The sequence below is a fragment of the Rhizobium sp. 01L410 genome (genome assembly GCF_056400165.1).
The window spans coordinates 274,514-330,107 of record NZ_JBFTST010000007.1 but is presented as its reverse complement, the minus strand read 5'-3'; the positions used below and the strand labels follow the sequence as shown (position 1 = coordinate 330,107).

Genomic DNA, 55,594 nt, shown 5'->3' with positions numbered 1-55,594 from the left:
GAAGCCGGTGAAATCCAGCGGCTTCGGCTCCCGCGCTTCGACCGGCGGCAATAGCTTGGTGACGAGGATGGTGTCGGCAATGCCGATCGGCACGTTGATCCAGAAGATCCAGTGCCAGCTGAGATAGGTGGTGAAGAAGCCGCCGACCGGCGGGCCGAGGATCGGGCCGACGAGGGCGGGGATGGTGAGCCAGGCCAGCACATCGACCAGTTGATGCTTCGGCGTGCCGCGCACCAGCAGCAGCCGGCTGACGGGCGTCATCATCGAGCCGCCGGCGCCCTGCACCAGCCGCCAGAAGACGAAGGCGCCGATCGAGCCGGAGAAGGCGCAGCCGATCGAGCCGATCATGAAGACGCCGATGGCGATGCGAAAGATGTTCAGCGCGCCGAAGCGATCGGCCATCCAGCCGCTGATCGGGATGAAGACGGCGAGTGCCACGAGGTAGCTGGTGACGGCCAGCTTCAGCGCGATCGGCGATGTACCGATATCGGCGGCGATCGCCGGAAGGCTGGTGGCGATGATCGTCGAATCCATGCGCTCCATGAACAGGGCGATGGCGAGAATGATCGGCGTAAGGCGGGGCAAGGGCAGGTCCGGTCAATGATGCGCGGCCGTTATAGGACGCATTGCGGCCGCGCACCAGTTCAACTTCTCGCAGGTTATCTGCCCTTCAGCCCGAACAGGGCCTCGGCATTGCGGAAGCAGATCTTTTCCATGTCTTCCTTGGGAAGATCGAGCGAATTCAGGATCTTCAGCGTGTCGCGGATATAGCCTGGACCCTTTTCCGGGTCGAAGGGCGAATCCGAGGCGAAGAGGATGCGATCGCTGCCGTAGAATTCCAGGCCGCAGATGGTGGCTGCCTTCGAGCCAAAGACGGCGGTGTCGGCGTAGAAATCCTTGAAGTAATCGAGCGGGCGCTTCTTCAGGCGCTTCAGCACCAGCGTCAGGTCCTCATCCGTGGTGCGCTTGCCGAGCTGGTCCCAGCCCGGGCCGACGCGTCCTTCGAAATAGGGCACCATGGCGCCCATGTGGTGGGCGAGAACCTTCAGGTTGGGCAGGCGGTCCATGAAGCCGGAGAAGACCAGACGAGCCATGGCAGCGCTGGTTTCATAGGGCCAGCCGAAGGTCCACCAGATCTCGTACTTCGACTTGTCCTCGGTGGCGTAGTCGGTCATCGAGGAATTGCGCGAGGGGTGCAGCAGCACCGGCTTGTTATGCTTTGCAGCGACTTCGAAGATCGGGAAGAAGCGCTCCTCGTCAAGCGGCGCGCCGTTGACGTTAGTGTGGATCTGCAAGCCGTTGGCGCCGAGTTCGGTGAAGGCGCGCTCGGCCTCGCGAACGGCAGCGTCGGGCGCATTCATAGGCAGGGCGGCGACGAAGCCGGCGAAGCGCTCCGGATATTTCTCGACGAGCTCGGCCTGGCCGTCATTAGCGATGCGGGCAAATTCGGTGGCGAGTTCCGGGCCGCCCATGGCTTCCAGCGGCGGCATGCCGAGCGAGATGATCTGCCGGTAGTCAGGAAATTCGTCCATGACGCGGAAGCGGGTTTCGAGATCGTAGATGCAGGGTACGCCCTGCATGCGGCGGCCGATATCCTTGCCGGCGCCGTCGAGCTTCTGGATGCGCTCCCAGAGCGCCTTCGGGAAGAAATGGTTGAACGCGTCGATATAATACATTGAGACTCCTCCTCAGTCGTCTATGTCTGGCCGCCTCAGCCGCGCTTCAGGCGGCGGACGAGATAGGCGAAGGTCGCCTTGAACATCTCGTCGCGGAACATGTGCTTGCGCTTGGCCTTGATATCCTCTGGCTTGCCGAGCGCCTTGGCGCCTCCGGCCGCCTCGACCCACAGCTGCATCATGCAGGCGTTTTCCAGCGACAGCGCCAGATAGATCGCCTGTTCGATGGTGGGGGCGGCGGTGACGATGCCGTGGTTCTGCAGAAGCATGGCGCCATGCTCGCCGAGGCAGGCGGCGACCGCCTTGCCGCGCTCGGCGGTGGTGATCAACTCCGTGGTCTCGGAGAACACGGGCAGGCCCTCGGCGAAGATCGAGCCCGGGTGGCCGACCGGCTGCAGCGGCTTGCCGAGCGCCGAGAAGGCGGTGGCATAAGGCGCGTGGGTGTGGACGACGGCATTCAGATCCGGCCGTGCGCGCAGCACCTCGGAATGGATATAGACCTCGTTGTGGCGGCCGAACTCGCCATCGACCTTCTCACCGTCGAGATCGACGGTGATGATGTTGTCGAGGGTGATTTCCTCGAGGCCGAATTTCGACGGCTTCATGTAGAAGCGGTCGGGCTGATCGGGAACGCGGATCGAGACGTGGCCGCGGGTCCAGTCGCCCTGACCGGCAGCTTCCAGAATGCGGCCGGCCTCGATCATCCGCTGCTTCAGATCTTCATGCATCGTCTTGTTCTCCGAGGAATTGTCGCAGCGGATGCCGCTGCCGGACCAGGCCGGTTCGAATGCGGCGCTGCTGCCGTCGCAGGCGCTACACACGGTGCTTGTCGCCGCGTTTGCGGCCCTGCGAAATGTCGAGGAAGAGCTCCGAGGGAGCGACCTTGCGGTCGATCAGCCCCTGCTGGTGGGCGTAGCCGATGACGGTTTCCAGCGTTTTGCCGTTTTGCCCTTCGAGACCGTAGGCCCAGGGATCGTCACCCATGATCGCCTGCTGTTCCTCCCAGGCCTCGCGATACCAGGCGAGCGGCACGATGCGCGGGTTTTCCATGCGCTTCATGGCGATCTGCTTGGCCTCCTCGAAGGCGATATAGAGATTGATCGGCACCCAGGGGTGGCGGGCGACGATCTCCGGCCGGATGCCCATGACATGCATGATCGGGAAGATGCCGGTGCGCTCGTAATAGGCGATCTCCTCGGCCTTGTAGTCGGGGAACAGCCGGCCGACGCGCGGGTCGCGCTTCTTGATCGGGGCGATCAGATCGGGATGCAGCAGGGCGTCGATCTCGCCATCGACGAGCATCTGCTCGATCGACTTGTCCTCGCCGATCTTGTGCAGCTTCAGGCCCGAAGGCACCTTGAAATCTACGTCCTCGTCGAGCTCCGAATACCAGTCGATCGACTGGTGCGGCACGCCATATTCGCTCTCCAGCAGGCCGCGCAGCCAGAGCGATGCGGTCACCTGATAGCTTTTCACGCCGACCTTTCGGCCGATCAGATCCTTCGGTTCGCGGATGCCTGCGGCGGTATTGGTGAAGATGAAGCCATGGCGGAAGCGGCGGTGCAGGAAGACCGGGATCGCATCGAAGGGCAGGTCGCGGGTCTTGGCGGCCATATAGGACGACAGCGAGACCTCGGCGACGTCGAATTCGCCGTTGCGCAGGAAGCGCCAGTGGCGGGTGGTGGAATCCATCTCGGTCAGGATCGTCAGCTCGATCCCGTCGGGTTTCACCACTCCTTCCTTCAGCGCGCGGATGATCTCGTAGTCACCGCAAGCGAGCGTCAGCTCCACCTTTTTCGTCACTGAACTTCTCCCAGAGCCGCCCGGCAAAGTCGCCGCGCCATCATTTAAGGCAAGCATGCGCAGAACAGCAATCGCCTGTCCAGTCATTTTTTAATTATTCCTGCATTGTGGGATTTTTTAAGAAATCAATTGACGCTTGTTTCGAACTCGACGTAAATGAAGGCGAATGCTGCCGGGTTGGAGGGCGGCGAAGGGATGGAGCGCATGGAACAGACGGATGTTCTCATTGTCGGTGCGGGCCCGGTCGGGCTGACGCTGGCTATCGACCTCGGGCAGAAGGGCGTGCGCTGCACGCTGATCGAGAAGAAGGAGGCACCGGAATTCCTGCCGAAGATGGAGCGCTGCAACGCGCGCACCATGGAAATCTTCCGCCGGATGGGCCTCTCCGAGAAGATCCGCAACGCGGGCCTCGATGCGTCGGTGCCGATGGATGTCTATGTCGTTCTCGCCATGAACGAGCCCCCGCTGCTGCGGCTGCCATATCCCTCCGTCAACGAGGCGCTGGCGGAGATCCGCAAGTCGGAGGATGCCAGCCAGCCGCTCGAAGCCTACCAGCTGATTTCGCAATATACGCTGGAGCCGCTGTTGAAATCGGTGGCAGAAGAGCTGCCGACCGTGAGCGTGCGATACGGCACGGAATTCCTGTCGCTGGAGCAGGACGAGGGTGGCGTGACGGCGCGGACCACGACGAAGGATGGCGATGTCACCTATCGCGCCAAATATGTCGTCGGCTGTGATGGCGGGGCGAGCCCGGTGCGCAAGCAGATCGGCATCAAGCTGCGCGGCGAGGGCAATCTCCTGCATCTGCGCCAGGCGCTCTACTATTCGGAAGACCTCTATGATCGCATTCCTCTTGGCGACGGTCCCGGCCGCGGGCGGCACTATCATGTTGCAGATGGTCAGGCGACGTTTCTCATCATGCAGGATTCGACCAAACACTGGACGCTGCATGCCGTCGTCGAGAAGGACGAGGACATGGCCGCCCAGTTCGAGAAGGCGGTCGGTGCGCCCGTCGATTACCAGATGCTCTATGTCGGGCAGTGGAAGCAGAACCTGTTGCTTGCTGACAATTACGGCTCCGGCCGCGTTTTCCTGGCCGGCGATGCCGCGCATCTGGTGATCCCGACGGGCGGTCTCGGCATGAACACAGGTGTGGGCGATGCGGTGGATCTCGGCTGGAAGCTGGCGGCCACCCTGCAGGGATGGGGAGGGCCGAACCTTTTGCGCTCCTACGAAATCGAGCGCCGTCAGGTCGGCGACCGCAATGTCGGCGCCTCGCGCTATGCCTCGCTCGGTCGCCGCAAGTGGCGCTCGCAGTATCGGCCCGATATTCGCGACAACACGCCGGCAGGGCAGGCGACGCGCGACAATCTCGCTGGTGTCGCCGATACCGAACAGCGCAAGACCAACGAGATGATCGGTGCCGAACTCGGCTACCGCTATGTCAGCTCGCCCGTCATCACCGACGAGCCCGGTGGCCCGGAGCACCTCTTCCGCGAATATCACCCGACGACATGGCCGGGCGCCCGCCTGCCGCATCTCTGGCTCGGCGACAACGATCCGGTGCAGGATCGGATCGGGGCGGGCTATACGATGCTGCGGCTCGGTGGAACGCAGATCGACACGTCAGGGATCGAAGGCGCCTTCAAGGCGAGGGGCGTGCCCTATCAGACGCTCGACATCACCTCGCAGCTTGCCCGCGATATCTACGGCTACGATCTGGTGCTTGTGCGCCCCGACATGCATGTCGTCTGGCGCGGCAAGGCGGCCCCTGATGATGCCGCCGCGCTGGCGGCCATGGTCACCGGGCACTGACGAAGATCAGTGCCGGTCATTTAGAAGGATCAGGTGCGCGCCAGAGTCTTCGAGACGACACCGGCGCAGAACACCACCTGTTCGGCGATATCCTCAAGCGTCTTCGCCTGCATCTGCGTGTCGCGCAGCGTCAGGCTGAGGCTGCCGATGATCTCGGAGCGGCCGTCGAAGACGGGGGCGGCAACGCCTGTGACGCCGGGCGTCACGTCGCCGCTGGTGCTGACCCAGCCGCGTTCGCGATGCTGGCGGAACTTCGCCTTCACCTCCGGCAGCGTGGCGCCGAAGCCTGCTTTCAGGAACTCGTCCTGGGCAAGGCCGTAATATTTCCTCAGCTGATGATCCGGGAGATGGTCGAGGATGGCGATCGAGGCGGCGCCATGCAGCAACGAACGGCGGCGGCCGCGGTCATAATTGCTGTGAACGGCTTCGGTGCCGACTTCCTGATGGACGCAGAGAACCTCGAACTTGTAGCGGCGGCAAAGCAGGGCGACGGCCTTGAAGCGGGCGGCAAGCTCTTCCATCATCGGACGGGCGGCGCGGATCAGCACGTCGCCGGTGCGGATCTTGTAATCGAGTTCGACGATGCGCGGTCCCAGCATGTAGCCGACGCCGGGAAGCGAGGTCAGCAGACCGGCATCCGTCAGGATTTTCAGATAGCGGTAGAGCGTCGAGCGGGTGTAGCCGAGCGTGTCGCAAAGCTCTTCGAAGCTCAGCGCCACCGCATCGTCACCGGCATCGAAGAGGTCGAGCAGGCCGATCAATTTCTCCGGGCTGCTCAAGCTGGCATCTCCAAACACGCGCTCGCTGAAGGGCGTCCTGCGCCAATGGCAAACCAGTCTTTCAGCAAATCGAATCCCGCCTCGGCCTCATCCCTAAGTGCTTCACTATAAAGCGATGATCGGCCCGCAGGCAACGTCCGCGCGGACCGGAGCACGACCCAAGAGCTCCGATCCGCTGGCCCTGGCCCCCAGACTAAGCCGCCGTATTCCAGCCTTCGGGGAAGAGACCGTCGCGGATTGCGCCGCCCGCATAGTATTTCCAGAGTTTGCGGACGTGGTGGCCGCGGCGGAAGGAATGGGCAAAGGATTCCATCTCCTCCTCGGTCAGCGGCTTGACCTTGCCGAGTGTCGCAGCGCGGTAGGCGGCTTCGGCATTCTCGACCAGATGGACGGCGTCGATGAAGACGCCGCGGACGGTCTCGGCGGTGACGATCTGGCCATGGGCGCGGATTTGCATCGCGTGACAATCGCCGAGCGTCTTGACGATGCCGCGGCCGCGCTCGGGCGTATCGACATGGGCAGGGTCGGAATGTACAGGAATGCCGTTGCGCCAACGGATCGCGTGGTTCTTGACCGGCAGCAGCGGCACGTCCTCGACCAGCGTGAAGACATTGGTGACGTCGTGGTGGAAATGGGCGACCGAGTTCACATCCGCGCGCGATCGATAAATCTCACAATGAAGGAAAGTTTCGGACGGTGGCTTGGAGCCTTCAGGACCGGAGACGACCTTGCCATCGAGATCGCAGACGAACAGATCCGACGGCGCGACGTCGGCGCGGCTCTTGTCCTGCGGCTGGATCAGGAACGTGTTGCCGCCGGGCAGGCGGGCGCTCACATGGCCGCTATACTCCAGGATCTTCAAGCTGTTCAGCAGGCGCGTCGCCATCGAGACGTCGTGGCGCAGCGTATTTTCCGACAGATCGGAATGCTGCTCATCCGCGTGCTTGTGAGATTTCATGACCGGTTCCTCCCGTTTTAATTAATCCCACATTATACGACTTTTTATGATCTGCAAGCCGCGCCGATCAGACTTCGATCATGACGTCGCTGTTTTCGACGACGACCTTGTAGGTCTTGATCGGGACCATGCAGGGCGGGGCGACGACCTCGCCGGTACGGATGTCGAACTGGCCGTTATGGAAGTCGCATTCGATGTGGTAGCCGTCGAGATAGCCTTCGGCCAGCGAGCCGGGACCGTGCGTACAGAGGTCGTCGGTCACGTAGAACGTGCCGTTCACGTTGTAGACGGCCAGCGTCAGATCGCCTTGCTCGACGCGGATGGCGCTATCCCAATCCACGTCATCGGTCGAACACAGTCTGATCCGGGAACCCACTTCCGACATTCGCATCTCCTCCCTTGTCTTGCGCAGCGCTTGACGAGCGTGCAATCAGCATGTAGCGTTTAAAACGAAACGATGTTCTGTATAACGGAACACGCGATAAAAATACCCGATCCGGCGTGAAGGTCAACCGCAAATCGATCGGCCGGAGGAAACAGGATTTGGCGCGGCGCTGCGGCTCGCCGCGCGGGCACTCGAGGAGGAGTAGTCATGCTCAGGAAAGAACAGAACGACCTGTTGACGCAGACCGATACCGGCACGCCGATGGGGGATATGTTCCGCTGTTATTGGATCCCGGCGCTGCTGGCCGAGGAGCTGCCGGACAACGACTGCGCGCCTGTTCGCATCAAGCTGCTCGGCGAACGCCTGCTGGCCTTCCGTGATAGCGAAGGACGCTACGGCCTGATCGACGAGTTCTGTGCCCATCGCGGCGTCTCGCTGTGGTTCGGCCGCAACGAGCAGGGCGGGCTGCGCTGCCCCTATCACGGCTGGAAATACGACAATACCGGGCAGTGCATCGAAGTGCCCTCAGAGCCGAAGGAAAGCGGCTACTGCGGCAAGATCAAACTGAAGTCCTACCCGCTGATCAAGATCGGCGACATCCTCTGGACCTATATGGGCCCTGCCGACAAGGAGCCGCCGCATCCGGAATGGGAATTCGCGCTGGTACCGGCAGAACAGACCTTCACCTCCAAGCGCTGGCAGGAATGCAACTGGCTGCAGGCGATGGAAGGCGGCATCGATTCCAGCCACGTTTCCTGGCTCCACAGCGGCAGCCTGAATTCCGACCCGCTGTTCAAGGGCGCGCGCGGCAACAAGTACAACATGTCGGATGCCCGCCCATTCTTCGAAGTGACCGACATGGACGGCGGCCTCTATATCGGCGCGCGGCGCAATGCCGAGGAGGGCCACTATTACTGGCGCATCACCCCCTGGGTCATGCCGTCCTTCACCATGGTCCCGCCGCGCGGCGACCATCCGGTTCACGGCCATTTCTGGATCCCGATCGACGATGAAAACTGCTGGGCTTGGAGCTTCGACTACCATCCGGTCCGGCCGCTGACGGCGGGAGAGCGCCAGGCGATGAAGGATGGCAAGGGCATTCACGTCGCCTATGTTCCCGGCACCTACCGTCCGGCCGCCAACAAGGACAACGACTACCTGATGGACCGCGAGGCGCAACGCAAGGGAACGACCTATTCCGGCGTCGAAGGCATCGCCATGCAGGACGCATCGCTGCAGGAAAGCATGGGTCCGATCGTCGACCGCTCCAAGGAAAACCTAGTCTCGACGGACAACGGCATCATCATGGCGCGTCACCGGCTGATGCGGGCGGCGCGCGCGCTGAAGGACAAGGGAATCACGCCCCCCGGCGTCGATCCGGCCCATCATCGTGTTCGCTCGGCTGCCATCGTGCTGCCTGCCGACAAGGCCTACACGGATATCGCCGACGAAGCGCTGACGGTGATTGCGGGCAAGGCGCAAACCAGCGTCTGACAGCAACGTCCTTCAAGGGAGAGATGCCATGCAACTCGGACTGAGCGAAAGCGCCCGCGCAACGACAGCGGAAGAAGCCCGTTTCCGGATCAACTATCCGAATTCGAAGCCTCGGAAGTCACGGATCATCGCCCTCGACCGGACCAGCCATTCGGCGCTGGACCGGCTGGCGGCGGGCTATCAGGGCGGCGATGCCCACTTCCTGCGCTATGTCGAGGCGAAGTTCGCGACGGATACGCTGAACATGCTGCCTGTTGATGCGGTGCTGGAGGAAATCTCCGGGCGGCGCACGACGCTGGCCGAAGAAATCGCCGATGCCGATGTCATAGTCATGCTGACGACGGCGGGTGCCTCGGCGGAGGCGGCCGAGATTATCGGCAATGCCTGCTTCGTGCGCAGCAAGATGACGACGGGTCTGGTCGTCAGCTCGAAGGAGGTTCCAGCGCTCGATCTGGCCCGGACGCTGACGGCGATGCGGCCGTTTGCGGCCATGCTCGTCATCTCGAACGGCGACGAATATGTGGCCGAGATGCTGAGCGCCTTGAGGGTCTGAGAATGGTTCTCGGCGTGGCGTGAGTATTTGCAGGAGCTGTGTTATGGACGATCCCTTACTCCTTGCAAAAAGACGGAAAACGCACGCCATGAATGCATCTGTGAAGGAAACGGCACGCACCAAAAAGGCCGCCCCTGCGACCCGCAACCGCCTGTCATCGGTCACCACGGCCATCCGTCTTTTGAAGGCGTTTTCGGAGGATGAGGTCGAGATCGGGGTCAGCGCGCTGGCGCAGAAATTGAAGGTGGCGAAGAGCACGGTCCATCGTCTGGCCGTGACCCTGGTGGCCGAAGGGCTGCTGGAACAGAACCCGGAAACCGAGCGCTACCGGCTCGGGATCGGTCTGTTCGGGCTCGGCACGCTGGTACGCCGCCGCATGAACCTGTCGAACGAGGCGCGTCCATACCTCTTCGACCTCAGAAAGCATACGGGCGAGACGATCATACTCGGCATCCCCACCGATACCGAAGTCATGCATGTCTACGACTTGGAGAGCCCACAGGCGGTCGGCATCAAGTCCGATCTCGGTGCGCGCAAGCCCGCCCATTGCACCGCAGTCGGACGGGCGATCTTCGCCTTCGCGCCGGAGGAGACGATCGAGCGGGTGCTCTCGGGTCCGCTCGCCAAGCGCACGTCGCACACGATCACCGATCCCGCGCGGGTGCGCGAGATCCTGGCCGAAGTCCGCCAGCGCGGCTTTGCCATCGAGGATGAGGAAAGCGAGCCCGGTATCCGGGCGATTGCCGCCCCCGTCCGGGATTCTACCGGTGCCGTCGTCGGCGCCGTCGGCGTAGCGGGGCCGTCTCTGCGGCTGTCGCTGGAGGCCATCGAAAAATTTGCGCCACCGCTGTTGGAGACGGTGGCAACGATCTCGTCCCGTCTCGGTCATGGAGCGGGTTACAGACATAGATGATGAGGAGGAACGCATGACCGTGATGACATTGAGCGGGACCGATACCAAATGGTCCTGCGCCGACGGTGACACGATCATGCGATCCGCCATTCGCGCCGGTCTCGGCTTTCCCTATGAATGCAATGTCGGCTCCTGCGGCAATTGCCGTTTCGATCTGCTCGAAGGGGAGATCGAGGAGCTCCGCGCCGACGCGCCGGGTCTGAGCGACCGTGACCGCCAGCGCGGCCGCCGTCTCGGCTGCCAGGCGCGGCCGTTGACCGACTGTCTCGTCAAGCTTCGCCTCATGCCGCAATATGAGAGCGCCCATCTGCCGGTGAAGCAGGACGCTGTGCTGACCGGCATCACCGATATCACCCACGATATCCGGGAATTCCGCTTCCGCCTCGATACGCCGACGACCTTCCTTTCCGGTCAGTATGCGCTGCTGACGCTCGATGGCGTCGAGGGCAGCCGCGCTTATTCGATGGCGAACCGGGGCGACCAGCCGGATGAGTGGCATTTCCAGGTGCGCAAGGTGCCGAATGGCGTGGCCACCTCCATGCTCTTCGACCGGCTCAAGGTCGGCGACCGCATAGGCATCGACGGTCCCTATGGCATGGCCTATCTGCGTGAGGATTCGCCGCGCGATATCATCTGTCTCGCGGGCGGCTCCGGTCTTTCGCCGATGATCTCGGTGACGCGGGCGGCGGCGGTTTCGCCAGCGCTTGCCGGGCGGCGGATCGACTTCATCTATGGCGGCCGCGAGGCGCGCGATATCTGCGGCCGGGAAATGCTGGAAGAGCTGCCGGGCTTCGGCAGCACGCTGCATTATCATCCGGTTGTTTCAGGCATGCCCGCCGAAGATGACGGCTGGGATGGCTATCGCGGCTTCGTTCATGAGGTCGCCGCCAGGCTCTTTGCCGAGCGCCTGCCCGAATGCGAGATCTATTTCGCCGGTCCGCCGATGATGGGCCAGGCGATCCAGAAAATGCTCATCGACCTCGGCGTCCCGCAGGGCCAGGTCCATTTCGACCAGTTCTACTAAGATGAAGCTCCGTCAGCTCGCATATTTCGTCAAGGTCGTCGAAGTCGGCAACATCACGCGCGCCGCCGAACAGCTGAACCTTGCCCAGACGGCGCTCGGCATCCAGATCCGCAATCTCGAGGATTCGCTGCAGATCCAGCTTCTCGACCGCCATTCGCGCGGCGTCAGCGCCACACCTGCGGGCATGCTGCTTTACGATCGGGCGCGGGAAATCCTGCAGCGGATCGAGGAGACGCGGCGCGACCTGATCTCGCTCGGCGGCGAGAAGGTGCGGGTGCGCCTCGGCGCCACGCCGTCGATCCTGAAACTAATCGGCACCGATCTTTTGGTCGCCGCCAACGAGCAGCTCCCGGGTATAGCGCTTCACGTCGTCGAGGAATTGAGCTTCGTGCTGACCGATGCGCTGGAGCGCGGCGAACTCGACTATGTGCTGGCCTATGACATCGACGACAGCCCCGGCCTCAGGCGCATCGCGCTGATGGAGGAAGATCTGCTTCTGATCTCGGCGCCCGATGGCAAGGATGCGGAGCAGGACGTCTCCTTCCGCCATGCTGTCGCCGGCGATCTGGCACTGGTGTCGAACCGCGACATCATCTGGCGGCGCGTCCATGAGACGGCGTCGCGTCTCTCCGTCGATGTCAAGATCACCTATCAGGTGCAGTCGATGGAGGCGATCAAGGCGCTGATCTCACATGGCGTGGCGCAGAGCATCATGCCCTATGGCATCGTCTCGGAGGAAATCCGCTCCGGCGAACTGGTCGCCCGGCGCATCGAGCGGCCGGATGTGAAGCTGACGCTGTTTCTCGCCCATGCCTCGCACAAGGGGCTGGCGGACGAGCGGCTGTTCCATGGCTTCATCTACAATATGGTCGAGCGTCTTGCCGCGGCGATCGGTCCCTATGCCCATCCGATCGATCGCGTCATCGAGGATTGATCAGCGATTTTCGTATGAGCTGGACAATATGATTTATCTTGGACATTTGCCCGACCGGGCCCGATGATCTCTCTCGAATGTGGAAGGGCGTTCACCGGAACTGAGAAATCCGGTGGGTGAGCGGATCGCCGATTGTCTTTGATGATCAGCAACTTGACAGGAGGATGTCAGGTTTTGATTCACGTCCGGCTGTTGGGGAGTGAGTAATCTGACATCGTCGCTTCGTTTGTCCTTCGGCTGCTGGAATTATGACCGCACGCGCGCGCTGATGGACCGCACGGTCGTGCCTGACGGTATCGATCTCGTCTATCTGAATATGCCGGTCGAAGAGACCTTCTTCCGCATGCTCCGCCACAAGGAGTTCGACATCGCCGAGATGTCGCTGTCATCCTATGTGCTCTCGCATTTCACCGAAGAGCAGCCTTTTGTCGCCATTCCGGTCTTTCCGTCGCGCTACTTCCGGCATTCGTCGATCTATGTGAATTCGACAGCCGGCATCCGCAATCCCACCGATCTGATCGGCAAGCGGGTCGGCAGTCCTGAATATCAGATGACCGCGCCGGTCTGGATCCGGGGCATTCTCTCGGACGAATACGGTGTGAAGGTCGATGACGTCACCCATTATACCGGTGGCGAAGAGCAGCCGAACCGGCCGGAAAAGCTGCCGCTCAACCTGCCGTCCTATATCAACGTCAAGCGCATCGGGCCGCAGCAGACCCTGTCGGCGATGATCCGCGAAGGCGAGATCGATGCGCTGTTCACGGCCCGCAAGCCATCGTCCTATGACGGCTGTCATGTGAAGCGGCTGTTCGAGGATTTCGTCGAGGTGGAGCGCGACTATTTCCGCAAGACCGAAATCTTCCCGATCATGCATACGATCGTCATCCGCCGCGAAATCTACGAGCGGCATCGCTGGATTGCCCAGTCTCTCTACAAGGCGTTTGCCGAGGCGCAGGCGCGCATCTATCGCGATCTCGAGGAGACGGCGGCGCTGAAGGTGATGCTTCCCTGGCTGAATGCCCATGTGGAAGAGGCTCGCCGCATCATGGGCGACGATTACTGGAGCTACGGCTTCAAGCAGAACCGCCGGACGCTCGACACGTTCCTGCGCTATTCGCATGAGCAGGGCCTGTCGAAGCGGCGGCTGCAGCCCGAAGATATCTTCGTTCCTGAGACCATGGAGAATTTCGTCATCTGATCGCTCCTGATGCAGAACGAGGTTCCGCTATGCGGAATCCGTATGGCTGCTCTGTGCTGTCAGGTCTTTCCGGATTGCCGCTGTCAAGTTATATGCAGCGCACAATAGACGGAGATGATCGAGATGACCGCTACCACTTATCGCAGCACCGGCCGTACGGACTGGGTCCGCAGCGCTTTCGGCGGTCTGTTCGAAACGATGAGCCTGGTCAGCGCCGCGCATGAATGCTCGATGGCCCGCCGCGAGCGCCGCGCGCCGAATACGGCAGCGCTCCACACGCTCAGCATCGACGAGACGGCTTTCAAGCGCACCTACAAGCGCCGCTGATTTCACACTGACTGCCTGAATCAAAAAAGGGCTGCGATCCCGGGATCGCAGCCCTTTCTCGTTTCGGATGATGGGTCAGATCAGGCCGGTCAGGATGCCGACGCCCGCGATCGTGGCGAAGCCGCCGGCGAGGCGGGTTGCCAGGAAGCCGCTGCGCTCGCCGCCGCGGCCGATGGCGAAGCCGAGTGCAAGGCCGGCCATGTGCAGGATGGCGGTCGCCATCATGAAGCCCGCAGCGTAGGTGAGGCCGGCAGCGTTTTCAGGCATTTCGGCGCCGTGGGCGTGGCCATGGAAGACGGCGAAGAGGCCGACGACGGCCATCGCTGCGGCAACCGGAGCCTTGATGTTCAAGGCAACGACGGCGCCGAGCACGATCACGGACAGCGCGATGCCGATTTCGACGAAGGGAACGTTGACGCCTGCCATGCCGAGCGCGCCGCCGAAGGCCATGACCAGCACGAAGGTTGCGGGCAGCAGCCAAGTGGCGCGGCCGCCGAGCTGGAAGGCGAGAACGCCGACCATGACCATTGCCAGGACGTGATCGAGACCGGTCATCGGATGGGCAAATCCGTGGCTGAAGCCTGCGGCCTCTCCAATCGCCGGATGGGCATAGGCTGCGGCCGGAATGGCGGCGGCGATCAAGGCAAGAAGCCCGCTCTTCAGTGATTGTCTCATGTCATTTCCCTCCTGGGTTCGGCGTTGGCGGCGTATTTCGATGGGGCAGGGTCGCCAACATGTGATGATAAAGCAAGGGGTCGTTTGCCGTAGATCCGTCCTCCGCGACGCGAAAAACAACACACCCGCATGAGATCGACGCTATGCCCTGATCGCACTGAAGTAAATTTTAATCTCTTTACACCTGCGTTAAGTTTTTTTATCGTCATTTCCATGAAAAATATAAGCTTTCGTCAGCTGAGGTCGCTTCTTGCCATCGAAACTCATGGCAAGATCGTCGAGGCTGCGAAAGTGCTCGGACTGACCGCTCCGGCCGTTACCCTGCAGCTGAAACAGCTGGAGGCGGAGGCGGGTGTTCAGCTCTTCGAGCGCATGGCCCACGGCATGTATCCGACCGAAGCGGGCAGGGCGGTTCTCTCTGCCGCCCGCGATATCGAAGACCGGCTGCAGCTGCTCGGCGACGAGATCAATGCCTTCAAGGGCGTCAAGCGCGGCCGGATCGCCGTCGGCGCCGTCTCGACCGTGCGCTATTTCGCCAGCGCCATGCAGAACGCCTTTGCCGCCGAGTTTCCCGATATCGATCTCGATCTGATCATCGACCGGCGGACGGAGACGATCGAACGGCTGAAGAACCGGACGATCGATATCGCCCTGGTCGGCCGTCCGCCGCGCGATATCTCGGTGCGTGCGGCGATCTTCGGCGAGCATTCGCTGGTCGTCGTTGCGCCCCCGCACCATCCGCTGGTCGGCCAGCACGGGATTTCCAAGGCCGATATCGCCGGCGAGCATTTCATCGTCCGCGGCTCGGGTTCCAGCACGCGGATCTGGTTCGAGCGCTTCATGGCGGAAATCCCGGGACGGGCGGCAGGGCCGAATACCGAGATGGAGCTTGTCGAGGATATCAAGCGCGCCGTCATGGCCGATACCGGGCTTGCCTTTCTGGCGGCCCACAGCGTTGCCGAGGAAGTGCAGGCGGGCAAGATCGCGATCCTCGATGTTGCCGGCCTGCCGATCCGGCGGCAGTGGTTTGCCGTCAGCCGCACGGACCGGGCGATGACCCCGGTGATGACCGCTTTCCAGGAGTTCCTGACCCGTCATAGCGGCCAGTTCCTCCCGGAAGCGCTGCCATCCTGAGGTTTACGCCTTCAGGAAATCGATCACCCGAGCATTGGTGTTTTCGGCCGTCAGCTGCGGCACCGGGATATCCCAGTAATCCGAGCCCGGAATGCATTCCTGCAGGTAGCGGGCGGCCGATGTCGCGTGCGAGAAGTCGGCACCGGGGATGATCAGCGTCTTGATATCCAGGCGGACGAGATCCTCCGGTTCGGCACCCGGCGAGGTGTCGCGGTCGATGAGGCCGCGCGGCATGCCCGCTACGATCGCCTTGTAGGCATCGACATCGAGCTTGGCATAGTGCTTGGCGAATTCCGCGTCATGACGCAGCACCGAGATCCAGGGGCCGCCGCGCGGATCGGCGCCGAAGGCCTTGTTGCTTTCCTTCGACAGCGCAACGACGGCTTCAAGGCCGTTCTGCTGAACGAAGGCCAGATGTTCGGCGAAGCGCTGATGCCCGGTCATGCGGTAGCGGGCGCCGCCGACGGGCCAGAACAACACCATCTTGTCGACACGCTCAGGCGCCTGCGTCGCCATCGCCATCGCCACGCTGCAACCCATGCAGCCGCCCATGATATGGGCCTTGTCGATGCCGAGATGGTCGAGCAGGCCGGTCGCCTGCTTGACATAGTCGCGCCAGGTGACGCGCTCGACGCGGCCGCCCGACTGGCCGGTCTCGCGCCGGTCGAAGACGATGCAGGTGAAATGCGAGGGCAGGTGCTCCAGAAACTGGGTCACTACGTAAATGCCTTGCGTGCGCCATTTCTCGACCGTCGCGTCGAAGCCGCCGGGCGAGAACATCAAGAGCGGCGGTCCGCTGCCGATGATCTCGTAGCGCGTGCTGATGCCGTCGATGACTGCGGTTGCCATGAATTCCACCCCCGTTTCTGTCTTACAGACCTTCGCAGCCGAGCTTGCGAAGGCTTTCGTCGACCCAGAGTTTCGGATCGAGCTTGCCGGCCATGGTGTTGGCCACGGTTCTGGCTTCCGCTTCGTTCTTGGCTTTGGCCTGCGTATAGATTTCCTCGGTGATGCCGTAGGGCACGCAGAGCAGGCCGTCGTCATCGCCGATGACGAGGTCGCCGGGATTGATCACCATGCCGCCGAAGGCGATCGGCACGTTGATCTCGCCCGGGCCATCCTTGTAGGGGCCGCGATGGGTGATGCCGGCGGCAAAGACCGGGAAGGTCCCGGCCTTGATCCATCCGTAGTCGCGCACCGCGCCGTTGATGACGACGCCCGTGACGCCGATCTTCATGGCGTGCGACAGCATCATCTCGCCAACAAGCGCATTGGTGAGATCGCCGCCGGCATCGACGACGATGACGTCGCCGGGGCCGGCCATCAGCAGCGCCTTGTGGATCATCAGATTGTCGCCGGGCCGCGTCTTCACGGTGAAGGCCGCACCCGACATCTGGCCGGAGGCGTGCATCGGGCGAAGACCGGGGCCACCCGCCGTCATGCGCGACATCACATCGCTGACATTGGCGACCGGGATGGTCCGGAACTTCTCGATGGTCTCCGCATCGACCTTCCGGGTGCGCTCGGCAATTCTGAAACCGATGGTCATGAGGCTCTCCTTATTCCCAGGGCATCAGGGATGCGTGGATGACATCGGGCACGCCCTTGCCGCCGACCGACTCTATGGCAAGCGCCGCGTCCTTCAGGCCGAACTTGTGGGTGGTGATCTTTTCCAGCGGGAAGCGGTTGGAGGCGATCTGCTCGAGTGCCAGTTCGCAGGCCCGGTAGCTGTGGCCGCGGGCGCTCTTGATGGTGATCGCCTTGGTGGTGACCTTCTCCAGCGGGAAGTTCGGGAATTCCTTCATCTCGCCCTGGACGAGGATGGTACCTGCCTTTCTGACCAAGGCTTCAACGCCGAGCAGGATCGGGATGGTGCCGGCGCCTGCCGTACAGTCGAGCGAGATATCGACACCCTTGCCCCCGGTGATTTCCATGATGCGGGCGAGCGGATCTTCCTTCTGGACGTCGATGACGTAGTCGGCGCCGAGCTGCTTGGCGACTTCGAGGCGCGCCGTGTCCTTGGTCGTCCCGGTGACGATGATCAGCGAGGCGCCGGCCTGCTTGCAGATCACCGTCTGGGACAGGCCCTGCTGGCCCGGTCCCTGGATGAGGACGGTCGAGTTATAGCCGACATTGCTGTCGAACAGCGACCATTCCACGCCGTTCGCCATCGGGGTGACCAGACCGGCAAGCTCCGGCGTTACGCCCTTGGGCACGCGGTGGACGACGGCATTCCAGGGAAGATAGACATATTGCGCGAAGCCGCCCCAGAGATGCGGTGCGCGCTCGGCCGAGGTGTAGCCGTAGCGGATGCTTTCGGGGTTGTTGCGCCAGTCGGTGTTTTCGCAATGGCGGTACTGGCCCTGATGGCACCACTGGCACTTGCCGCACATGACATAGTGCTCGACGAAGACGAGGTCGCCTTCCTTGAAGCCCTTGCGGCGGGTGAACTCGCGGCCGGCCTTGGCGATGTAGCCGATATTCTCATGGCCCATGATCGTCGGGGCATTGTTCGGCGGCGTCTTGAACAGCTTGACGTCGGTGCCGCAGATGCCGGCCACTTCCATCTTCAGAAGGGCGGCGTCTTCAGGCACGTCGGGCATCGGAAATTCGCGGAAATCCATGATGCTCGGTCCGGTGCGGACCGCGGCGAGAACCTTCTCAGTCATGCTTCACTCCCTTGGATCGGACGATCGACCGGCGGCTCAGATGCCGCGCGGATGGTCCGCAGTTTCGACAAACCATTTTGACAACCGGCGCCGGCGCGCCCTATGCTGCGTTCAGAGAGACGCCCGTTCGGCGCCACAAAACCCAGCCGGAAACCATGCTGAAGACCGCAAGCCGCAACGCCGGAAAGATCGATGCCGTCCGCCGCATCAAGGACTGGACGCGCGAGCGTTTCAGCCTCGGCGACGACGTCGCGGTCATGGTGGCGGAAGTCGCCTGCGGCCTGCCGGGCTGTCCGCCGATCGAAACGATCGTGACCTTCTGGACGGCGCCGGACGTGCGGCATGCCTTCAAGGCATTCAAGCCGGTTGCCGAGGTGACGATCGAAGACCTGCCGCCCTACTGGATGAAGAATTCCATCATCACCGAAAGCGGCGATCTTTCCTGCTGCTGAGCTTGCCGCCCTCATAGCGGCAGGCCCGGGCGGCCGCGGCGCGACAGCTGGGCGTCGAGGCGCGGATAGACGTGGCGGGCGTTGCCCTCGAAAATCTTGTAGCGGGTCATTTCGTCGAGATCGCCAAGCTGGTCGATATAGCGCTTGGTATCGTCGTAGTGATGGCCGGTTTCCGGATCGATGCCCTTGACGGCGCCGAGCATCTCGGAGGCGAAGAGGATGTTGTCGACCGGGATCACCTTCTGCATCAGCTCGATGCCCGGATAGTGATAGACGCAGGTGTCGAAGAAGACGTTTTTCAGCAGATGCTCCGTCAGCAGCGGCTTCTTCATTTCTTGCGCCAGACCGCGATAGCGCCCCCAGTGGAATGGCACCGCGCCGCCGCCATGCGGGATGACGAATTTCAGTGTCGGAAAATCCTTGAACAGATCACCCTGCAGCAGCTGCATGAAGGCCGTCGTGTCGCCGTTGATATAATGGGCACCGGTGTGGTGGAAGCAGGCATTGCAGGATGAGGAGACATGGATCATGGCGGGCACGTCGAGATCGCAGAGCGTCTCGTATAGCGGGTACCACTGCCTGTCGGTCAGCGGCGGGTCGGTCCAGTAGCCGCCTGATGGATCCGGGTTAAGGTTGACGCCGACGAAGTCGAGTTCTTCCACGATGCGCTTCAGCTCGGGAATGCAGTTCTTCGGCGGGGCGCCCGGATGCTGCGGCAGCTGGCCGACGGCGGCGAAATTGTCGGGAAGCAGCTTGCAGATACGATGGATCAGGTCGTTGGACATCGACGACCATTGCATGCTCACCGCCTCGGTGCCGACGTGATGAGCCATGCCGGCGGCGCGCGGCGAAAAGATCGTCAGGTCGCTGCCGCGTTCCTGCTGGAACTTCAGCTGCGGGGCGACGGATTCACGCAGCATGTCGTCGGAGATGCCGAGATCGGTGCTGGTCGGCCGTCGCATGGCGTCGGCGAGACCGGCAAGCTGCTTGTCGCGGAACTGGTGAAGCGCCTGCGGCTCGGTGGTGTAATGTCCGTGAATGTCGATGATCATGGGGCAATCCTCCTTGCGCCAGGGGCGATGATCCGGCGTCCTCAGATGCGGACGAACAGTTCATCGACCTCGTAGCGCCGTGGCGTGATCCGCTGGTCGGCGGAATAATCGAAAGCAAGCTGCAGCGAGCGGCGGTTTTCCTCGAGGCCATAGGCCGGCGGCGGTGTCGCGCCATCCTCGGCGATCGAGATGCGCCGGGCCTCCTCGAACAATTCCATCAGTTCTCCCGCCAGCCAGCTGTGTTCGGCAAGCAGATCGTTGCGGACCGTCAGGACGTGGTTGATGGGTACGATGCCGGTGCGGGCGATCCACGCTTCGGCGGCCTTGTCGCCATCGGGAACGACGGTGCGGATGCCGGAGGGATCGACGGTGCGTTCGCCCATGATCGCCGAGAGCTCACCCGCCATCATCAGGTCGCGCAGGCCTGTCGGCTTGGTGTTGCGCAGGGTATTCCCGGGGTCGGTATATTCGCTGAGATGGGCGTCCTCCATCGTCAGCCAGGTGATACTATTCAGATCGACGCCGTAGTCGTCCTTGACGATGCCGCGGACCCATACGCCGGAGGTCTGGGCATAGGCGCGCACGCCGACCGTCGTGCCGTTGAGGTCCTTCGGCTCGCGGATGCTGGAACCGGTGGGACAGACGAGATTGGCGTGGGGCAGGCGGCTCCAGAGGGGAATGGCGATGCCGGTTAGCGGCTTGCGGTAATGGTGCGCCAGAAGATGGGTGACGACGGCCAGTTCCGAAACGTCGAGCTCATCGCCACGCACCATGGCGCGGAACCCCTTGGGCAGCGGTTCGTAGTCGCGGAAATCGAAATCGATACGCGTGGACGAGACGCGGCCATCGACGAGCGGTTTGACGTGTGCGTGTTTTCCCAGCGCCGTGCGCAGAAGCAGTTTATCCGCCATCGAACCCTCCCGGATCGATTGTTCCTTTATGTGGAACGATGTTCTGATTTAAAATAATACCGCGAAATGCCCGCCGGTCAATTCCGGTTCGGGCGATTTTTCAGATGGGTGCTTTCAGGCGTAACCGCGAAGGCTCAGCAGGTAGTAGCCGGCTGCTGCTGTGGCGAGGATCGGGTAGGGGCCGATCTTGGTGAAGAGCAGCAGGCCAATTGCAGCCGCAACGGTGCCTGCTTCGATCCAGTTCAGATGCGCCGATTGGGCGACGGTGTAGCCGCCGGCGAAGATCAGCCCGGCGGCAACCGGTGCCAGGCCGCGTTCGGCGGCGATGATCCAGGGCGAGGCGCGGTGCTTGTGCCAGATGCTGCCGCAGACGCAGACGAGCAGCGAGGAGGGCAGGAAGATCGCCAGCGTCGCGACCAGCGCGCCGGTGAGGCCGTCGAGGTGCCAGCCGATCAGGGCGAGAATCAGGGTGCCGGGTCCAGGGGCGGCGCGGGATATGGCATAGAAATCGGTGAAGGCGCGCGGGGTCAGCATGCCGAGCACGTCGACCGTCTGGTGCTGCAGTCCGGCGATGATCGACTGGCCGCCGCCGAAGGAGACGAGCGACAAGGGTATGCAGAGCAGCACGAGATTGAGGAGCTTGGCGTCATCCATTTTTCTTCTCCTTGACGAAGAAGGCGGCGAGGATGCTCAGTGGAATGCTGACGGCAACGACAGGCACCAGCGGCCAGCGCAGCACGCCGACGGTGACGAAGACGGCGACGGCGATGAGGATCGGCACGGCGTGCCTGCGCAGCCGCTTGCCTGTTTTGATGCCCATGGTCAGCGACGAGGCGATGCCGACGCAGGCAAGTCCGCGCAGCACGGTATGGGCCGCCTCGTAGCCGTTTATCTGTTCATAGAAGAAACTCATGATCAGGATGACGGTGAAGGCGGGCGCCAGCATGCCCGTGAAGGCAAGCACCGCGCCCGTCCAGCCGCGCAGCTTCAGGCCGATATAGACGGCGAGATTGACCGGATTGGCGCCGGGCAGGATCTGGGCGATGGTCAGCGTCTTCAGGAAATTGTCCTCGTCCAGCCAGCCGCGGCGCTCGACGATCTCGCGATGGGTCCAGCCGGAGACGCCGCCACCGAAGGACGAGGCGCCCAAGCGCAGGAACGAGATCAGCAGATCGGAGAGAGGCACCTTCTCCTTTTCGCGCAGATGAGCTTCTACCGGCTTGTCCAAATCGGCCTCCCTTGAATGGCTGCCCTGTCCGGAATCCCGGGTGGCGGCATTCAAGGATGCGCCGTGCCATCGGGCGAAGTCCACGCCATTTCGGCTTAGCCGCACAGTAAGGAAAACTTACCGTCAGCGGCGTTCGCCGGTGGTTTTCACAGCAGGATGAGGCTTTTAGGCTGGCAAAAAGACGCGGTATCCGCAGCTCGTGCTGCTCAGCAGAAAATCGCTACACGAAGCCTTTTGTTGCCGTTGCAATATGTGAAAATCGACCGTATTCTCGAATAAAACCGTTTTTAAACAATGGCTTAAATTGTGTTCCGCTAAACGGAACGCTGTACCCCTCTACGGAATGCCTATTGCCAGCCCGCAAGAAAAGTGATGGACTAAGCATAAATTTTTGCTTTGGACAAAGTTTCGGCCAGGGGTCCTAATGATCCTCAGAGGCCGGGTCTTTAAGGCGCCGGGTGAGGATAAACCGCACTCTGGGGGAGTGTGCGGCGGAGCAGCGGAGATCTTTCGGTCGCCGCTGACGGGAGGAGTAAAGCTGCAATGATTGAGACTATGTTCGGGGCGCTGTTCAACCTCGTTAGCTCGCCCCATATCATGGGCCTGATGCTGATCGCCGTGGTCTTCGGACTGCTGGTCGGTGTCACCCCCGGGATCGGCGGCAAGCTGTCGATCGCGATGGCCATCCCCTTCGTCTACGGCATGGATATGGTGGCGGGCGCGGTGTTCCTGCTGACTATGCATGCCGTCAACGGCACCAGCGGCCAGATATCCAGCATCATGTTCGGCATCCCCGGCGACGGCGATGATGCGGCAACGACGCTGGACGGCTATCCCCTTGCAAAACAGGGGCAGGCGGCGAGGGCACTCGGCGCCAGTATCACGGCATCGGGTGTCGGCGGCATCATCGGCGCCGTGGTCTTCGCGATCATGATCCCGATCCTCGAACCCGTCATCCTGATGTTCAGCCCGGCGGAATTCTTCCTGATCGCGCTGCTCGGCATCAGCTTCATCGCCTTCCTTTCGAGCGGCAGCCGCATCGTCAAGGGCCTGATCGTCGGCTTCTACGGCCTGATGCTGTCGACCGTCGGCATGGACCCGATCACCGGCACGCCCCGCTATTCCGGCGACTTCCTGTTCCTATGGGACGGCGTCAGCCTGGTGACCGCCGTGCTTGCGATGTTCGCCGTGCCGGAAATGATCTCGCTCAGCACCAAGGGCGGCTCGATCTCGGCGGTGCCGATGGATACGGGCTTCTCCTATCGCCAGTTGCTGTCCGGCGTTCGTGAAGTGCCGCGCCACTGGTGGCTGGTGCTCAGAACCTCCGTCATCGGCGCGATCATCGGCATGATCCCGGGTCTCGGCGGCTCGACGGCGGCCTGGCTCTGCTACGGTCACGCCGTCCAGAGCTCCAAGCATCCGGAACGTTTCGGCAAGGGTGCGATTGAAGGCGTCATCGCGCCGGAGACCGCCAGCAACGGCAAGGAAGGCGGCTCGCTGCTCCCGACCCTGTTCTTCGGCATCCCAGGTTCATCCGGCATGGCCGTCCTGCTCGGCGCCTTCCTGATCCTCGGCATCCAGCCGGGTGCGCTGATGGTGACCAAGCATCTCGACCTCGTCTGGACGCTGATCTGGGCTCTGGTCGTCGGCAACCTCATCGCCGTGGCGATCCTGCTCGTCATCTGTCGCTGGGTCGCGGTTCTGACCTTCGTCAATGGCCGCATGCTGGTGCCGTTCATCCTGGTCTTCGTGACGCTCGGCTGCTTCGTCAGCGACTTCCAGTGGCAGAACCTGATCGTCCTCGTGGTGTTCAGTGCCATCGGTTACGGCTTCCTGCGTGCCGACTGGCCGCGTGCGCCCTTCGTCATCGGCCTTGTGCTCGGCGGCAAGGCGGAAGCCTCGCTTAATCAGGCACTGCAGCTTTGGGGCTACAGCTTCTTCCTGCGGCCGCTGTCGCTGGTGCTGATCGCGATGATCGTCTCGCTGATGGCCTACGCCTTCTACCGCAACTTCCGCCCGGCGGCCCGCCGGCGCAACCTGGAGGTCAGCCCATGACCTTGAAGACCATCAGCTTCAGCACTGCGCTGACCTTCGTGATGCTCGCGATCTTTACCACCATGGTGGCGCTGTCGTTCGATTACCCGGCAAAGGCACGCTTTATGCCGCTGGTCGTCGGCATCCCCGGAATCCTGCTCTGTCTGGTACAGCTCGGCCTCGATCTCTTCCGCTCGCCCTCGGCACCGGCCGCGGCCTCGCTCGGACAGCAGATCGCTGCGGCCAGCGCCCCGGAGAGCGGTCAGCAGGAAGAGGAACTGCCGGAGTTCGGCCCGCACACGGCGCGGCAGGAAGCCATCATGTGGGTTTACCTCGTCAGCTTCGTCACCGGCATCATCCTGTTCGGCTTCTACGTCAGCGTACCGATCATGCTGCTGACGTTCCTGCGCAGGCAGGGCGAGGCAAGCTGGAAGTTCGCGCTGGCACTGGCGATCGCCGCAACGCTCGCTCTCTACCTGATGTTCGGACGCCTGCTCGGTATCGAGCTCCATCCGGGCTTCGTGACCCGCTGGGCGATGCACGCTTTCGGATTTGGCGCGGTCTAGCAGGGTCCGGATTGCGGGGATTTTGAGAATGCGACCGGCAAGGCCGTTCGCGCACGAGGAAGACATGCCGGGCCGCGATTGCCGAGGAGATGGGTCGCGGACGGTTCAGACACAGTACGCATAAACGACGTCATAACGCTCACTGGGAGGGAAGCATATGAACATCAACTCAATCCGCATGGCAGCGATTGGCCTGGGCGCCGGCCTGGCGCTGGTCACGGGATCGGCCTTCGCACAGGAAGGCCCTGACTTCTTCAACGGCAAGACGGTCAACTATATCGTCGCCACCGCGCCTGGCGGCGGCTACGACACCAACGGCCGCCTGGTCGCGCAGTTCATGCAGAAGCATCTGCCGGGCTCGACCTTCGTGGTCCAGAACATGCCGGGTGCAGGCCACCTGATCGGCGCCAACTTTATCTATGCGTCCGATCCTGACGGCCTGACCTTCGGCACCTTCAATACCGGCCTGATCTACGGCCAGCTCGCAGGTAACCCCGGCATCAAGTTCGATCTCGCCCAGATGTCCTGGATCGGCAAGGTGTCGTCGGACCCGCGCGTTATCGTCGTCTCCAAGGACTCAGGCATCAACAGCTACGAGGATCTCGCTAATCTGAAGGAGCCGATCAAGTTTGCGTCTGCGGGCGTCGGCTCGGCTTCGACGATCGAGACGACCATGCTGGTCAAGGCGCTCGGCCTGAAGATCGAGGTCGTCTCCGGCTATAACGGCAGTGACGACCAGCTCGCCATGCGCCGCGGCGAAGTGCAGGGCATCATCGGCTCGCGCTCGACATTCCAGCCCTTCGTCGATGCCGGTAACGGCAAGCTGATCGCCCAGATCGGGGGTTCGGAAACCGACATCCCGCAGCTCGCCTCGCTCGTCAACAATGACGATGCCAAGCGCGTTATCGCGCTGGTGGAATCGCAGAGCGACATCTCCCGCCTCACCGCAGGTCCGTCCGACATTCCGGCCGACCGGCTGAAGGCGCTGCGCGATGCCTATCAGGCTGCCACGTCTGATCCGGAATTCCTCGCCAAGGCCAAGGAGATCGGCGTTCCCGTCGATCCGAAGATCGGCGACGACGTCGGCAGCCTCGTCAAGGGCGCCATGAACCAGACGCCTGAAGTCGTCAGCTTCCTGAAGGAGTCGCTCAAGGAGGACTGATCGTCTCTTGAGCGAATGGCCGGGCGGCAGTTCCGCCGCCCGCCTCTTTTCAATGCGGTCTCGGGAAGGCAGGCACAGCATGGATAACAAGGTGACGAACGCCGCGCTGGACAAGGCGGCGCAGAAGGAAGGCGTACCCTCTGCATGGCAGTCGGATGTCATTGCTGATCTGATCAAGCAATACGGCTTTCCGTTCATCACGCTCAATCCGGGCGCCAGCTATCGCGGCCTGCATGACTCGCTGGTCAATCACAACGGCAACAATCCGCCGATGCTGATCTGCCAGCACGAGAAGATCGCCGTGCAGATCGCCCACGGCTACGCCAAGGTGACGGGCGAGCCGCTGGCCGTCATCGTCCACAATGTCGTTGGCCTTTTACATTCCACCATGGGCGTCTATTACGCCTACACCGACCGCGCTCCGGTCTTCCTCATCGGCGCCACCGGCCCGATGGACGAGGGCAAGCGCCGTCCGCGCGTTGATTGGGCGCATACCGCCAATGTGCAGGGCAACCAGGTCCGCGACTACGTGAAATGGGATTATCAGCCGGGCGGCATAGACGGCGTGGTCGATAGCTTCGCCCGCGCTTATTCGATCATGATGACCGAGCCGCGCGGCCCGATCTACATGTGTTACGACGCCGGGCTGCAGGAAGCGCCGCTGGAGGAGCCGATCGCGCTGCCTTCGCCGAAATCCGCCAAGGTGCCGAGCCGCATCGCACCGGATCCGAAGGCGCTCGAGGAAGCCGCCGATCGTCTGGTTTCCGCCGAATGGCCGGTGCTCGTGCCGCAGTTCGTCGGCCGCGACAAGAATGGCTGTAGCGATATGGTCGGACTTGCCGAAGCGCTCGGCGCGCCTGTCGTCGATACGCAGTGGCGCCTGAACTTCCCGACCGAACATCCGCTCGACATGCGCATGAGCAAGGACGTCTTCAAACAGGCAGACCTGATCACGCTGCTCGACTGCCGCGACTGGGAGCGCCCGACGCATGTCAACGACCGTATCAACCGCACGCTGAAGCCGCTGTTCTCGAAAGGCTGCGACTGGCTGGATATCGGCTTTGCTGACATCGAGATTTCCAAGTGGGCGACGGACTACCAGCGCTTCCCGGAGACCGCGCAGCGCGTGCTTGCCGATACGGCGCTTGCCATCCCGGCGCTGACGACGCTGATCAAGGATCGCGTCAAGGATAATGGCGCCCTTGCGAAGCGGATCGCCGAGCGCGCCGCCGCCGTCGGCGAAATGCACAAGGCACAGCGCGCCAAATGGCGCGAAGAGTCCCGCGACGGCTGGGATTCCAAGCCGGTATCGCTCGGCCGTCTGGCGACCGAAGTCTGGGACAAGATCCGGCATGAAGACTGGGTGCTGACCACCAATGCCTTCGAAGACTGGGCGCTAAAACTCTGGGATTTCGACAAGCCCTACCGCTGGCCGGGCAAGGCGCTCGGCACTGGCACGCAGATCGGCATGGCGACCGGCATTGCGCTTGCCCACAAGGGCACCGGCCGTCTCGTGGTCGACTGCCAGACGGATGGCGACCTGATGTTCGACGTCGGGGCGCTGTGGTTCGCGGCCAAGCACAAGGTGCCGTTCCTCTGCGTCATGCACAACAACCGCGCCTACTACAACGACTGGGACCATCAGATCACCGTGGCCCGCCAACGCGGTACCCCCGTCGAGCGCGCCCATATCGGCATGGATCTCTTCGATCCGGCACCCGATTTCGCGACACTCGCCCGCGGTCTTGGCTGGTATGCCGAGGGCGCGATCGAGGACGCCGATGATATCGGTGCCGCGCTTGAGCGGGCGATCGCCCAGGTCAAGAACGGCATTCCGGCGCTGATCGACGTTGTGACACAGCACGAAGGATAAGCGCCTCGGCGCAGCAGGCATTTGGGAGACAGGCATGAAGGTAGCAGTGGTCGGTACGGGAGAGATGGGGCTTGCGATGGCAGGTCACATGCTCGACGGCGGGCATGAGGTTTCCGGCTTCGACGTCAATGCCGAACGGCTTGCCGCGGCTGCCGAGAAGGGCATCAAACCGGCTGGCGATCTCGCCGAACTCTCCGAAGCCGAGGTGTTCATCCTCGTTGTTGCCACCGATCAGCAGGTCATCGATGTCTGCGAAGCGCTTTCGGCAAGTGCTGCGAAGGGATCGATCATCGCTGTGGCGGCGACGATCAGCCCGGAGACGATGCAGAAGCTTGGTCCCAAGCTGAGAGAAAAGGGCATCGGTCTTGTCGATGCGCCTGTCGTCTATGGCGCATCGGGTGCGCGCTCCGGCACGCTGCTTTCGCTCTGCGGCGGCAGCGAGGAGGATGTCGAACGCATCCGCCCGGTGATGATGTGCTATAGCCGCGAGGTTATCCGCGTCGGGCCGCTGGGCTCCGGCCAGATCGCCAAGTCATGCAACAATCTGCTGCACTGGGTCCATTGCGTCGCCAATTTCGAGACGCTGCTAATCGCCAAGCGCTACGGTATCGACGCCCAGCGCATGCGCGAAATCCTGCTGCTCTGCCCCGGCACCAACGGCACGCTCGCCCGCTGGGATTCGACGCGCTTCACCTGGCAGGAAAAGGACATGGATGTGACGCTGGAGCTCGCGCAGAAGGCGGGGCTGATGCTGCCGCTCGCCGGCCAGGTGGACCAGATCATCAAGTCGCTGAAAGCCGATGACGTGAAGGGCCTGCTTTATGGCGAGGAAGCGAGCTACCTCGGCAAGACCGTCAGGGCGATGACACCAGCCGAAGGGGGCGTAGCCTGAGGTCTGCCGTCCAGGAATTCGCGCCCGCGCATGCGCCCGGAGCCCCCTCTGGAAATGTGCTGAACCGCCGCTCCGTCATCTGACGGCTCCAGTGGTGAAACCGAAACAAGACATCGAGAGTGAGATTATGTCCGTCAGTGAAAATCCAGCCGTCGCCGATCCCGTTGCCGTCAAGGATCCCGGCAATTCGAAATTCCTGGTCGATCCCTATGGCGACTGGTCGAAGGGCGAGGGGATCCCAATTCATTTCGATCTCGGCCACGACCTCTTGGCGCTCGAAACCGGCACCTGGGACCGCTACGACGCCCGCGGCTGCTTCGCGCATACACAGGGTATGGGCGACTTCATGGCGAACTATGTCATCGAGGTACTGCCGGGTAAGAAGACGCGGCCGGTGAAGCACCTCTACGAGGCCTTCTTCTATGTGCTGTCAGGCTACGGCTCGACGACCGTCTGGCTGCCCAACGGCGAGACCCGGACCTTCGAATGGGGTCCGAAGGCGCTGTTCGCGATCCCGCTGAACTGCCAGTACCAGTTCCACAACGGCTCCGGCCAGGAAACGGTGCGGCTCTCCTGCACCAACCACGCGCCGCTGACGATCAACCTCTACCACAACCTGAAATTCGTCTTCGAAAACGACTTCGACTTCGACGACCGCGTCGGCGGCTCGAAGCATTTCGAGGGTGAAGGCGTGCTCTACAGCTACGGCGCGGAATCCGCCCGCAAGGTGCAGAACGTCTGGGAAACCAATTTCGTCCACGATCTGACGAGCTTCAAGCTTTACGAGTTCGACGGCCGCGGCAAGGGCTCGCTGAACGTCAACTTCGTGCTCGCCGATGGCACCATGCACTCGCATGTCTCGCAGATGCCGGTCGGACGCTACAAGAAGGCGCATCGCCATGCGGCGGGCACGCACGTCCATGCGGTGGACGGCGAGGGTTATTCGCTGATGTGGTACGAAGGGGAATCCGAGTTCAAGGAAATCCCGTGGCGCCACGGCTACATGTATACGCCGCCCTTCTGGATGTACCACCAGCACTTCAACACCTGTGATCAGCCGGCACGCTACGTTGCCTGCTCGCTCGGCAGCCGCCGATATCCCTTCATCTCGCTGCGCCGCAAGAGCGCGGAAGGTGGCGGTGCCACTTCGGTCAAGGATGGTGGCCGCCAGATCGAGTACGAGGATCAGGATCCGCGCGTCCATCGCAAGTTCCTAGAGGAACTGCAGAAGACGGGCGTACCCTCGGCCATGGGTGACATCTTCGACGAGGCGGCTATCATGGCGCTCGACAAGGAAAGCCTCACCGGCGTCATCAAGACGCCGATCCTCGCCGGTCCGGCCAGCTGATCAGAGGCGCGCCGGCGGCAGGTCCGCCGGCCTCCTCGCGCAGGCATGCACAGGGAATAGAGTAAGTGCACGATCTCGATTTCGATCACGAACATGGCGATCTCTCGGACGACGAGCGCCGGGCGATTTCCGACTGGCTGTGGCAGCAGGAAACCGTCGAGCTTCTGACCGTCGGCATCGATATCGGCAGTTCGACCTCGCATCTGCTTTTCGCCCGCGTCGTCATGCGCCGCGAGACGGAAGAGCTCTCCAGCCGTTTCCAGGTGATCGACCGTCAGGTGGTCTGGCGCTCGCCGATCCTGCTGACGCCGTTTCTGCCTGACGGCACGATCGATGCGCATGAACTCCGGCACTTCTTCGCCCATTGCTATGAGGATGCAGGCTACAAGCGCAGCCATATTGATACCGGCGCGGTGATCCTCACCGGCGAGGCGATCAAGAAGAAGAATGCGCGGGCGATCGACGAGATATTCGCCAGCGAATCCGGCCGCTTCGTTTGCGCCACGGCGGGGCACAAGCTCGAATGCATGCTGGCGGCCCATGGCTCCGGTGCCACGGAACTGTCGAAGAAGCGCAATGCCTGCGGGCTGCATGTCGATATCGGTGGCGGTACGACGAAGCTGGCGCTGATCAGCAAGGGCGAGATCATCGACGTCGCAGCCTTCGCCGTCGGCGGGCGTCTGATAGCGCAGGACAAGTCAGGCGCCTGGACCCGTGTCGATGAATCGGCGTCGATCGTTGCGGCCGAACTCGGGCTTGCGACCGATCCGGAAACGCTTGCGAAGCCTGAGGTAAGGCTGGCGATCGCCAAGAGATTGGCGGCCGCTGCCGTCGACCAGATCCTCGGCGCGCCACTCGATGCGCTCGGCGAAAAGCTGCTGCTCACCGAGCCGCTCGATCGCAGCTTCCGGCCTGACTACGTGACCTTCTCCGGCGGTGTTTCGGAGTATATTTTCGAATACGAAACCGCCGACCACGGCGATATCGCCCAGATGCTGGCGAAGGAGTTGATCGCGCAGCTGACGCCGCGGCTTGAGGTGCCGATCGTCGATGCCGGGCAGCGTATCCGCGCAACCGTCATCGGCGCCTCGCAGTTTACCGTGCAGGTCAGCGGCAAGACGATGTACCGCACCGGCGATCGCGGCCTGCCGTCGCACAATATTCCGGTCGTCCATCTCGGCCATGCGGTGCCTGAGCATGTCGATGCCGAAGCGATCGCCAAGGCTTTTGCCGCCGGGGCGGAGCGGCGGGACAGCATGATTGCCGCGCCGCTGGCGCTGGCCTTCACCTTCACCGGTCTGCCTGACTATCCGCGGCTCCTGGAGCTCGCCAAGGCGATCAAGATGTTTGCGGCGCCCGAGGGGCATCGCGACGAATTGCTGGTGCTGGTCATCGACGGCGATATCGGGCTGACGCTGGGCCGTATCCTCGACCGTGAGCTGAAGATCGGGCCGCAGCTGATCTCGATCGATGGTGTGCAGCTGAAGGAACTGGATTTCGTCGATCTCGGCGAATTCATCAATCCGCCGGGCGTCGTGCCCGTCGTGATCAAGTCGCTGTTGTTTTCGTAACGGATTGTCCGACGGCCTTGATTTGAGGGGCGGGCGGATGTACGTTGAGTTTAAATTGGAACGATGTTCTATATAGAAGAACATCCGATTGGGAGGAGAAACCCATGCATCAGGATCCCCTTGGCGGCGGCACAGGCACGCACTGGCACGAGCCGGCCGGTACGAAGAAGGCAGGCTTCGGCGAGTTCAAGAAGCAGCCGACGCCCTATGACCAGTTCATGGAAGAAGAGGGCATTCCTGTTTTCCGCGATCTCGGCATTTCCAACGTCAAGAACCTGCCGCTGAAGCCCTGGAAGCGCACCGGCGGCCGCGGCAGCTATATCCAGCTTTACGGCACCGAGACCAAGTGGGGCTGTCACCTCGTCGAGGTGCCCGCCGCCGGCGAGCTCAATCCGGAAAAGCACATGTACGAGGAAATCTACCTCGTCGTGGAAGGCCGCGGCTCGACCGAAGTGTGGCTCGAGGGCGAGGGCAAGAAGCATGTGTTCGAATGGCAGGAAGGATCGATGTTCTCGATCCCGATGAACGCCTGGCACCGCATCGTCAACGCCACCAACAGCCCGGCGCTGCTGCTTGGCGGCACGACGGCGCCCGTCGTCGTCAACGCCATCCAGAATTTCGATGCCGTCTACAACAATCCGTTCGTTTTCCGCGACCGCTTCTCGGGCGCCGACGACTTCTACAAGTATCGCGAGGAGATCGAGCCGGATCCGGTGCGCGGCCTTGCCATGCGCCGCACCAACTTCCTGCCGGATGCGGTGAACTGCGACCTGCCGCTCGATAACCGCCGCTCGGTCGGCTATCGCCGCGTCGAGCCGTTCATGACCAACAACAATTTCTACTACTGGATCGGCCAGCACGAGAACGGCCGCTATTCCAAGGCGCATGCCCATACGTCAGCGGCAATTCTGATCTGCCTGAAAGGCGAGGGCTATACCTATACATGGCCGGAAGAATGCGGCGTCAATCCTTGGGAAAACGGCCATGCCGACCGCGTCCGCCGTCTCGACTACGGCCAGTACGGCATGGTGACGGCGGCTCCGGGTGGCGCACGCTGGTACCACCAGCATTTCAGCGTCTCGAAGGATGATTTCCGCCTGACGGCCTGGTTCGGTCCGCACAATCCGGGCCGCGATCCAGGTGCGCCCGGCGAGAAGCACATCGACTATACCGCCATCGACGTCAACGAAGGCGGCACTGCCATTCCGTACTGGATGGAAGACCCGTATATCCGCAAGGAATATGAGGCGCTTCTGAAGAAGAACGGTGTGGAGGTTCGCATGAAGCCGGAATGGTACGACAAGCCTGCCGACACGACGACGAAGAAGTCGACCGTCGTCTGATCATGGCTGACGACGAAGAAGAACAGGGCGGCCGGATATTCTTTTCGAATGTCGGCCGCAGCATGGAGCTCGAGGACGAGATCGTGCTGGTCAGCGTCGGTATCGATATCGGCTCCTCGACCTCGCATCTCGCCTTTTCCCGCATCGTGCTCGAAAGGCTCGACACCCGCTACATGGTGGTCGAGCGCACGCTGCTGCATCAGTCGGATGTGTTGCTGACGCCCTATAGCGGTGACGACGAGATCAATGCCGATGCGCTCGGCGCCTTCTTTGCCGAACAGTACAGGCAGGCCGGCATCACCCCTGATGACATCGATACTGGCGCGCTGATCCTGACCGGCGTTGCCGTCCGGCGCAGCAATGCCCGGGCGATCGGCACGCTGTTTTCCGAGGAGACCGGCAAGTTCGTGGTCGTCAGTGCCGGCGACGGGCTGGAGACGACGCTCGCCGCCTTCGGCTCGGGCGCGGTGGCGCTTTCGGGCCGGACCGGAGAGAGCGTGCTGAACGTCGATATCGGCGGCGGTACCTCGAAGCTTGCATACTGCGCCGAAGGCACGATCCGGCATATCGCGGCGATCGATATCGGCGCCCGCATCGTCGCCTTCGACGACAACCGCAGCATCACCCGCATCGAGGAAGCCGGGCGCTATTTCGGCCGCAAGGCGGGTGTCGCGGTCGAACTTGGCGCGACGCTGAGCGAAGCCGATGCGCGCAAGCTGGCATCGGCGATGGTCGAGCAGCTGTTCGAGGCGATGCAGGGGGGCGAGATGAGTGCGGAGACGGTGGGGCTGCATCGTCTGCCGCCGCTGCCATCGGTGCTGCCCGATGTCGTCACGGTCTCCGGCGGCGTCTCGGAATTCCTCTATGCCGAAAAGCCGGAGAGCTTCAGCGATCTCGGTCCGCTGATGGCGGAGATCCTGCGGGAAAAGCTGGAAAGCTGGTCGCCGCGCTTGGAGAAGCCGGAGCAGGGCATCCGCGCCACTGTCGTCGGCGCTTCGCAATATACGGTACAGGTCAGCGGCAGCACGATCTTCGTCCATCCGCTACAGCTGCTGCCGGTGCGCAATATCCCGGTCATCAAGCCGGCGATCGAATTCGGCGACAAGATCGAGCCTGCCGATGTCGCAGCTCGCGTTACGGAATCGCTTGGTCGTCTCGATCTTGGCAGCGGCGAGAGCCCGGTCGCTATCTGCTACGATTGGGAGGGGTCGGCGAGCTATCGCCGTCTCGACGGTTTTTGCCGCGGGGTGATCGAGGGGCTGGCGCCGGTGCTTGCCAATGGCCACCCGCTGATCCTGGTCGGCAACGGCGATGTCGGCGGCCTTGTCGGCATGCATTGCAAGCTGGAGGCGGGTATTTCCTCGCTGGTGTCGATCGACGGCATCAAGCTCGATGAGTTCGACTTCATCGATATCGGCGCCATGCTGGAGACCTCAGGCGCCGTGCCTGTCGTCATCAAGTCGCTGGTGTTCCCCGACAAGAAGCTCGGCAGCGGCTAGGAACCCGGCACATCCCACCTGGGGGCGGGATGGGTCGAGACAAAGGCTTCGGCCTCGGCCCGCAACCACTCGCAGAAGATGACGGATTTGCGGTTCCGCCTCGCACGGCGCAGCGCCACATATTCGTGGCCGCTGTCGAGGAAGCCGAAGGGGGCCGCCAGCCTCGCGTCGCGGATGTCGTCCGTGACATAGGGCCAGGGCGCGACGCAGACGCCGAGCCCTGCGCCTGCCGCTTCCAGCATGAAATAGAAGTGTTCGTATTCGACGCGCGGTCCGCTCTCGATGTTTAAACCCGAGCGCGCCAGCCAGTCGCCCCAGGCGCGGAGCCGGGTCTTGGTGTGCAGCTGCGGCAGGCCGCCGATCTGTGCCGACAGGGCCGGAGAGACCACCGGTCCGGTCTGTTCCGGAAAGAGCGGGATGACATCAGCGCCCTCAGGCCAGGGTGCCGTGCCGACACGGATCGCCACGTCGAAGCCGTCGCGGGCAAAATCGACCGGCCGGGACGAGGCCGTCAGCCGCACGTCGATACTGGGATGCTCGGCCTGGAAGCGATAAAGCCGCGGGATCAGCCAGCGCATCGTGAAGGTGCCGGGGCAGGAGACATCGAGCGGGCCATCGCCGGTATCGGCAACGGCGCGCACCGACATGTCGATCTGATCGAAGGCGGCGACCAGTCCCGGCAGCAGCGTCTGGCCAGCCTCCGTCAGCCGCATCCTGTTCTTCGGTCCTTCGAACAACGCTACGCCGAGAACCTCCTCCAGATGCTGGATCTGGCGGCTGATGGCGCTGTGCGTCACGTTCAGCTCTTCGGCCGCCAGCGTCATGCGGCCGTGGCGGCCTGCGGCTTCGAAGGCGCGAAGCGCATTGAGGGAGGGCAGACGTCTTGCCATGTGCGCTTTAGGAACAATCCGTGTTCGAGCTTATCGGTTTTCATCCCGGAGAATATGATGTTTTCTCCATTTGCAACATTAAGGCAAAGCCGCTGAGCGCACAACAGGTGCTGGATGCCCAGGCATTCAGCAGGGCGAAGCTTTGCCTGGCAAAGGATGGAAACCATGAACAGCAGACATGTAGACGGAAGTGCCGGCGACGCCAATTACGGCGTGATCGGCACCAATTATACCCGGTACCGGCAGCCCGATCCCCATATCGCCGCCTTCATCTGGCGCGCGCTCGGTGATGCCAGAACGGTGCTTAATGTCGGCGCGGGCGCCGGTTCCTACGAGCCAACCGATCGCACGGTCACCGCCGTCGAGCCATCGGCCTCGATGCGCGCCCAGCGTCCGGCGCATCTGCCGGTGGCGATCGATGCGGTGGCGGAAAAGCTGCCCTTCGCCGATGACAGCTTCGATGCCAGCATGACGACTTTCTCCGTTCACCAATGGTCGGACCTCAAGGCCGGCCTTGCCGCGATGCGCCGTGTGACGCGCGGTCCGGTCGCCGTGCTGAGCTGCGACCCGGACGAGCTGCATCGCTCATGGCTGCACGCCTACGCCCCTGAAATGATCGCGGTGGAGGCCAGCCGTTATCCGCCGCTTGCGGCCATCTCCGGCGCCTTGGGCGGGACGATCGAGATCAAGCCAGTGCCGATCCCGCTTCACTGCACCGACGGCTTCGGCGAAGGCTATTACGGCCGCCCCGAGCGGCTGCTCGATCCCGGCGCACGGCTTGCCAACTCGGCCTGGAGCTTCGTCGATGCTTCCGTTGGCGAGCGCTTCGCCGAAGAGCTCGGCCGCGATCTGAAAGATGGCAGCTGGGACAGACGCTATGGCGAACTTCGCTCGCAGCCGTTCTTCGAGGGATCGCTGCGGCTGATCGTTTCGACGCCGTGAACGGATAGCAGCTTACAACTCACAGCTTTCAAGCAGCCCCGTCGCCTATGCGGCGAAGGGGCTGCCTTGCCGGATGGCGATAAAACCGATAGAAGTTTCTTTCGGCTTTCGGATTTTATCGGAAACGAAATTCAACGAAATCAGCAAACTGCGGGATAAAATTTTAAAACCGGCGAAGTTTCTTGCCGTTGCCCGTTGCTAAATTTCAAATTGATCCTATATTGGGTTCATCGACCATTGCTTGTGACGTCGCTCAAGAGCGCTTTTGCCTCTTCAGATTTCCTTCCAAATAATCGATCTAGGTCCGCAAAGTATCGCGGAAAAAACAACGGTTGCTTTGAAAGGAGATCGTTATGAATACAGGTACAGTCAAGTGGTTCAACGCCACCAAGGGTTTCGGCTTTATCCAGGCTGACAACGGCGGCGCAGACGTTTTCGTCCACATTTCTGCAGTTGAACGCGCAGGCCTGCGCTCGCTCGCAGACGGCCAGAAGATCCGTTTCGACATCGTGCAGGACCGCAAGTCCGGCAAGAACTCGGCGGACAACCTGCAGGCTGAATGAATTTGTCACGGCTCGCGCGACCACGGATGTACTGGCGCGCTGAGACGATGACGGAGGAAGGTCGGGATTAGTCCCGGCCTTTTGTTTTTTCATCTGATACGGAGAACGGCATGACGAACCGCCACTACCGGCCGGGCGATAGCATCGTTCTGAAGCCGGGAATTCTTGGAAGCGTCCAGCCGGGCGGCGCCGGCCGCGTCGTGTCGGTCATGCCGGCAGCACAGGGCTTTGTCCACTACCGCGTCAGATTCCAGAACGAGAATTGCGAGCGAAGCGTCCGCCAGGACGATATCGACGTTCTGGCATCGTCAGGCCGCCCCGCCGCCGAGGTCAAGGTGACGGAAAGCCCGAAATCGAGCTGGATCAATTCGAATACGATCCGCATCAAGAAATAACGGCCGTTGGCCGATTAAGGAGACGTCTTGCAGGTACTCGTCCGGGATAACAACGTCGATCAGGCTCTTCGCGTCTTGAAGAAGAAGATGCAGCGCGAGGGTGTGTTTCGTGAAATGAAGGCGCGCAGCGCCTATGAAAAGCCTTCTGAAAAGCGCGCCCGCGAAAAGGGCGAAGCGATCCGCCGCGCCCGCAAGCTTGCCCGCAAGCAGGCTCAGCGCGAAGGCCTCCTGCCGGCTCCCAAGAAGAAGATCCTGGCGCGCGCCCGCTAACCGACCGTCATACCGGGACAGGCACTCCTGAAGGAGGAAAGCATGACCAAGACGAAAGACAATCTCTTCAAGCCCGAAAAGCTTTCGGCGCAGGCGAAGGCGGAAAACACCGCCTCGATGGCCAAAGAGATCATGGCCGGCGAGCTCATCGAGCGGCAGAAGAAGACCGAGAGACTGCGGGCGCTGCGTTTGGCGCAGCCCGTAGCCGAGCCGCCCGCGAAGAAGACACGCGCGGCCAGCAAGAAATCCTGAGTTCATTGTCATCTTGAGAACGCCGCCGCCGGGCGGCGTTTTCGCGTCTGGGTATATCAGCCGCGGGCTGTTGTTTCCGGCCGGCGAATGCGCGCCTCAATGGCGCGGGCCGATTGGCCACGCAGCGTCTGCAGCGTAGTCATCGGGAAGGTGATCCCCGCCAAGGCGCGGATGAAGGCGCTCTCCTCAGGCTTCGAAAAACGCACGAAGACGCTGCCTTCCTGCTGCCGGATCTGCGCGCAGGTGATGAAAATTTCCGATGTTCCGAGACAGAGATAGAAGTGCGCTGTCAGCTGCTCGATGCCGCGCGCCTGCAATATGGCGCCGGTCTCGCTGATACTGACGATGCGCACCTGCCGGGCCGTGAAGGACTTCACGCCCTTGACTGGGCAGAGCGCCCGGGCAACCAGATTGACCCGATGATAGGCAGGCTCGGCGCTATCGCCCGCAAAGGCAAGCCGCGACAGATAGTTGCGGTGGGTGTTCGAATTCAACATGAAATGACTGCGAAAAAGACATTAACGAATTTTTAACCATGTAGCTGCCGCAAGCCGGAAAGGCAACGCGCATTGCGTGTGCCCCGACGCAAAGATGTTGATGATTTCCTGCCCCGGAGAGCTGCCGGCCGCGGGCAGGGTGAGTCGGGCAGCGGTTCGCCCGAACGCGGCCGCGGCGGGTCGCCGGCGATGGGCGCTGGCCATGCCCGGACAGGCATTCTGTATCGAAACGGCAAGGCCGCGGCCTCGCCGCTGTGGACCGTAACCCTTCGTTAAGGTTGATCGCCTGGCAATTGGAATTTCCGGCCCGTGCCAGGGCTCAAGCACCCTAAAATGGCTGGGCGGCTTTTGGCCGACCCTGATGATTTTCCTTAAGATGGTGTTTTATGTCTGATATTTCCGATGACCTGCCGCCGATCGGACCAGATAGCGCCGGTGACGGCGCGGCCAGAACCGGAGCTGCCTGGCAACGCCTGCGTCAGCATGAGGCAGATCTGCTGTTCTCCGCCGTGCCGCCGGAAGTTGTGGAGGCGCAGCGTCCGGAGCTGCGCAAAAAGGTCAACGACATTCCTGTCGAAATCGAGGTGGTGATCGGGCGGGCGCGTGTTTCGGTTGCCGAGTTGATGCGGGTCGATCCGGGTCACAGCTTCCGGCTGGATAGCCGTTTCGGCGAACCGGTCGAGCTGCTGGTCAATGGCCGGCTGATCGGCCACGGCGAAATCGTTGCCGATGCCGACGACAATGTCGTCGGCGTGCGGATCGTTCGTCTCGCAGGTTGAGAGCGTTTTCATTGGGGGCAAGTGCATGGGCCATCAGGCCCGCAACGGCGCCGGTCAGGATTGCGGGGGCATCCGGCACGAAGGAAACTGCAAGGAAGACATCATGACGATGAGAGCCTGCATAATGACCGAGAGCCATCTGAAGACGGTGCTCGAAATGCTGCGCGACAAGCCGGAGCTGGGTGATGCGCGATCGCTGGTGGAAGCGGCGCTCACGGAGATCGAAGCTGTACGGAAGAGCCATGCCGCGGCCTTTCAACAGGCCGGGCGGCGGAGGGCGAGGTGAGGTGGCGGCGGGGAACCGGGGGGCTTGCCCGCTCAACTCCCCAGCAGCAAGGCGGCCAGCGCCACCTGCGAATTGACGCCGAGTTTGGAATAGATATTCCGAAGATGCGTCCGGACCGTCTCGTAGCTGATCTGATAGGCCGTCGCGACTTCCCGTGGCGTGTTTCCCGAGGCGACGCTGAGAGCGACCTTGATTTCGGTCACCGTCAGTTTCGAGGTTTCCATGAGGGCGCTCTGCCGGTCTTTCAACGGGGCGGCCACCATCGGCTCGGCAATGACAGCAACAGTCGGCCCTTCCAGAAATTCCGTGAATGCGCTCGACTGAAGCCTGACAATGGTCAGGCGATAGCTGCCTTCCTTTCCGTCGCCCTGGACGATGGCGGTATAGGGACCCCTCTGTCCGTCGTGGCGGGATGCGAGCCACTCGAAGGCTGCCGCCGACTTCTGGCATCGAATGCTGATCCGCCCATCGGCAGCGACGCGAAACGGAAACCCGGCGGCGATGATGTTTTCAGCCGTGCGATTCGACCAGCGCACCTTGCGTTTGTCCGACACGTAGATGAGGCCGGCACCGATGCTGTCGAACAACGTTCGCAGCGCCTGATTGTCAGGCGCAAGCAGGTCGCGCTTGCGGATGAAATCGAACGCGCGCTTCAGGTGAGGGGCAAGCAGGGTGTAGCGCTCGGCGGCCTTCCTGTTGCGCTCGGGATCGGAGGAGGAGGTCGCTGTCGAAAGAATGAAGGTGCGGGCTTCTTCACGGATGATGGAGACGCCGATACTGGTTTCGCAGCCCGCCTGTCGCTTCAGCCAGTCATTGTAGAATTCGGTCTTGACGAGGTTCTTTCGGGCATAGATATCCTCGCCGCACAATCCGCGGCCGACCGGCACCAGGCCCATGCGTGGGATCCACGGATTGACCGACGCGAAGTGATTGCTGAACTGATCGACCTCGTCCTTGGTGAAGCCTGAAATATAGGGAACGTGGGCAACCGGCGAGGCAAGATCGTGGTAGTGCAGGGCAGCCTTGCCATCGGGAGAAGTCTTGGCGACGGCATCCAGAAAGCCCTGCCAGCTGCATTCGCCGAACAGGCTTCCGTAAATCATATCGATCAGATGAATAGCGGCATCGGCAGGCTGCGGCATTTCTCAGGCTCGCAAAACACAAGAACACGTCTTGGTTGTCGCAAATCGGCACGGGATTGACCAGCCCTTCAAAAGAAGATGCTCACATGGCCGTCCGGTCATCGGATGGCCGCACGGCGCCAGGTCCGCCGCCCCATACTCCAGGTGGAGCATGCCCTGCACGTGAAGGCGCTGTAGACCCACAAACGGGCGGGGTTTGCGAACGGACGGGTCTGTCCGGACGCTTCCCTTGCGCCCATTTATCAAGGGGAAGGGGATACAATGAAACTCAGATATTCGCTCGCCGTTCTGATCGCTTTCGGACTGGCCGGATGCCAATCGATCCTGAAGGAAGAGCCCGCAAAGGGAACGCTACCGACCGGAAAGAAAGTCCTTGTCGATGACGGCACCTGCCCGCCCGGACAGGTGAAACAGGTGACCGGCGCCACTGCCGGAAATCCGCGCATCAAGGAATGCGTGCCAATGCCGAAGGGGTGATGTCCGAGAAATGATTGGCGCACCCGACAGGATTCGAACCTGTGACCTTTGGAATCGGAATCCAACACTCTATCCAGCTGAGCTACGGGTGCATGCCGTGGCGGTTTGAATCGCCTGTCCGATGTGGTGGTTCTTAGCCTAGCTTTCGGCGCTCTTCAATCGCCAAATGGCGAAATCGGCGGAATGGCTGGCGGCGTCACCGGAATTCTAAGGAAAAGCCCGCCGAGCTTTAGCGCGGCGGGCTTTCTGTTGTGTTGATGGCTCAGACCTGCATGGCGCCGGGGCCGGGGATGGCCTTGGGCGGGACCTTGCCGAGGATGATCATGCCGAGGACTTCGTCCTTGGTGACGTCTTCGGTGCGGGCGTGGCCGACGACCTGGCCGTTCTTCATCACCGAGACGCGGTCGGCGAGGTCGAAGACGTCGTGGATGTCGTGGCTGATGAGGAAGATGCCGATGCCTTCCTTCTTCAGCTGCTTGATCAGTTCGCCGACCTGTGCCGTTTCCTGGGGGCCGAGCGCTGCCGTCGGCTCGTCCATGATCAGGATGCGGGCGTTGAAGAGGATCGCGCGGGCGATCGCCACCGATTGCCGCTGGCCGCCCGAAAGCGCTTTCACCGGCTCCTTGAAGCGGCGGAAGTTGGGGTTCAGGCGTCCCATCACCTCGCGGGCCGAGGCTTCCATGGCGACGTCGTCGAGCGTGCCCCACTTGGTGCGGATTTCGCGGCCGAGATAGAGGTTGGCGGCGGCATCGACATTATCGGCGACGGCAAGCGTCTGGTAGATCGTCTCGATACCGTATTTCTTGGCATCGCGCGGATTGCGGATATCGGCCGGTTCTCCATTGATCAGGATATCGCCCGAGTCGCGCTTGTAGGCGCCCGAGAGGATCTTGATCAGCGTCGACTTGCCGGCACCGTTATGGCCGAGCAGGGCGACGACTTCGCCGGGGTAGAGATCGACCGAGGCGTTGTCGACGGCGTGGATACCGCCGAAGGAGATCGAGATATTCTTCAGTTCCACAAGGGGAGTGCGTTGTTCAGTCATGAGTCGTACTCCTCTTACTTCGCACGAGAGCGGTAGACCGTGTCGAGCCAGACGGCAACGACGAGGACGGCACCGACCACAACGTTCTGGATGGGGGTATCCACATTTGCGAGACCCATGCCCGACTGCAGCGACTGCATGACGAGCGCGCCGAGCATGGCGCCGGCGACTGTGCCGGTGCCGCCTGCAAGCGACGTGCCGCCGATGACGGCCGCGGCAATGGTATAGAGTTCGTAGGTCGTGCCCTGCGAATTCGCCGCCGCGTTGAGGCGGGCGGTCGAGATCGCTGCGGCAACTGCGGCGAGGAAGCCCATCAGCGCGAAGATCTTGACGGTGACCCAGCGGGTCTTGATGCCGGCAAGTTCGGCCGCTTCAGGGTTGCCGCCGATGGCGAAGACATAGCGGCCGAAGCGCAGGCGGGTGGCGATGAAGGTCATGACGATGCCGACGAGAACGGCGATCAGCACCGGTACGGCGATGCCGTAGGAGATGAACAGTCCGGTCTCGGGCCAGGCGATGGCGTTGGCTTCGGCATATTTCTTGGCGATCGCCACCGGCCAGTAATAGATGGTCGAGACCCAGATAGCACCGAGCACCAGCGCGCAGCCGAGAACGGCCAGGAAATACTCCGCCCAGAGCGGGCGGCGCGGGAAGTTGAAGCGCTTGCGCTGGTGGCGCGAGCCGATGATGCCGATGACGATCAGCAGGCAGGCGATAAGCCCGATGATCCAGCTCCAGGTGGCGCCGACGGCACCTTCTGCACCGCCGCCCATGATGCGGAAAGTGGTGTCGAGGGGCGCGACCGTCTGGCCCGACGTGACATACCAGGCAAGGCCGCGCCAGGCGAGGAAGCCGCCGAGCGTGACGATGAACGAGGGCACGCCCATGAAGGCGATGATGACGCCCTGGAAGAGGCCAATCAGCGTGCCGGCGATGAGGCCAGCGGCCAGCGTGATCACCCAGGTCCAGGAATTGTCGAAGCCCAGATATTGCGGCAGGAATTTCGCCTGGACGACGCCCATGATCATGGCGACGAGGCCGAGCATGGAGCCGATCGACAGGTCGATGTTGCGAGTGACGATGACAAGCACCATGCCGGTCGCGAGAACGGCGATTTCCGTCGTCTGGACCGAGAGGTTCCAGAGGTTGCGGGGGGTGAGGAACAGGCCGTCGGTATAGAGATGGAAGCCGATCCAGATGACCAGCAGTGCCGCGACCATGCCGAGCAGGCGCGTGTCGATCTCGGTGGCGCGCAGGAAGCGCGTGATGGGGTTTGCGTCCGCGGTGCGCGGATGACCCGGTGAGGATTGCGTGATGTCTGCCATGGGTTTGCCGTTCCCCCATTGTTTGGGCCCTGACCGGGTGCCCGAAAAGCCCAGCCTGAGATGCCCTGTTCTTCGAAATGACCACCGGGATGCTTCCGGAATAGCCGCGTCGGTGACGGCGTTATTCTGGCAGGGAATTAAAGCGTTCGCGGGGCGTTGCGAGGCGGGGAGGCTTCTGAAAGATGCCTGCATCCGCATCCGGCGCCGCAGCGGAAACGCTGCGGCGCCGGCTTGTTGATCAGCTTACGAGGATTAGTCGCAGGCCTTGACGCTGCCGGCCTTGACGCCCTGGCAAGCTTCAGCCTTGGAGATCCAGCCGGCGTCGATGACGACGTTCAGGTTGTCCTTGGTGATGCCCTGCGGCTTCAGGAAGATCGACTGCATCTTCACCTTCTTCGGGCCGCCGTCGAAGGTGGTAACGCCCTGGATCTTGTCCATGGTCGTGCCGCCAGCGAGGTCGAGCGCGATTTCAGCAGCGCGCTTGCCGAGTTCGCGGCTATCCTTCCAGACGGAAACCGTCTGGGTGCCGAGCGCGATGCGGTTCAGAGCGGCCTTGTCGGCGTCCTGACCGGAAACCGGTACGGTGCCAGCCATGCCCTGTGCGTCGAGAGCGGCAACGGCGCCACCGGCAGTACCGTCGTTCGAAGCAACAACGGCGTCAACCTTGTTGTTGTTCGCGGTCAGGAACTGTTCCATGTTGCGCTGTGCGTTCTGCGGCAGCCAGCCGTCGGTATAGGCTTCGCCGACGTTCTTGATTTTGCCGGCGTCAACTGCAGCCTTCAGAACTTCCATCTGGCCGGCGAACAGGAAGTCCGCGTTCGGGTCCGACGAAGAGCCCTTGATGAAGACGTAGTTGCCTTCAGGCTTGACCTTGAAGACGCCTTCAGCCTGCAGGCGGCCGACTTCCTTATTGTCGAAGGTGATGTAGAAAGCAGCCGGATTTTCGATCAGGCGGTCGTAACCGACGACCGGAATGCCTTCGGCAGCAGCCTTTTCGATGGCCGGGCCGATTGCGTCGGAGTCCTGGGCCAGAACGATGAGGGCGTTGGCGCCCTGCGAGATCAGCGATTCGACGTCGGTCAGCTGCTTGGCAGCGGAAGACTGCGCGTCAGCGGAAATGTACTTCGCGCCCTTGGCTTCCAGCGCCTTCTTGATGGCTGCTTCGTCGGTCTTCCAGCGTTCTTCCTGGAAGTTCGACCAGGAAACGCCAACGACGAGATCGGCCGCCATGGCAGCCGTGTGCACGGAAACGAGGATGGCGGCACCCGCCATCAGCTTCATAATAGACTTCATAAATTATCCTCCCGAGTGATAAGCGGCCAGCCCCAGCCAGTGGTTCCTCCAGCCGCCGCGGATCACTGTCGAGCAACAATGCATTATTTTCTCGACAGTCGAGAAATTAAGTGTCAGAGATTTTTTCAACTGTCAACAGGCCACTACCAGCAGAATCATCCATCACGCATAAGTTGTTGGAGATGGCCTGTGAAACGAGGGCGGAAGCGGGGGAAGGGCGGCTTTATGCTGACCAAATCGAGCACGGAGTCGGTCCGGCAAAGGAATAGCGGGCTGGTTCTCGCTGCCCTGCGCCGCCACGGCGCGCTCGCGCATACCGAGATATCCGACTTCACCAAGCTGTCGTCGGCCACTGTCTCGGCAATCACGGCGGATCTCGAGAAGTCGGAGATCATCGAGCGTTCCGAGCAGCAGGCGGCCAGCGGCCGCGGGCGGCCGCGCGTGCTGTTCAGGCCGCGGCGCGATTGCGGCTATCTGATCGTCGTCATCATTTCATCCGATGCCGTGCAGTTTTCACTGGTCGATTACGCCGGCAAGCTGATCGACCGTTTCAGCGAGGGGCGCTCGCATGATCCGGCCGGGGCTGCGGTTTTTGCCGAAGCCATCAAGGAAGGTCTCGCCCGCATTCTCGAGCGGTCGCGGATTGCCCAGGAGCGGGTGCTGCTGATCTCGATCAGCAGCAAGGGGCTCGTCAACGCCGCCGAGCCGGTGCTGTTGTGGTCGCCGATCTTCGGCACCGACCAGATCGATTTCGAGACGCTGCTGCGGCCGGAATGGCGGGCGCGGGTGATCCTCGACAACGAGACCCTGCTGGTTGCCGCTGCGCTTGGCGCGCATGAGGAGAATGTGAAGGGGGCGGATTTCCGTTCGCTCGCAGCTCTCTCCCTCGGCCACAGCATCGGCCTCGGCATCGTCCGGCGCGGCGCCGATGGCGGGCAAGAGATCTCGGCGCCGAATTTCGGCCATATGCTGCATCTGGCAAATGGCGGGCTCTGCCGCTGCGGGTCCAAGGGCTGTATCGAGGCGCATGCGGGCTTCTACGCCATCCTGCGCACCGCCTTCGAAGTGCCGCTCGATACCATTCCCGCCAAGTTCGTGCCGGTCGGGGAACTTGACAAGATTGCCGCCCGCGCCCGCCAGGGCCACCGCATGTCGGCCTTTGCCTTCCGGCAGGCCGGACTGGCGCTCGGCAATGGCCTGTCGCGGATGCTCAGCCTCACCGAACGCATGCCGGTGGCGATCACCGGGCCTGGGACGCGCTACTACGATCTGTTGCGCCAGGGCATCGAGGAAGGGCTGGGGCAATCGCATGTGGTGCGCATGGAGGGCATGCCCGAACTGCGGGTCGTTGCCGACGAGACCAACCTGGTTTTCGAGGGGCATCTCGGCCGCGCTCTGGCGCTTCTCGACGAGGATATTCTGGGTGGCGTCAGCCAGGTGGGATTGGAGCGGTCGGCTTAGGGCCACCTTTCCCTTTCCTGCTGCTGCCGAGAATTGAATCGGGGTCTCGACCGTAAAATCATCAATTGCTTATATTTTGTGCCGGCAGTGGCGATTGAAACTTCCGCGCATCACGCCATCCTTCTCTAAATGCCCAGTTTTTCGGCGCTTTTCGGGGTTTCAGACGATTTTACGAATCTTGCCCGCGAACTGAGCATGGTTCTTGCATTGCCATTTGCGTTGTATTCAAATGAACAAAAAAGGGGAGCCACACCTTTGGCATTTGATGAAATGATTACCGGGGACGAAAGTCCGCGTCAGCCATATGAGAAATACTTCGAGTGGTACAATGCCCAGGACAGGGCGCATCTGATTGCCAAATCCCGCGATGCGGAAAACATCTTCCGGAAAACCGGCATCACCTTCGCAGTCTACGGACATGCAGACTCCTCCGAAAAGCTCATCCCCTTCGACATCATCCCCCGCATCATCTCAGGAAGAGAGTGGCGCAAACTCGCTCAGGGCATCGAGCAGCGCGTCATCGCGCTGAATGCCTTCCTCGATGATATCTATCACAAGCAGGAGATCATCCGCGCGGGGCGCATTCCGCGCGAGCTGATCGAGAACAACGTCACCTTCCTGCCCGAGATGATCGGCTTCCGGCCGCCGGGCGGCGTCTATACGCATATCGTCGGCACCGACATCGTTCGCACCGGTGAAGATCAGTTCTACGTGCTCGAGGACAATGCGCGTACGCCTTCCGGCGTCAGCTACATGCTGGAGAACCGGGAAACGATGATGCAGATGTTCCCGGAGCTGTTCCACGAGAACAAGGTGCAGCGCGTCGAGGACTATCCCTACCTGCTGCGGCAGAGCCTGGCATCGCTGGCACCTCCCGGCTGCAAGGGCAGGCCGCGTGTGGCGGTGCTGACACCTGGTATCTACAACTCGGCCTATTACGAGCACTCGTTCCTGGCCGATACGATGGGCGTCGAGCTTGTCGAGGGGTCGGACCTGCGCGTCATCGACGGCAAGGTGAAGATGCGCACGACGCGCGGCTACGAGGCGATCGACGTTCTCTACCGCCGCGTCGACGACGACTACCTCGATCCGCTGACCTTCCGCAGCGATTCCGCTCTCGGCATTCCGGGCATCATGGATGTTTACCGCTCCGGCAACATCACCATCGCCAACGCGCCGGGCACCGGCATCTGCGACGACAAGGCGATCTATTCCTACATGCCGGAGATTGTCGAGTTTTATACCGGGCGCAAGTCGATCCTCGAGAACGTGCCGACTTGGCGCTGTTCGGAACCGTCGAGCCTGAAATATGTGCTCGAACACATCGAGGAGCTTGTCATCAAGGAGGTTCACGGCTCCGGCGGCTACGGCATGCTGGTCGGTCCGACCGCATCCAAGAAGGAGCGCGCCGATTTCGCCGAGAAGCTGAAGGCGCGACCGAACAACTATATTGCGCAGCCGACGCTGTCGCTGTCGACGGTACCGATCCTCGTCAACAAGGGGATTGCACCGCGCCATGTCGACCTGCGTCCCTACGTGCTGGTTTCCGACAAGGTACAGATCATTCCGGGCGGGCTGACCCGCGTGGCGCTGAAGCAGGGTTCGCTGGTGGTCAATTCCAGCCAGGGCGGCGGCACCAAAGACACTTGGGTACTGGAGGACTGATGCTCGGAAGAACTGCAAACGGCCTCTACTGGATGTTCCGTTACATCGAGCGCGCCGAAAATATCGCGCGTCTCGTCGATGCCGGCCTGCGCATGTCGCTGACACGCAGCGGGACGGGTGATGACAATTGGGATGGTGTGCTGCAGAGCGCGGGCGTCCGCGAGGCCTTTGACGAGGGCCATTCGAAGCTGACGAGCGCCGATGCGATCGATTATCTGCTACGCGATCTCTCCAATCCATCGAGCGTCATGGCCTGCATCGACAGCGGTCGCAACAATGCCCGCATGGTCCGCACGGCGCTGACGCGCGAGACCTGGGAAGCGACCAACGAATGCTGGATCGAGCTGAAGACGCTGCTTTCGAAGCGGCTGAAGGCGGCGGAGCTGCCTGAAGTCATCGATGTCATCAAGCGGAGGGCGGGGCTGATCCGCGGGGCGTTCCACGGCTCGATGCTGCGCAACGAGCTCTACAACTTCGCCCGCATCGGCACCTTCATCGAGCGCGCCGACAACACGGCGCGCATTCTCGACGTGAAATATTACGTGCTGCTGCCGTCGGTTTCGCAGGTGGGGTCGTCCGTCGATAACGTGCAGTGGGAATCGATCCTGCGCTCGGTCTCGGCGCACCGGTCCTATAGCTGGGCCTATGACGACGAGTACCGGGCAGCCAATATCGCCGACTTCCTGATCCTCAACGGGCAGATGCCGCGGTCTCTTGCCTATTGTTACGAGAAGGTGGTCAGCAATCTCGGCTATATCTCGCGCAGCTATGGCGGCGAGCGGCTGAGGGCGCATGATACCGCGGATGCTATCCGCGCCTCGCTGCATTCGCGGGCGATCAAGGACGTGATCGATCAGGGGCTGCACGAATTCCTCGAGGAGTTCGTCAACCGCAACAACACGCTCAGCGTCGAGATCACCAACGGCTACCGGTTCTATGTATAAGCAGCGGATGGAAAGATGAGACTCAAGATCAGCCACATCACCGAATACCGCTATGACGAGCCGGCGCAGTTCTCGCTGCAGCGTCTGCGGCTGACGCCGCCGAGCGGCTTCGGACAGGTCGTCGTCAACTGGTCGCTCAATGTCGAGGGCGCCACACCCGAAGTCGAGTATGACGACCAGTTCGGCAATCACGTTAATCTGGTGTCGCTGGAGGGTGCGCAGAAGGTGACGCGGATCGTTGCCGAAGGCGAGGTCGAGACCGATGACCGCAACGGCGTCACCGGTCCGCATACCGGCTTCTGCCCGCTCTGGCTGTTTCTGCGCGATACGCCGCGTACCAAGCCCGGCAGGCTGATCAAGGAGCTGATCAAGGGCGTCAGCGGCGACAACGAACTGGCCCGCATGCACGCCCTGATGGCGGCGATCCACGAGGCCGTCGAGTACAAGCCGGGCACCAGCGACAGCGAAACCACCGCCGAGCAGGCGATGGAACGGCAGAGCGGCGTCTGCCAGGATCACGCCCATATCTTCGTCTCAGCCGCCCGCGCGCTCAAAGTGCCTGCACGCTATGTCTCCGGCTATCTGATGATGGAAGAAAAGGTCGAGCAGGCGGCGACGCATGCCTGGGGTGAGGTGCATATCCCCGGGCTCGGCTGGGTCGGCTTCGATCCGGCAAACGAGATCTGCCCCGACGCCCGCTACGTCCGCACCGCGTCTGGCCTCTGCTACCGGGATGCGGCGCCCGTATCGGGCATGCGCATCGGCATGCCGGGCGAGACGCTGACGGTTACGGTGAAGGTGGAAGATAAGGCGCAGGGGCAAAGCCAGAGCCAGAGCTGACCGGCTGACCGCTATTCAGCCCGCTGAAATCGTGTCGACATGCCCTAGCTCGCCATATTCCAGTATGGCTTGGTCGGCCGTGACTAGCGGAATGCGGTGAAATCTGGCTGTTGCGACGATGATACGGTCGGCTGGGTCAGCGTGAAATTCACCGGGCAGGCGGGTGCTATCGATGGCGATTTGCGGTAGGAGCGGCGCGAGCTCGATGGCGGGAAGCGCAAGCGCCTCATCGATCCATTGCGCTACGTCGCTGCTGAGCGTGAGGCGGCCTTTCTGGACCAGCATCGCGATTTCCCAAGGGGTGATCGCGGACACAAGGACGCGGCCGCTCTTTGCGCTTTTGTCGAGCGCTTCGCGGGAGCGGGCGCCAAGGCGCGCGTCATCATTCATTGCCCATACCAGGATATGCGTATCGAGCAATATCAACGAGCTGCGTCCCAATCGTTCGCATCGAGTGCCGGTGAGAAAGGATCGTCATAGTGTTGGACGCTGCCTTTCAGTGCGCCGATGATACTGTCCGGGGTTTGATCATTTAATGGCGACAGCAGAGCGACGGGCTTGCCGCGCTTGGTAATGACAACGGCCTCGCCGTCTTCTCCCATCGTATCGATGAGATTGAGACACGTCGCCTTGAAGGCCGCCGCACCGATTGTCTTTGTCATGACTATATTCCTGTACAGGTTTCTATGAATATAGTCAGAAAGAACCTTGCCTTCAATAAAAACAAAAAAGGCGGCCCGAAGGCCGCCTTTCGCATTTGATATTCGTACCGTTCAGTGGCTGTCCTTGCCGACAGCACTGCCACGACATCCCTTGAGGAAGTCGAGGTCGGCGCCGGTGTCGGCGCCCTCAACGTGCTGCTGGTGCAGCCAGGCGTAACCCGAGGTCGGCAGGTCGTGGTGCGGCTTCCATTCGGCGAGACGCTTTGCCAGTTCCTCTTCGGAAATGTCGAGGTGCAGGCGGCGGTTCGGGACGTCGAGCTCGATGAAATCGCCGTTCTTGACGACCGCCAGCGGGCCGCCGACGGCAGCTTCCGGCGAGGTGTGCAGGACGACGGTGCCGTAGGCGGTGCCGGACATGCGAGCATCGGAGATGCGCACCATGTCGGTGATGCCCTTCTTGAGCACCTTCGGCGGCAGACCCATGTTGCCGACTTCGGCCATGCCCGGATAGCCCTTCGGACCACAGTTCTTCATGACCATGACGCAGGTCTCGTCGATGTCGAGATTGTCGTCGTTGATCTTCGCCTTGTAGTCGTCGATGTCTTCGAAGACGACGGCGCGGCCGCGGTGGACCATCAGGTGCGGGGAGGCGGCGGATGGCTTCAGGACGGCGCCCTTCGGCGCCAGGTTGCCGCGCACGACGACGATGCCGCCGGACTGCGTTAGCGCCTTTTCAGCCGGCAGGATGACGTCTTCGTTCCAGTTGACGACGTCCTTGACCTCATCCCACATGCTTTCGCCGGAGACGGTCAGCGCTTCCTTGTGGAGGAGACCGGCTTCGCCGAGGCGCTTCAGCACGACGGGCAGGCCGCCGGCATAGAAGAACTCTTCCATCAGGTACTTGCCCGACGGCATCAGGTTGACGATCGTCGGAACGTCACGGCCACAGCGATCCCAGTCGTCGAGCGTCAGGTCGATGCCGACGCGGCCGGCCATGGCGAGAAGGTGGATGACGGCATTGGTCGAGCCGCCGATGGCCGCGTTGGTGCGGATGGCGTTTTCGAAGGCCTGCTTGGTCATGATGTCTGAGGGCTTCAGGTCGTCCTTGACCATCTGCACGATACGGCGGCCGGTGAGCTGCGCCATCACCTTGCGGCGGCTATCGACGCCGGGGATCGCGGCATTGCCGGAGAGAGCCATGCCAAGGGCTTCGGCCATCGACGCCATGGTCGAGGCGGTCCCCATGGTGTTGCAGGTGCCGGACGAACGGCTCATCGAGGCCTCGGCCTCGAGGAACTCGGCCTGCGTCATCTCGCCGGCCTTCACCATTTCGGAGAATTTCCAGAGATGCGTGCCGGAGCCGACGCGTTCGCCGCGGAAATAGCCGTTCAGCATCGGACCGCCGGTGACGACGATCGACGGCAGGTCGACGGAGGCAGCACCCATGATCAGCGACGGCGTGGTCTTGTCGCAGCCGACCATCAGCACGCAGCCGTCCATCGGCTGGCCGCGGATCGCTTCCTCGACCGCGAGTGCGGCAAGGTTGCGGTACATCATCGCCGTCGGGCGGAAGGTGTTTTCGGAGGCCGAGAACACTGGCACTTCCATCGGGAAGCCGCCGGCTTCCCAGACGCCGGCCTTCACCTTTTCGGCGAGCTCGCGCAGATGACCGTTGCACGGCGTCATGTCCGACCAGGTGTTGAGGATGCCGATCACCGGGCGTCCGTCGAACAGGTCGTGGGGATGCCCCTGGTTCTTCATCCAGCCGCGGTGATAGATGACGTCACGGCTGGTGCCGCCGTACCATTCCTGCGACCGAAGCTTGCGCGGCCATTCCGCTTTCTTGAACATAGTCTCTGTCCTTCAAGGGCGCCGGACCGCCTCGCACGGCCCGGAACGCCAATGGATGTCTTAGGCCAGCGTGTAGCTGGTCTTGACGGTTGTGTAGAATTCGGCGGCGTACTTGCCCTGCTCGCGCGGGCCGTAGGAAGAGCCCTTGCGGCCGCCGAACGGGACGTGGAAATCGACGCCTGCGGTCGGCAGGTTGACCATCACCATGCCGGCTTCGGCATTGCGCTTGAAATGCGTCGCATGCTTGAGGCTGGTGGTGGCGATGCCCGACGAGAGGCCGAAGGGCGTGTCGTTGGCGGTTGCCAGTGCTTCTTCGTAATCCTTGACGCGGATGACGGAGACGACAGGTCCGAAGATCTCTTCGCGCGAGATGCGCATCTGGTTGGTCGCTTCGGTGAAGAGCGTCGGCTGCAGATAGAAGCCGGGCGTTTCGCGGGTAATGGTTTCGCCGCCGAAGGCAAGCTTGGCGCCTTCCTTCTTGCCGATCTCGATGTAGTCGGTGTCGGTCTTCAGCTGGCGCTCATCGACGACAGGGCCGATATGGGTGCCAGGCTTCAGAGCGTTGTCGACGACGATGGTCTTCAGCTTTTCCGTCAGTGCGGCAACGAACTTGTCGTGAATGCCTTCGGTGACGATCAGGCGCGACGAGGCGGTGCAGCGCTGACCGGTCGAGAAAAAGCCGGAGTTTGCGGCGGCTTCGACGGCGACCGTCAGGTCGGCATCGTCGAGAACGACCATCGGGTTCTTGCCGCCCATTTCCAGCTGGAACTTGCGGTTATGCTCGATGGAGGCGGCAGCGACGCGCTTGCCGGTGCCGGTCGAGCCGGTGAAGGTGATGCCTGCAACGTCGGGGCTGTCGAGCATGACCTGGCCGACGACCGAGCCCTTGCCCATGACGAGGTTGAGCACGCCCTTCGGCAGGCCTGCGCGGTGCAGGATATCGACGATCGCCCAGGAGCAGCCCGGAACGAGTTCGGCCGGCTTGAAGACGATGGTGTTGCCGTAGCAGAGGGCAGGGGCGATCTTCCAGGCCGGGATGGCGATCGGGAAGTTCCACGGGGTGATGATGCCGATGACGCCGAGCGGGTCACGGGTGATCTCGACGCCGATATTCGGACGTACCGATGGAACGATCTCGCCGGCAAGGCGCAGCACTTCGCCTGCGAAGAATTCGAAGATCTGCGAGGCGCGGATGGTTTCGCCGATGGCTTCCGGCAGGGTCTTGCCTTCTTCGCGGGCAAGCAGCGCACCGAGCTCGTCCTTGCGGGCCATGATCTCGTCGCCGGTCTTCTTCAGGATGACGTGGCGTTCCCAGATGCCGGAGCGCGACCAGGCCGGGAAGGCGGCCTTGGCGGCGGCAATGGCGTTCCTGGTGTCTTCGGCGGAGCCATCAGCGTAGAGGCCGACGACTTCGTTGGTGTCCGACGGATTGATGTTCTTCGTCGCATTGGTGCCGACCCATTCGCCGGCGATCAGGTTCTGATAAATGGTCATGGGCTCGCGAGCCTCCTTTACCTTTTATGAAAAATGACCCGGCCGTAGCGGCAGCCGGGTCATGGGAAATTAGAGCTGCTTGACGACGATTTCTTCTTCGGCGTCGATTTTCAACGGGTTCTTCAGCGGCAGGCCGAATTCCGCGACTTCGATTTCGAAGACGTCGCCGGCTTCCGGCTTGATGCCGTCGGCAAAGGACAGTGTCGCCGTGCCGAACATGTGGACGTGAACGTCGCCCGGTACGCGGAACAGGCCGTATTTGAAGTGATGGTATTCGAGGTTCGCGAAGGTGTGCGACATGTTCGCTTCACCCGACAGGAACGGCTTTTCGAAGATCACCTTGTCGCCGCGCTTGATGCGCGAGGTGCCGCGGATGTCCTCAGGGGCAACGCCGATGCGGATTTCCGGGCCGAAGCTTGCCGGACGCAGCTTGGAATGGGCGAGGTAGAGGTAGTTGATCCGCTCGGTGACGTGGTCGGAAAATTCGTTCGACAGAGCAAAGCCGATGCGGAACGGGCTGCCGTCTGCCGAGATCACGTAGATGCCGGCCATTTCGGGCTCTTCGCCGCCATCGAGCGCGAAGGAGGGGGAGACGAGGGGAGCGCCCGGTGCCGCAGCGCCGTAGCCGTTGCCCTTGTAGAACCACTCGGGCTGCACGCCCTTTTCGCCGGCCTTCGGCTTGCCGTTCTCGATGCCCATCTTGAACATCTTCATCGAGTCCGTGAGGGTTTCCTCAGCGGCTTCGCTGGTCTTCTTGTGCATGCTGTCGCGGGTTGCGGCCGAGCCCAGATGCGTCAGGCCGGTGCCGGTCAGATGCAGGTGGGCGGCGTCGGGATGGGTGATCGGCGGCAGGAAGCTGCCATCCGCGTACGCCTTCTCCAGATCGACGGCATCGCCGAAGCCATGCGCCTCGATGACCGAGACGAGGGACTTGCCGGCGTTTGCCGCTTCCATCGCCAGCGCATAGACGCTGCCTGCATTCTTCACGGCTTTCGCTGCACCGCCCGGCTCGCGCACGGCGACGATGATCTCTCCGTTCGAACCCTTGATCTGCGAAATGAGCACGGTCTTCATCCTCTTTGGGTAGCTGCGGATAATGCTCCGCCCGTCCGGCTCCCTGGGGAGCCGGAACTATTCGTTTTCATGACTGCGAATGCATGGAGCCGGCGCCGGAGCGCTCAGCCCTTATTCTTGTTATACACGTCGAAGAAGACGGCGGCCAAAAGGACTGCGCCCTTGACCATCTGCTGGTAGTCGATGCCGAGGCCGATGATCGACATGCCGTTGTTCATGACGCCCATGATGAAGGCGCCGATGACAGCACCGGTGATCTTGCCAACGCCGCCGGATGCGGATGCACCGCCGATGAAGCAGGCCGCGATGACGTCGAGTTCGAAGCCGACGCCGGCCTTCGGCGTTGCCGAGTTCAGGCGGAGCGCGACGATGATGCCCGCGAGACCTGCAAGCGCACCCATGTTGACGAAGGTGTAGAAGCTCAGGCGCTCGGTGTTGATACCGGAAAGCTTGGTGGCCTTCTCGTTGCCGCCCATGGCGTAGACGCGGCGGCCGATCGTGGTGCGGCGGGTGACGAAGGTGTAGACCGCGATCAGCACCAGCATGACGACGAGGACGTTCGGCAGACCGCGATAGGTCGAGAGCTGCCAGCCGAGCGCGATGATCGCCAGGGTCACGATAGCGTTCTGGCCGATGAAGAAGCCGAAGGGCTCGACATCGATGCCGTGGCTTTCATTGACCTTGCGGCGGCGCCAGGCGAGGTAGAAGAGAACGGCCGGGATGATCAGCGTCAGGATGAGCGAGGTCGACTGGACCGGGATGCCGGCGATGTCGATCATGTCGCCCGGCAGGAAGCCGGTGCTGATGACCTGGAATTCCTTCGGGAAGGGGCCGATGTTCTTGCCGCCGAGAACCGTCAGTGTCAGGCCGCGGAAGACGAGCATGCCTGCCAGCGTGACGATGAAGGACGGGATGCGGTGATAGGCGATGAAATAGCCCTGTGCCGCGCCGATCAGCGCGCCGACGAGGATACAGATCACGCCGGCCAGCCAGAAGTTCACGCCGAGCGTCACCGTCAGGATCGCCGCTATCGCGCCGACAAGGGCGACGATCGAGCCGACCGAGAGGTCGATATGACCCGCCACGATGACCAGCAGCATGCCGAGCGCCATGATGACGATGAAGGAGTTCTGGAGAACGAGGTTGGTCAGATTGACCGGGCGGAACAGGATGCCGCCG

At 62.2% G+C, this 55,594-nt stretch carries 58 protein-coding genes and 1 tRNA gene (2 of these 59 cut by a window edge); 31 read left to right on the top strand and 28 right to left on the bottom strand.

Annotated features, from left to right (window positions below):
• The 4 genes from AC1DV9_RS17925 to AC1DV9_RS17910 all read right to left on the bottom strand — a co-directional run.
• On the bottom strand, positions 1-567 hold the 5' portion of the coding sequence (locus AC1DV9_RS17925) for an MFS transporter (protein ID WP_477949527.1). The gene continues 804 nt to the left of window position 1, outside the view; 567 of the gene's 1,371 nt are visible here — the first part of the coding sequence; its start codon is at positions 565-567; the stop codon falls past the left edge of the window.
• 92 nt (positions 568-659) lie between these two features.
• Entirely contained in the window at positions 660-1,676 is a 1,017-nt protein-coding gene (locus AC1DV9_RS17920; RefSeq protein ID WP_477949492.1) for an amidohydrolase family protein, read from the bottom strand.
• Positions 1,677-1,711: 35 nt separating this feature from the next.
• Positions 1,712-2,497, bottom strand: coding sequence for a class II aldolase/adducin family protein (locus AC1DV9_RS17915; RefSeq protein ID WP_477949490.1), 786 nt, complete (start codon positions 2,495-2,497; stop codon positions 1,712-1,714).
• Positions 2,490-3,479 carry an ABC transporter substrate-binding protein gene (locus AC1DV9_RS17910; RefSeq protein ID WP_477949488.1) on the bottom strand — a complete coding sequence of 330 codons (990 nt, stop codon included), beginning with the start codon at positions 3,477-3,479 and terminating at the stop codon, positions 2,490-2,492. The genes AC1DV9_RS17915 and AC1DV9_RS17910 overlap by 8 nt, the downstream gene beginning before the upstream one ends.
• A 204-nt stretch (positions 3,480-3,683) precedes the next feature.
• Between AC1DV9_RS17910 and AC1DV9_RS17905 the strand changes: the two genes are divergently transcribed.
• On the top strand, positions 3,684-5,294 hold the full coding sequence (locus AC1DV9_RS17905) for an FAD-dependent monooxygenase (RefSeq protein ID WP_477949486.1): 1,611 nt from the start codon (positions 3,684-3,686) through the stop codon (positions 5,292-5,294).
• Between the two features lie 29 nt (positions 5,295-5,323).
• Here the strand turns inward: AC1DV9_RS17905 and AC1DV9_RS17900 are convergent, their stop codons facing one another.
• From AC1DV9_RS17900 to AC1DV9_RS17890, 3 genes are all read right to left on the bottom strand, one after another.
• Entirely contained in the window at positions 5,324-6,073 is a 750-nt protein-coding gene (locus AC1DV9_RS17900) for an IclR family transcriptional regulator (RefSeq protein WP_162698838.1), read from the bottom strand.
• 193 nt (positions 6,074-6,266) lie between these two features.
• The gene (locus AC1DV9_RS17895; RefSeq protein ID WP_477949484.1) at positions 6,267-7,031 is read right to left on the bottom strand and encodes a class II aldolase/adducin family protein; all 765 of its coding nucleotides are present in this window, start codon (positions 7,029-7,031) and stop codon (positions 6,267-6,269) included.
• Between the two features lie 67 nt (positions 7,032-7,098).
• Positions 7,099-7,416, bottom strand: a complete 318-nt coding sequence (locus AC1DV9_RS17890) for a non-heme iron oxygenase ferredoxin subunit (protein ID WP_112390196.1) — start codon at positions 7,414-7,416, stop codon at positions 7,099-7,101.
• Between the two features lie 207 nt (positions 7,417-7,623).
• Between AC1DV9_RS17890 and AC1DV9_RS17885 the strand changes: the two genes are divergently transcribed.
• From AC1DV9_RS17885 to AC1DV9_RS17855, 7 genes are all read left to right on the top strand, one after another.
• Positions 7,624-8,910: an aromatic ring-hydroxylating dioxygenase subunit alpha gene (locus AC1DV9_RS17885; RefSeq protein WP_477949482.1), complete on the top strand. Its 1,287-nt coding sequence runs from the start codon at positions 7,624-7,626 to the stop codon at positions 8,908-8,910.
• Between the two features lie 28 nt (positions 8,911-8,938).
• The gene (locus AC1DV9_RS17880) at positions 8,939-9,463 is read left to right on the top strand and encodes a hypothetical protein (protein WP_477949480.1); all 525 of its coding nucleotides are present in this window, start codon (positions 8,939-8,941) and stop codon (positions 9,461-9,463) included.
• 88 nt (positions 9,464-9,551) lie between these two features.
• Positions 9,552-10,376 carry an IclR family transcriptional regulator gene (locus AC1DV9_RS17875; RefSeq protein ID WP_442207789.1) on the top strand — a complete coding sequence of 275 codons (825 nt, stop codon included), beginning with the start codon at positions 9,552-9,554 and terminating at the stop codon, positions 10,374-10,376.
• A 13-nt stretch (positions 10,377-10,389) separates the two neighbouring features.
• Complete coding sequence (locus AC1DV9_RS17870; RefSeq protein ID WP_477949478.1) at positions 10,390-11,400, top strand: FAD-binding oxidoreductase; 1,011 nt, start codon at positions 10,390-10,392, stop codon at positions 11,398-11,400.
• 1 nt (position 11,401) lies between these two features.
• On the top strand, positions 11,402-12,334 hold the full coding sequence (locus AC1DV9_RS17865; protein ID WP_477949476.1) for a LysR family transcriptional regulator: 933 nt from the start codon (positions 11,402-11,404) through the stop codon (positions 12,332-12,334).
• Between the two features lie 199 nt (positions 12,335-12,533).
• A complete protein-coding gene (locus tag AC1DV9_RS17860) occupies positions 12,534-13,532 on the top strand; it encodes a substrate-binding domain-containing protein (RefSeq protein WP_477831671.1) in 999 nt (332 codons plus the stop codon).
• Positions 13,533-13,655: 123 nt separating this feature from the next.
• Positions 13,656-13,859 (top strand): hypothetical protein, encoded by a 204-nt coding sequence (locus AC1DV9_RS17855; RefSeq protein ID WP_477949475.1) that lies wholly within the window; start codon positions 13,656-13,658, stop codon positions 13,857-13,859.
• A 75-nt stretch (positions 13,860-13,934) separates the two neighbouring features.
• Here the strand turns inward: AC1DV9_RS17855 and AC1DV9_RS17850 are convergent, their stop codons facing one another.
• Positions 13,935-14,534 carry a HupE/UreJ family protein gene (locus tag AC1DV9_RS17850; RefSeq protein WP_477949474.1) on the bottom strand — a complete coding sequence of 200 codons (600 nt, stop codon included), beginning with the start codon at positions 14,532-14,534 and terminating at the stop codon, positions 13,935-13,937.
• Positions 14,535-14,747: 213 nt separating this feature from the next.
• On the opposite strand from AC1DV9_RS17850, the gene AC1DV9_RS17845 reads away from it, so the two are divergent.
• A complete protein-coding gene (locus AC1DV9_RS17845) occupies positions 14,748-15,668 on the top strand; it encodes a LysR family transcriptional regulator (protein ID WP_477949473.1) in 921 nt (306 codons plus the stop codon).
• Between the two features lie 3 nt (positions 15,669-15,671).
• Here the strand turns inward: AC1DV9_RS17845 and AC1DV9_RS17840 are convergent, their stop codons facing one another.
• Genes AC1DV9_RS17840 through AC1DV9_RS17830 form a run of 3 tightly spaced genes read right to left on the bottom strand, consistent with a single transcriptional unit; the run spans position 15,672 to position 18,337 of the window.
• On the bottom strand, positions 15,672-16,517 hold the full coding sequence (locus tag AC1DV9_RS17840) for an alpha/beta fold hydrolase (RefSeq protein ID WP_477949471.1): 846 nt from the start codon (positions 16,515-16,517) through the stop codon (positions 15,672-15,674).
• Positions 16,518-16,539: 22 nt separating this feature from the next.
• Complete coding sequence (locus AC1DV9_RS17835) at positions 16,540-17,217, bottom strand: RraA family protein (protein WP_477949469.1); 678 nt, start codon at positions 17,215-17,217, stop codon at positions 16,540-16,542.
• 10 nt (positions 17,218-17,227) lie between these two features.
• The gene (locus AC1DV9_RS17830) at positions 17,228-18,337 is read right to left on the bottom strand and encodes a zinc-dependent alcohol dehydrogenase (protein ID WP_112540626.1); all 1,110 of its coding nucleotides are present in this window, start codon (positions 18,335-18,337) and stop codon (positions 17,228-17,230) included.
• Positions 18,338-18,492: 155 nt separating this feature from the next.
• Here AC1DV9_RS17830 and AC1DV9_RS17825 point away from each other — a divergent pair, with 155 nt between their 5' ends.
• A complete protein-coding gene (locus AC1DV9_RS17825; RefSeq protein ID WP_477949468.1) occupies positions 18,493-18,789 on the top strand; it encodes a hypothetical protein in 297 nt (98 codons plus the stop codon).
• A gap of 11 nt (positions 18,790-18,800) precedes the next feature.
• On the opposite strand, the gene AC1DV9_RS17820 is transcribed toward AC1DV9_RS17825, so the two are convergent.
• The 4 genes from AC1DV9_RS17820 to AC1DV9_RS17805 all read right to left on the bottom strand — a co-directional run bounded on the left by AC1DV9_RS17820 (position 18,801) and on the right by AC1DV9_RS17805 (position 21,980).
• A complete protein-coding gene (locus AC1DV9_RS17820) occupies positions 18,801-19,841 on the bottom strand; it encodes an amidohydrolase family protein (protein WP_477949467.1) in 1,041 nt (346 codons plus the stop codon).
• Between the two features lie 41 nt (positions 19,842-19,882).
• A complete protein-coding gene (locus AC1DV9_RS17815) occupies positions 19,883-20,752 on the bottom strand; it encodes a substrate-binding domain-containing protein (RefSeq protein WP_477949465.1) in 870 nt (289 codons plus the stop codon).
• Between the two features lie 114 nt (positions 20,753-20,866).
• Positions 20,867-21,406 carry a chromate transporter gene (locus AC1DV9_RS17810; RefSeq protein WP_477949463.1) on the bottom strand — a complete coding sequence of 180 codons (540 nt, stop codon included), beginning with the start codon at positions 21,404-21,406 and terminating at the stop codon, positions 20,867-20,869.
• A complete protein-coding gene (locus tag AC1DV9_RS17805) occupies positions 21,399-21,980 on the bottom strand; it encodes a chromate transporter (RefSeq protein ID WP_477949461.1) in 582 nt (193 codons plus the stop codon). Before AC1DV9_RS17805 ends, AC1DV9_RS17810 begins: the two co-directional genes overlap by 8 nt.
• 543 nt (positions 21,981-22,523) lie before the next feature.
• Here AC1DV9_RS17805 and AC1DV9_RS17800 point away from each other — a divergent pair.
• From AC1DV9_RS17800 to AC1DV9_RS17760, 9 genes are all read left to right on the top strand, one after another.
• Positions 22,524-24,035, top strand: a complete 1,512-nt coding sequence (locus tag AC1DV9_RS17800) for a tripartite tricarboxylate transporter permease (RefSeq protein WP_112390211.1) — start codon at positions 22,524-22,526, stop codon at positions 24,033-24,035.
• The gene (locus tag AC1DV9_RS17795) at positions 24,032-24,580 is read left to right on the top strand and encodes a tripartite tricarboxylate transporter TctB family protein (RefSeq protein ID WP_112540630.1); all 549 of its coding nucleotides are present in this window, start codon (positions 24,032-24,034) and stop codon (positions 24,578-24,580) included. Before AC1DV9_RS17800 ends, AC1DV9_RS17795 begins: the two co-directional genes overlap by 4 nt.
• 157 nt (positions 24,581-24,737) lie before the next feature.
• Positions 24,738-25,742 (top strand): Bug family tripartite tricarboxylate transporter substrate binding protein, encoded by a 1,005-nt coding sequence (locus AC1DV9_RS17790; protein ID WP_112390213.1) that lies wholly within the window; start codon positions 24,738-24,740, stop codon positions 25,740-25,742.
• Positions 25,743-25,821: 79 nt separating this feature from the next.
• Positions 25,822-27,615, top strand: coding sequence for a thiamine pyrophosphate-binding protein (locus AC1DV9_RS17785; protein ID WP_477949459.1), 1,794 nt, complete (start codon positions 25,822-25,824; stop codon positions 27,613-27,615).
• A gap of 34 nt (positions 27,616-27,649) precedes the next feature.
• Positions 27,650-28,507 (top strand): NAD(P)-dependent oxidoreductase, encoded by an 858-nt coding sequence (locus tag AC1DV9_RS17780; protein ID WP_477949457.1) that lies wholly within the window; start codon positions 27,650-27,652, stop codon positions 28,505-28,507.
• Between the two features lie 127 nt (positions 28,508-28,634).
• A complete protein-coding gene (locus AC1DV9_RS17775) occupies positions 28,635-29,855 on the top strand; it encodes a cupin domain-containing protein (protein WP_477949455.1) in 1,221 nt (406 codons plus the stop codon).
• Between the two features lie 65 nt (positions 29,856-29,920).
• Positions 29,921-31,426 carry an ethanolamine ammonia-lyase reactivating factor EutA gene (locus AC1DV9_RS17770; protein ID WP_477949453.1) on the top strand — a complete coding sequence of 502 codons (1,506 nt, stop codon included), beginning with the start codon at positions 29,921-29,923 and terminating at the stop codon, positions 31,424-31,426.
• A gap of 104 nt (positions 31,427-31,530) precedes the next feature.
• Positions 31,531-32,769, top strand: coding sequence for a cupin domain-containing protein (locus tag AC1DV9_RS17765; protein WP_477949451.1), 1,239 nt, complete (start codon positions 31,531-31,533; stop codon positions 32,767-32,769).
• The gene (locus AC1DV9_RS17760; protein WP_477949449.1) at positions 32,718-34,268 is read left to right on the top strand and encodes an ethanolamine ammonia-lyase reactivating factor EutA; all 1,551 of its coding nucleotides are present in this window, start codon (positions 32,718-32,720) and stop codon (positions 34,266-34,268) included. Before AC1DV9_RS17765 ends, AC1DV9_RS17760 begins: the two co-directional genes overlap by 52 nt.
• Here AC1DV9_RS17760 and AC1DV9_RS17755 read toward each other — a convergent pair.
• A complete protein-coding gene (locus tag AC1DV9_RS17755; protein ID WP_477949447.1) occupies positions 34,265-35,158 on the bottom strand; it encodes a LysR substrate-binding domain-containing protein in 894 nt (297 codons plus the stop codon). The genes AC1DV9_RS17760 and AC1DV9_RS17755 overlap by 4 nt on opposite strands.
• A gap of 165 nt (positions 35,159-35,323) precedes the next feature.
• On the opposite strand from AC1DV9_RS17755, the gene AC1DV9_RS17750 reads away from it, so the two are divergent.
• The 5 genes from AC1DV9_RS17750 to AC1DV9_RS17730 all read left to right on the top strand — a co-directional run bounded on the left by AC1DV9_RS17750 (position 35,324) and on the right by AC1DV9_RS17730 (position 37,580).
• Complete coding sequence (locus AC1DV9_RS17750) at positions 35,324-36,100, top strand: class I SAM-dependent methyltransferase (RefSeq protein WP_442207792.1); 777 nt, start codon at positions 35,324-35,326, stop codon at positions 36,098-36,100.
• Positions 36,101-36,453: 353 nt separating this feature from the next.
• Positions 36,454-36,663, top strand: coding sequence for a cold-shock protein (locus AC1DV9_RS17745; protein WP_112390220.1), 210 nt, complete (start codon positions 36,454-36,456; stop codon positions 36,661-36,663).
• A 110-nt stretch (positions 36,664-36,773) separates the two neighbouring features.
• A complete protein-coding gene (locus AC1DV9_RS17740; protein ID WP_112390221.1) occupies positions 36,774-37,058 on the top strand; it encodes a cold-shock protein in 285 nt (94 codons plus the stop codon).
• Positions 37,059-37,085: 27 nt separating this feature from the next.
• Entirely contained in the window at positions 37,086-37,328 is a 243-nt protein-coding gene (gene rpsU / locus AC1DV9_RS17735) for a 30S ribosomal protein S21 (protein ID WP_112518562.1), read from the top strand.
• A 42-nt stretch (positions 37,329-37,370) separates the two neighbouring features.
• Positions 37,371-37,580 carry a hypothetical protein gene (locus AC1DV9_RS17730; protein ID WP_112390223.1) on the top strand — a complete coding sequence of 70 codons (210 nt, stop codon included), beginning with the start codon at positions 37,371-37,373 and terminating at the stop codon, positions 37,578-37,580.
• 56 nt (positions 37,581-37,636) lie between these two features.
• On the opposite strand, the gene AC1DV9_RS17725 is transcribed toward AC1DV9_RS17730, so the two are convergent.
• Positions 37,637-38,077: a hypothetical protein gene (locus AC1DV9_RS17725; RefSeq protein WP_477949445.1), complete on the bottom strand. Its 441-nt coding sequence runs from the start codon at positions 38,075-38,077 to the stop codon at positions 37,637-37,639.
• Between the two features lie 386 nt (positions 38,078-38,463).
• Between AC1DV9_RS17725 and AC1DV9_RS17720 the strand changes: the two genes are divergently transcribed.
• On the top strand, positions 38,464-38,856 hold the full coding sequence (locus AC1DV9_RS17720; RefSeq protein ID WP_477949444.1) for a FliM/FliN family flagellar motor switch protein: 393 nt from the start codon (positions 38,464-38,466) through the stop codon (positions 38,854-38,856).
• A 103-nt stretch (positions 38,857-38,959) separates the two neighbouring features.
• On the top strand, positions 38,960-39,142 hold the full coding sequence (locus AC1DV9_RS17715) for a hypothetical protein (protein ID WP_477949442.1): 183 nt from the start codon (positions 38,960-38,962) through the stop codon (positions 39,140-39,142).
• A gap of 32 nt (positions 39,143-39,174) precedes the next feature.
• On the opposite strand, the gene AC1DV9_RS17710 is transcribed toward AC1DV9_RS17715, so the two are convergent.
• On the bottom strand, positions 39,175-40,284 hold the full coding sequence (locus AC1DV9_RS17710; protein ID WP_477949441.1) for a helix-turn-helix transcriptional regulator: 1,110 nt from the start codon (positions 40,282-40,284) through the stop codon (positions 39,175-39,177).
• Between the two features lie 261 nt (positions 40,285-40,545).
• Between AC1DV9_RS17710 and AC1DV9_RS17705 the strand changes: the two genes are divergently transcribed.
• Positions 40,546-40,761, top strand: coding sequence for a DUF6719 family protein (locus AC1DV9_RS17705; RefSeq protein WP_112518557.1), 216 nt, complete (start codon positions 40,546-40,548; stop codon positions 40,759-40,761).
• Positions 40,762-40,776: 15 nt separating this feature from the next.
• On the opposite strand, the gene AC1DV9_RS17700 is transcribed toward AC1DV9_RS17705, so the two are convergent.
• From AC1DV9_RS17700 to xylF, 4 genes are all read right to left on the bottom strand, one after another.
• Positions 40,777-40,853, bottom strand: a tRNA-Arg gene (locus tag AC1DV9_RS17700).
• 170 nt (positions 40,854-41,023) lie between these two features.
• Positions 41,024-41,806 carry an ATP-binding cassette domain-containing protein gene (locus tag AC1DV9_RS17695; RefSeq protein ID WP_112390230.1) on the bottom strand — a complete coding sequence of 261 codons (783 nt, stop codon included), beginning with the start codon at positions 41,804-41,806 and terminating at the stop codon, positions 41,024-41,026.
• Positions 41,807-41,820: 14 nt separating this feature from the next.
• Complete coding sequence (locus AC1DV9_RS17690; RefSeq protein ID WP_112390231.1) at positions 41,821-43,131, bottom strand: sugar ABC transporter permease; 1,311 nt, start codon at positions 43,129-43,131, stop codon at positions 41,821-41,823.
• 252 nt (positions 43,132-43,383) lie between these two features.
• Positions 43,384-44,424 (bottom strand): D-xylose ABC transporter substrate-binding protein, encoded by a 1,041-nt coding sequence (xylF, locus tag AC1DV9_RS17685; protein ID WP_477949439.1) that lies wholly within the window; start codon positions 44,422-44,424, stop codon positions 43,384-43,386.
• A 225-nt stretch (positions 44,425-44,649) separates the two neighbouring features.
• Between xylF and AC1DV9_RS17680 the strand changes: the two genes are divergently transcribed.
• From AC1DV9_RS17680 to AC1DV9_RS17665, 4 genes are all read left to right on the top strand, one after another.
• Complete coding sequence (locus AC1DV9_RS17680) at positions 44,650-45,885, top strand: ROK family transcriptional regulator (protein ID WP_112515555.1); 1,236 nt, start codon at positions 44,650-44,652, stop codon at positions 45,883-45,885.
• 255 nt (positions 45,886-46,140) lie between these two features.
• Positions 46,141-47,550, top strand: a complete 1,410-nt coding sequence (locus tag AC1DV9_RS17675; RefSeq protein ID WP_477949438.1) for a circularly permuted type 2 ATP-grasp protein — start codon at positions 46,141-46,143, stop codon at positions 47,548-47,550.
• Positions 47,550-48,494 carry an alpha-E domain-containing protein gene (locus tag AC1DV9_RS17670; RefSeq protein WP_477949437.1) on the top strand — a complete coding sequence of 315 codons (945 nt, stop codon included), beginning with the start codon at positions 47,550-47,552 and terminating at the stop codon, positions 48,492-48,494. Before AC1DV9_RS17675 ends, AC1DV9_RS17670 begins: the two co-directional genes overlap by 1 nt.
• 15 nt (positions 48,495-48,509) lie before the next feature.
• Positions 48,510-49,334, top strand: a complete 825-nt coding sequence (locus AC1DV9_RS17665) for a transglutaminase family protein (protein ID WP_477949436.1) — start codon at positions 48,510-48,512, stop codon at positions 49,332-49,334.
• Between the two features lie 15 nt (positions 49,335-49,349).
• Here the strand turns inward: AC1DV9_RS17665 and AC1DV9_RS17660 are convergent, their stop codons facing one another.
• From AC1DV9_RS17660 to mmsB, 6 genes are all read right to left on the bottom strand, one after another.
• Positions 49,350-49,760: a type II toxin-antitoxin system VapC family toxin gene (locus tag AC1DV9_RS17660; RefSeq protein WP_477949434.1), complete on the bottom strand. Its 411-nt coding sequence runs from the start codon at positions 49,758-49,760 to the stop codon at positions 49,350-49,352.
• On the bottom strand, positions 49,757-49,996 hold the full coding sequence (locus AC1DV9_RS17655) for a type II toxin-antitoxin system Phd/YefM family antitoxin (protein ID WP_477940465.1): 240 nt from the start codon (positions 49,994-49,996) through the stop codon (positions 49,757-49,759). Before AC1DV9_RS17655 ends, AC1DV9_RS17660 begins: the two co-directional genes overlap by 4 nt.
• A 111-nt stretch (positions 49,997-50,107) precedes the next feature.
• The gene (araD, locus tag AC1DV9_RS17650; RefSeq protein WP_477949432.1) at positions 50,108-51,847 is read right to left on the bottom strand and encodes an L-arabinonate dehydratase; all 1,740 of its coding nucleotides are present in this window, start codon (positions 51,845-51,847) and stop codon (positions 50,108-50,110) included.
• A 60-nt stretch (positions 51,848-51,907) separates the two neighbouring features.
• Positions 51,908-53,341 (bottom strand): aldehyde dehydrogenase family protein, encoded by a 1,434-nt coding sequence (locus tag AC1DV9_RS17645; RefSeq protein ID WP_477949430.1) that lies wholly within the window; start codon positions 53,339-53,341, stop codon positions 51,908-51,910.
• A 69-nt stretch (positions 53,342-53,410) separates the two neighbouring features.
• Positions 53,411-54,406 carry an AraD1 family protein gene (araD1, locus tag AC1DV9_RS17640; protein WP_477949428.1) on the bottom strand — a complete coding sequence of 332 codons (996 nt, stop codon included), beginning with the start codon at positions 54,404-54,406 and terminating at the stop codon, positions 53,411-53,413.
• A gap of 113 nt (positions 54,407-54,519) precedes the next feature.
• Positions 54,520-55,594: the 3' portion of a multiple monosaccharide ABC transporter permease gene (gene mmsB, locus AC1DV9_RS17635; protein WP_477949426.1), read on the bottom strand. 131 nt of this gene lie beyond the right edge of the window; only the last 1,075 of its 1,206 coding nucleotides appear in the window; its start codon lies off the right edge, out of view — the gene reads right to left on this strand; its stop codon occupies positions 54,520-54,522.

Bases quoted from the DNA above. Each gene is read 5' to 3' on its own strand.
- AC1DV9_RS17920 (WP_477949492.1), bottom strand. From the start codon at position 1,676: ATGTATTATATCGACGCGTTCAACCATTTCTTCCCGAAGGCGCTCTGG.
- AC1DV9_RS17905 (WP_477949486.1), top strand. From the start codon at position 3,684: ATGGAACAGACGGATGTTCTCATTGTCGGTGCGGGCCCGGTCGGGCTG.
- AC1DV9_RS17895 (WP_477949484.1), bottom strand. From the start codon at position 7,031: ATGAAATCTCACAAGCACGCGGATGAGCAGCATTCCGATCTGTCGGAA.
- AC1DV9_RS17890 (WP_112390196.1), bottom strand. From the start codon at position 7,416: ATGTCGGAAGTGGGTTCCCGGATCAGACTGTGTTCGACCGATGACGTG.
- AC1DV9_RS17885 (WP_477949482.1), top strand. From the start codon at position 7,624: ATGCTCAGGAAAGAACAGAACGACCTGTTGACGCAGACCGATACCGGC.
- AC1DV9_RS17880 (WP_477949480.1), top strand. From the start codon at position 8,939: ATGCAACTCGGACTGAGCGAAAGCGCCCGCGCAACGACAGCGGAAGAA.
- AC1DV9_RS17875 (WP_442207789.1), top strand. From the start codon at position 9,552: ATGAATGCATCTGTGAAGGAAACGGCACGCACCAAAAAGGCCGCCCCT.
- AC1DV9_RS17870 (WP_477949478.1), top strand. From the start codon at position 10,390: ATGACCGTGATGACATTGAGCGGGACCGATACCAAATGGTCCTGCGCC.
- AC1DV9_RS17865 (WP_477949476.1), top strand. From the start codon at position 11,402: ATGAAGCTCCGTCAGCTCGCATATTTCGTCAAGGTCGTCGAAGTCGGC.
- AC1DV9_RS17855 (WP_477949475.1), top strand. From the start codon at position 13,656: ATGACCGCTACCACTTATCGCAGCACCGGCCGTACGGACTGGGTCCGC.
- AC1DV9_RS17850 (WP_477949474.1), bottom strand. From the start codon at position 14,534: ATGAGACAATCACTGAAGAGCGGGCTTCTTGCCTTGATCGCCGCCGCC.
- AC1DV9_RS17845 (WP_477949473.1), top strand. From the start codon at position 14,748: ATGAAAAATATAAGCTTTCGTCAGCTGAGGTCGCTTCTTGCCATCGAA.
- AC1DV9_RS17840 (WP_477949471.1), bottom strand. From the start codon at position 16,517: ATGGCAACCGCAGTCATCGACGGCATCAGCACGCGCTACGAGATCATC.
- AC1DV9_RS17835 (WP_477949469.1), bottom strand. From the start codon at position 17,217: ATGACCATCGGTTTCAGAATTGCCGAGCGCACCCGGAAGGTCGATGCG.
- AC1DV9_RS17830 (WP_112540626.1), bottom strand. From the start codon at position 18,337: ATGACTGAGAAGGTTCTCGCCGCGGTCCGCACCGGACCGAGCATCATG.
- AC1DV9_RS17825 (WP_477949468.1), top strand. From the start codon at position 18,493: ATGCTGAAGACCGCAAGCCGCAACGCCGGAAAGATCGATGCCGTCCGC.
- AC1DV9_RS17820 (WP_477949467.1), bottom strand. From the start codon at position 19,841: ATGATCATCGACATTCACGGACATTACACCACCGAGCCGCAGGCGCTT.
- AC1DV9_RS17815 (WP_477949465.1), bottom strand. From the start codon at position 20,752: ATGGCGGATAAACTGCTTCTGCGCACGGCGCTGGGAAAACACGCACAC.
- AC1DV9_RS17810 (WP_477949463.1), bottom strand. From the start codon at position 21,406: ATGGATGACGCCAAGCTCCTCAATCTCGTGCTGCTCTGCATACCCTTG.
- AC1DV9_RS17800 (WP_112390211.1), top strand. From the start codon at position 22,524: ATGATTGAGACTATGTTCGGGGCGCTGTTCAACCTCGTTAGCTCGCCC.
- AC1DV9_RS17795 (WP_112540630.1), top strand. From the start codon at position 24,032: ATGACCTTGAAGACCATCAGCTTCAGCACTGCGCTGACCTTCGTGATG.
- AC1DV9_RS17790 (WP_112390213.1), top strand. From the start codon at position 24,738: ATGAACATCAACTCAATCCGCATGGCAGCGATTGGCCTGGGCGCCGGC.
- AC1DV9_RS17785 (WP_477949459.1), top strand. From the start codon at position 25,822: ATGGATAACAAGGTGACGAACGCCGCGCTGGACAAGGCGGCGCAGAAG.
- AC1DV9_RS17780 (WP_477949457.1), top strand. From the start codon at position 27,650: ATGAAGGTAGCAGTGGTCGGTACGGGAGAGATGGGGCTTGCGATGGCA.
- AC1DV9_RS17775 (WP_477949455.1), top strand. From the start codon at position 28,635: ATGTCCGTCAGTGAAAATCCAGCCGTCGCCGATCCCGTTGCCGTCAAG.
- AC1DV9_RS17765 (WP_477949451.1), top strand. From the start codon at position 31,531: ATGCATCAGGATCCCCTTGGCGGCGGCACAGGCACGCACTGGCACGAG.
- AC1DV9_RS17760 (WP_477949449.1), top strand. From the start codon at position 32,718: ATGGTACGACAAGCCTGCCGACACGACGACGAAGAAGTCGACCGTCGT.
- AC1DV9_RS17755 (WP_477949447.1), bottom strand. From the start codon at position 35,158: ATGGCAAGACGTCTGCCCTCCCTCAATGCGCTTCGCGCCTTCGAAGCC.
- AC1DV9_RS17750 (WP_442207792.1), top strand. From the start codon at position 35,324: ATGAACAGCAGACATGTAGACGGAAGTGCCGGCGACGCCAATTACGGC.
- AC1DV9_RS17745 (WP_112390220.1), top strand. From the start codon at position 36,454: ATGAATACAGGTACAGTCAAGTGGTTCAACGCCACCAAGGGTTTCGGC.
- AC1DV9_RS17740 (WP_112390221.1), top strand. From the start codon at position 36,774: ATGACGAACCGCCACTACCGGCCGGGCGATAGCATCGTTCTGAAGCCG.
- AC1DV9_RS17730 (WP_112390223.1), top strand. From the start codon at position 37,371: ATGACCAAGACGAAAGACAATCTCTTCAAGCCCGAAAAGCTTTCGGCG.
- AC1DV9_RS17725 (WP_477949445.1), bottom strand. From the start codon at position 38,077: ATGTTGAATTCGAACACCCACCGCAACTATCTGTCGCGGCTTGCCTTT.
- AC1DV9_RS17720 (WP_477949444.1), top strand. From the start codon at position 38,464: ATGTCTGATATTTCCGATGACCTGCCGCCGATCGGACCAGATAGCGCC.
- AC1DV9_RS17715 (WP_477949442.1), top strand. From the start codon at position 38,960: ATGACGATGAGAGCCTGCATAATGACCGAGAGCCATCTGAAGACGGTG.
- AC1DV9_RS17710 (WP_477949441.1), bottom strand. From the start codon at position 40,284: ATGCCGCAGCCTGCCGATGCCGCTATTCATCTGATCGATATGATTTAC.
- AC1DV9_RS17705 (WP_112518557.1), top strand. From the start codon at position 40,546: ATGAAACTCAGATATTCGCTCGCCGTTCTGATCGCTTTCGGACTGGCC.
- AC1DV9_RS17695 (WP_112390230.1), bottom strand. From the start codon at position 41,806: ATGACTGAACAACGCACTCCCCTTGTGGAACTGAAGAATATCTCGATC.
- AC1DV9_RS17690 (WP_112390231.1), bottom strand. From the start codon at position 43,131: ATGGCAGACATCACGCAATCCTCACCGGGTCATCCGCGCACCGCGGAC.
- xylF (WP_477949439.1), bottom strand. From the start codon at position 44,424: ATGAAGTCTATTATGAAGCTGATGGCGGGTGCCGCCATCCTCGTTTCC.
- AC1DV9_RS17680 (WP_112515555.1), top strand. From the start codon at position 44,650: ATGCTGACCAAATCGAGCACGGAGTCGGTCCGGCAAAGGAATAGCGGG.
- AC1DV9_RS17670 (WP_477949437.1), top strand. From the start codon at position 47,550: ATGCTCGGAAGAACTGCAAACGGCCTCTACTGGATGTTCCGTTACATC.
- AC1DV9_RS17665 (WP_477949436.1), top strand. From the start codon at position 48,510: ATGAGACTCAAGATCAGCCACATCACCGAATACCGCTATGACGAGCCG.
- AC1DV9_RS17655 (WP_477940465.1), bottom strand. From the start codon at position 49,996: ATGACAAAGACAATCGGTGCGGCGGCCTTCAAGGCGACGTGTCTCAAT.
- araD (WP_477949432.1), bottom strand. From the start codon at position 51,847: ATGTTCAAGAAAGCGGAATGGCCGCGCAAGCTTCGGTCGCAGGAATGG.
- AC1DV9_RS17645 (WP_477949430.1), bottom strand. From the start codon at position 53,341: ATGACCATTTATCAGAACCTGATCGCCGGCGAATGGGTCGGCACCAAT.